51 protein-coding genes and 1 pseudogene (2 of these 52 only partly in view) are annotated in these 57671 nt (G+C 45.5%); 28 read left to right on the top strand and 24 right to left on the bottom strand.

Going from position 1 to position 57671, the window contains the following annotated elements:
- A protein-coding gene (locus tag QMG91_RS21210; RefSeq protein WP_281831998.1) for an amino acid adenylation domain-containing protein crosses the window boundary here: on the bottom strand, nt 1–3818 show its 5' portion. It extends 670 nt beyond the left edge of the window; the window shows 3818 of its 4488 coding nt (coding positions 1–3818); the start codon lies at nt 3816–3818; the stop codon falls past the left edge of the window.
- A 362-nt stretch (nt 3819–4180) separates the two neighbouring features.
- Between QMG91_RS21210 and QMG91_RS21205 the strand changes: the two genes are divergently transcribed.
- Complete coding sequence (locus QMG91_RS21205) at nt 4181–5251, top strand: 3-deoxy-7-phosphoheptulonate synthase (RefSeq protein WP_281831996.1); 1071 nt, start codon at nt 4181–4183, stop codon at nt 5249–5251.
- Nucleotides 5252–5355: 104 nt separating this feature from the next.
- On the opposite strand, the gene QMG91_RS21200 is transcribed toward QMG91_RS21205, so the two are convergent.
- Nucleotides 5356–6141: a 2,3-dihydro-2,3-dihydroxybenzoate dehydrogenase gene (locus QMG91_RS21200; RefSeq protein WP_223099891.1), complete on the bottom strand. Its 786-nt coding sequence runs from the start codon at nt 6139–6141 to the stop codon at nt 5356–5358.
- A 265-nt stretch (nt 6142–6406) separates the two neighbouring features.
- Between QMG91_RS21200 and QMG91_RS21195 the strand changes: the two genes are divergently transcribed.
- Nucleotides 6407–7588, top strand: coding sequence for an isochorismate synthase (locus QMG91_RS21195; protein WP_281831992.1), 1182 nt, complete (start codon nt 6407–6409; stop codon nt 7586–7588).
- An 8-nt stretch (nt 7589–7596) separates the two neighbouring features.
- Nucleotides 7597–9225, top strand: coding sequence for a (2,3-dihydroxybenzoyl)adenylate synthase (locus tag QMG91_RS21190; protein WP_022598762.1), 1629 nt, complete (start codon nt 7597–7599; stop codon nt 9223–9225).
- Between the two features lie 75 nt (nt 9226–9300).
- Here the strand turns inward: QMG91_RS21190 and QMG91_RS21185 are convergent, their stop codons facing one another.
- The 4 genes from QMG91_RS21185 to QMG91_RS21170 all read right to left on the bottom strand — a co-directional run bounded on the left by QMG91_RS21185 (nt 9301) and on the right by QMG91_RS21170 (nt 13397).
- Entirely contained in the window at nt 9301–10116 is an 816-nt protein-coding gene (locus QMG91_RS21185; protein WP_022598764.1) for a siderophore-interacting protein, read from the bottom strand.
- Between the two features lie 53 nt (nt 10117–10169).
- Complete coding sequence (locus tag QMG91_RS21180; protein ID WP_022598765.1) at nt 10170–11063, bottom strand: isochorismatase; 894 nt, start codon at nt 11061–11063, stop codon at nt 10170–10172.
- Between the two features lie 148 nt (nt 11064–11211).
- The gene (locus tag QMG91_RS21175; RefSeq protein ID WP_281831989.1) at nt 11212–11553 is read right to left on the bottom strand and encodes an isochorismate lyase; all 342 of its coding nucleotides are present in this window, start codon (nt 11551–11553) and stop codon (nt 11212–11214) included.
- 188 nt (nt 11554–11741) lie between these two features.
- On the bottom strand, nt 11742–13397 hold the full coding sequence (locus tag QMG91_RS21170) for a (2,3-dihydroxybenzoyl)adenylate synthase (RefSeq protein ID WP_281831987.1): 1656 nt from the start codon (nt 13395–13397) through the stop codon (nt 11742–11744).
- Between the two features lie 212 nt (nt 13398–13609).
- Between QMG91_RS21170 and QMG91_RS21165 the strand changes: the two genes are divergently transcribed.
- Complete coding sequence (locus QMG91_RS21165) at nt 13610–13852, top strand: phosphopantetheine-binding protein (RefSeq protein WP_038124130.1); 243 nt, start codon at nt 13610–13612, stop codon at nt 13850–13852.
- 96 nt (nt 13853–13948) lie between these two features.
- Here the strand turns inward: QMG91_RS21165 and QMG91_RS21160 are convergent, their stop codons facing one another.
- The 3 genes from QMG91_RS21160 to QMG91_RS21150 form a co-directional block, all read right to left on the bottom strand.
- Nucleotides 13949–16051 carry a TonB-dependent receptor plug domain-containing protein gene (locus QMG91_RS21160; RefSeq protein ID WP_281831984.1) on the bottom strand — a complete coding sequence of 701 codons (2103 nt, stop codon included), beginning with the start codon at nt 16049–16051 and terminating at the stop codon, nt 13949–13951.
- Between the two features lie 476 nt (nt 16052–16527).
- Complete coding sequence (locus QMG91_RS21155; RefSeq protein WP_281831982.1) at nt 16528–17793, bottom strand: condensation domain-containing protein; 1266 nt, start codon at nt 17791–17793, stop codon at nt 16528–16530.
- A gap of 107 nt (nt 17794–17900) precedes the next feature.
- The gene (locus QMG91_RS21150; protein ID WP_281831980.1) at nt 17901–18800 is read right to left on the bottom strand and encodes an AraC family transcriptional regulator; all 900 of its coding nucleotides are present in this window, start codon (nt 18798–18800) and stop codon (nt 17901–17903) included.
- A gap of 74 nt (nt 18801–18874) precedes the next feature.
- On the opposite strand from QMG91_RS21150, the gene QMG91_RS21145 reads away from it, so the two are divergent.
- Complete coding sequence (locus QMG91_RS21145; protein ID WP_281831978.1) at nt 18875–20248, top strand: MATE family efflux transporter; 1374 nt, start codon at nt 18875–18877, stop codon at nt 20246–20248.
- Nucleotides 20249–20274: 26 nt separating this feature from the next.
- Here the strand turns inward: QMG91_RS21145 and QMG91_RS21140 are convergent, their stop codons facing one another.
- Nucleotides 20275–20724 (bottom strand): DUF3429 domain-containing protein, encoded by a 450-nt coding sequence (locus QMG91_RS21140; protein WP_281832688.1) that lies wholly within the window; start codon nt 20722–20724, stop codon nt 20275–20277.
- A 204-nt stretch (nt 20725–20928) separates the two neighbouring features.
- Here QMG91_RS21140 and QMG91_RS21135 point away from each other — a divergent pair, with 204 nt between their 5' ends.
- The 14 genes and pseudogenes from QMG91_RS21135 to QMG91_RS21070 all read left to right on the top strand — a co-directional run bounded on the left by QMG91_RS21135 (nt 20929) and on the right by QMG91_RS21070 (nt 35604).
- A complete protein-coding gene (locus QMG91_RS21135; protein WP_281831976.1) occupies nt 20929–21804 on the top strand; it encodes a substrate-binding periplasmic protein in 876 nt (291 codons plus the stop codon).
- Between the two features lie 215 nt (nt 21805–22019).
- Nucleotides 22020–23303 (top strand): urea ABC transporter substrate-binding protein, encoded by a 1284-nt coding sequence (gene urtA, locus QMG91_RS21130; RefSeq protein WP_409351279.1) that lies wholly within the window; start codon nt 22020–22022, stop codon nt 23301–23303.
- 675 nt (nt 23304–23978) lie between these two features.
- Nucleotides 23979–24971 (top strand): annotated as a pseudogene (gene urtB / locus QMG91_RS29005) (urea ABC transporter permease subunit UrtB); the annotation flags it as partial.
- Between the two features lie 3 nt (nt 24972–24974).
- Complete coding sequence (urtC, locus tag QMG91_RS21120; RefSeq protein WP_345739844.1) at nt 24975–26123, top strand: urea ABC transporter permease subunit UrtC; 1149 nt, start codon at nt 24975–24977, stop codon at nt 26121–26123.
- Nucleotides 26123–26944, top strand: coding sequence for an urea ABC transporter ATP-binding protein UrtD (gene urtD / locus QMG91_RS21115; RefSeq protein WP_281831972.1), 822 nt, complete (start codon nt 26123–26125; stop codon nt 26942–26944). The genes urtC and urtD overlap by 1 nt, the downstream gene beginning before the upstream one ends.
- Entirely contained in the window at nt 26944–27639 is a 696-nt protein-coding gene (gene urtE / locus QMG91_RS21110) for an urea ABC transporter ATP-binding subunit UrtE (protein WP_281831970.1), read from the top strand. Before urtD ends, urtE begins: the two co-directional genes overlap by 1 nt.
- Nucleotides 27636–28544, top strand: a complete 909-nt coding sequence (locus QMG91_RS21105; RefSeq protein WP_281831968.1) for an urease accessory protein UreD — start codon at nt 27636–27638, stop codon at nt 28542–28544. Before urtE ends, QMG91_RS21105 begins: the two co-directional genes overlap by 4 nt.
- A 47-nt stretch (nt 28545–28591) precedes the next feature.
- Nucleotides 28592–29221, top strand: a complete 630-nt coding sequence (gene ureA, locus QMG91_RS21100) for an urease subunit gamma (protein ID WP_281831967.1) — start codon at nt 28592–28594, stop codon at nt 29219–29221.
- Nucleotides 29222–29247: 26 nt separating this feature from the next.
- Entirely contained in the window at nt 29248–30951 is a 1704-nt protein-coding gene (gene ureC, locus QMG91_RS21095; protein ID WP_281831965.1) for an urease subunit alpha, read from the top strand.
- 14 nt (nt 30952–30965) lie between these two features.
- On the top strand, nt 30966–31418 hold the full coding sequence (ureE, locus tag QMG91_RS21090; protein WP_022598789.1) for an urease accessory protein UreE: 453 nt from the start codon (nt 30966–30968) through the stop codon (nt 31416–31418).
- Nucleotides 31419–31440: 22 nt separating this feature from the next.
- Nucleotides 31441–32010 carry a HupE/UreJ family protein gene (locus QMG91_RS21085; RefSeq protein WP_281831963.1) on the top strand — a complete coding sequence of 190 codons (570 nt, stop codon included), beginning with the start codon at nt 31441–31443 and terminating at the stop codon, nt 32008–32010.
- A 9-nt stretch (nt 32011–32019) separates the two neighbouring features.
- Complete coding sequence (locus QMG91_RS21080; protein WP_281831961.1) at nt 32020–32697, top strand: urease accessory protein UreF; 678 nt, start codon at nt 32020–32022, stop codon at nt 32695–32697.
- A gap of 60 nt (nt 32698–32757) precedes the next feature.
- Nucleotides 32758–33378, top strand: a complete 621-nt coding sequence (gene ureG / locus QMG91_RS21075) for an urease accessory protein UreG (RefSeq protein ID WP_281831959.1) — start codon at nt 32758–32760, stop codon at nt 33376–33378.
- A 177-nt stretch (nt 33379–33555) separates the two neighbouring features.
- Nucleotides 33556–35604, top strand: coding sequence for a PAS domain-containing protein (locus QMG91_RS21070; protein ID WP_281870342.1), 2049 nt, complete (start codon nt 33556–33558; stop codon nt 35602–35604).
- 71 nt (nt 35605–35675) lie between these two features.
- On the opposite strand, the gene bluB is transcribed toward QMG91_RS21070, so the two are convergent.
- Complete coding sequence (gene bluB / locus QMG91_RS21065) at nt 35676–36326, bottom strand: 5,6-dimethylbenzimidazole synthase (protein ID WP_004405030.1); 651 nt, start codon at nt 36324–36326, stop codon at nt 35676–35678.
- Between the two features lie 354 nt (nt 36327–36680).
- On the opposite strand from bluB, the gene QMG91_RS21060 reads away from it, so the two are divergent.
- Together QMG91_RS21060 and QMG91_RS21055 are read left to right on the top strand one after the other, a co-directional pair.
- Nucleotides 36681–37589, top strand: coding sequence for a DMT family transporter (locus QMG91_RS21060; RefSeq protein WP_281831955.1), 909 nt, complete (start codon nt 36681–36683; stop codon nt 37587–37589).
- Between the two features lie 130 nt (nt 37590–37719).
- Nucleotides 37720–38562 (top strand): pirin family protein, encoded by an 843-nt coding sequence (locus QMG91_RS21055; protein ID WP_022561018.1) that lies wholly within the window; start codon nt 37720–37722, stop codon nt 38560–38562.
- 49 nt (nt 38563–38611) lie between these two features.
- Here the strand turns inward: QMG91_RS21055 and QMG91_RS21050 are convergent, their stop codons facing one another.
- From QMG91_RS21050 to QMG91_RS21040, 3 genes are all read right to left on the bottom strand, one after another.
- On the bottom strand, nt 38612–40828 hold the full coding sequence (locus QMG91_RS21050; protein ID WP_281831954.1) for a hypothetical protein: 2217 nt from the start codon (nt 40826–40828) through the stop codon (nt 38612–38614).
- A gap of 381 nt (nt 40829–41209) precedes the next feature.
- Nucleotides 41210–41758: a sugar O-acetyltransferase gene (locus QMG91_RS21045; protein WP_281831953.1), complete on the bottom strand. Its 549-nt coding sequence runs from the start codon at nt 41756–41758 to the stop codon at nt 41210–41212.
- Nucleotides 41759–41884: 126 nt separating this feature from the next.
- Complete coding sequence (locus QMG91_RS21040) at nt 41885–42124, bottom strand: hypothetical protein (protein WP_281831952.1); 240 nt, start codon at nt 42122–42124, stop codon at nt 41885–41887.
- A 101-nt stretch (nt 42125–42225) separates the two neighbouring features.
- On the opposite strand from QMG91_RS21040, the gene QMG91_RS21035 reads away from it, so the two are divergent.
- Nucleotides 42226–43041, top strand: a complete 816-nt coding sequence (locus tag QMG91_RS21035; protein ID WP_281831951.1) for a LysR family transcriptional regulator — start codon at nt 42226–42228, stop codon at nt 43039–43041.
- A gap of 41 nt (nt 43042–43082) precedes the next feature.
- Here the strand turns inward: QMG91_RS21035 and QMG91_RS21030 are convergent, their stop codons facing one another.
- Nucleotides 43083–43499, bottom strand: a complete 417-nt coding sequence (locus QMG91_RS21030; protein ID WP_281831949.1) for a VOC family protein — start codon at nt 43497–43499, stop codon at nt 43083–43085.
- A 336-nt stretch (nt 43500–43835) separates the two neighbouring features.
- Here QMG91_RS21030 and QMG91_RS21025 point away from each other — a divergent pair, with 336 nt between their 5' ends.
- The 4 genes from QMG91_RS21025 to QMG91_RS21010 all read left to right on the top strand — a co-directional run bounded on the left by QMG91_RS21025 (nt 43836) and on the right by QMG91_RS21010 (nt 46783).
- Nucleotides 43836–44144, top strand: a complete 309-nt coding sequence (locus QMG91_RS21025) for a ribbon-helix-helix domain-containing protein (RefSeq protein WP_281831947.1) — start codon at nt 43836–43838, stop codon at nt 44142–44144.
- Nucleotides 44145–44266: 122 nt separating this feature from the next.
- The gene (locus QMG91_RS21020; RefSeq protein ID WP_281831946.1) at nt 44267–44662 is read left to right on the top strand and encodes a VOC family protein; all 396 of its coding nucleotides are present in this window, start codon (nt 44267–44269) and stop codon (nt 44660–44662) included.
- 26 nt (nt 44663–44688) lie between these two features.
- Complete coding sequence (locus tag QMG91_RS21015; RefSeq protein WP_281831945.1) at nt 44689–45219, top strand: twin-arginine translocation signal domain-containing protein; 531 nt, start codon at nt 44689–44691, stop codon at nt 45217–45219.
- Nucleotides 45212–46783: a GMC family oxidoreductase gene (locus tag QMG91_RS21010; RefSeq protein ID WP_281831943.1), complete on the top strand. Its 1572-nt coding sequence runs from the start codon at nt 45212–45214 to the stop codon at nt 46781–46783. The genes QMG91_RS21015 and QMG91_RS21010 overlap by 8 nt, the downstream gene beginning before the upstream one ends.
- A 35-nt stretch (nt 46784–46818) precedes the next feature.
- On the opposite strand, the gene QMG91_RS21005 is transcribed toward QMG91_RS21010, so the two are convergent.
- From QMG91_RS21005 to QMG91_RS20980, 6 genes are read right to left on the bottom strand one after another with little or no spacing between them, the layout of a single operon-like run.
- On the bottom strand, nt 46819–47622 hold the full coding sequence (locus QMG91_RS21005) for a phosphodiesterase (protein ID WP_281831941.1): 804 nt from the start codon (nt 47620–47622) through the stop codon (nt 46819–46821).
- Complete coding sequence (locus QMG91_RS21000) at nt 47600–48694, bottom strand: ABC transporter ATP-binding protein (RefSeq protein ID WP_022598804.1); 1095 nt, start codon at nt 48692–48694, stop codon at nt 47600–47602. The genes QMG91_RS21005 and QMG91_RS21000 overlap by 23 nt, the downstream gene beginning before the upstream one ends.
- A gap of 12 nt (nt 48695–48706) precedes the next feature.
- On the bottom strand, nt 48707–49510 hold the full coding sequence (locus tag QMG91_RS20995; RefSeq protein WP_281831939.1) for an ABC transporter permease: 804 nt from the start codon (nt 49508–49510) through the stop codon (nt 48707–48709).
- 2 nt (nt 49511–49512) lie between these two features.
- Entirely contained in the window at nt 49513–50304 is a 792-nt protein-coding gene (locus tag QMG91_RS20990) for an ABC transporter permease (RefSeq protein ID WP_022610676.1), read from the bottom strand.
- 45 nt (nt 50305–50349) lie between these two features.
- A complete protein-coding gene (locus tag QMG91_RS20985; protein ID WP_281831937.1) occupies nt 50350–51360 on the bottom strand; it encodes an ABC transporter substrate-binding protein in 1011 nt (336 codons plus the stop codon).
- Nucleotides 51361–51403: 43 nt separating this feature from the next.
- A complete protein-coding gene (locus QMG91_RS20980) occupies nt 51404–52402 on the bottom strand; it encodes a LacI family DNA-binding transcriptional regulator (RefSeq protein ID WP_281831935.1) in 999 nt (332 codons plus the stop codon).
- A 374-nt stretch (nt 52403–52776) separates the two neighbouring features.
- Between QMG91_RS20980 and QMG91_RS20975 the strand changes: the two genes are divergently transcribed.
- Together QMG91_RS20975 and QMG91_RS20970 are read left to right on the top strand one after the other, a co-directional pair.
- On the top strand, nt 52777–54285 hold the full coding sequence (locus tag QMG91_RS20975; protein ID WP_281831933.1) for a catalase: 1509 nt from the start codon (nt 52777–52779) through the stop codon (nt 54283–54285).
- A 128-nt stretch (nt 54286–54413) separates the two neighbouring features.
- Entirely contained in the window at nt 54414–54896 is a 483-nt protein-coding gene (locus tag QMG91_RS20970) for an ankyrin repeat domain-containing protein (protein WP_004409390.1), read from the top strand.
- A gap of 35 nt (nt 54897–54931) precedes the next feature.
- Here the strand turns inward: QMG91_RS20970 and QMG91_RS20965 are convergent, their stop codons facing one another.
- The 3 genes from QMG91_RS20965 to QMG91_RS20955 all read right to left on the bottom strand — a co-directional run.
- Entirely contained in the window at nt 54932–56029 is a 1098-nt protein-coding gene (locus QMG91_RS20965) for a GGDEF domain-containing protein (protein ID WP_281831931.1), read from the bottom strand.
- A gap of 193 nt (nt 56030–56222) precedes the next feature.
- Nucleotides 56223–57020, bottom strand: coding sequence for a FadR/GntR family transcriptional regulator (locus QMG91_RS20960; RefSeq protein WP_281831929.1), 798 nt, complete (start codon nt 57018–57020; stop codon nt 56223–56225).
- Nucleotides 56989–57671 carry the 3' portion of an ABC transporter ATP-binding protein gene (locus QMG91_RS20955; protein WP_281831928.1) on the bottom strand. The gene runs 268 nt beyond the window's last position, so 683 of the gene's 951 nt are visible here — the last part of the coding sequence; its start codon lies beyond the right edge, outside the window — the gene reads right to left on this strand; the stop codon is at nt 56989–56991. The genes QMG91_RS20960 and QMG91_RS20955 overlap by 32 nt, the downstream gene beginning before the upstream one ends.

Below are 57671 nucleotides of genomic sequence, written 5' to 3'. Positions count from 1 at the left end.
CTAAAGGCTCTGACTTCGTCACCTTTATCATCAACAATAGTCACAAAGTCAGTTTGTTTTAACTCACCGTCTTCTAGGTATCCTGAAGCAAGGTTTACCCCAACCGTCATGATTCGACCAACAACGCCCTGAGGTACGTGTTTTCCTAAACCGTCCATAATAAAGTACTGGTTTGCAGGGAATGGTCTACCATACGGAATGACTGTGATATCTTCGTCTGTCACAAAGTGCCATACACTCCAGATCGTTGTTTCTGTTGGACCACCAATCGAAACCATACGGATATCTTGCTCAAGTGCTCGAAGTTCTTGAATGGTTTTAGGCTTAACGTAGTCGCCGCCCTGGCAAACTAGTCGCAAGGATTTTAGTTTTTCGCCCTGCATACAGGACAGCAACATTTCCATAAGAGCAGGAACAGATTGCCAGATGGTGATGCCATGCTGTTCAACCAATTGATTCCATCTAATGGCATCTTTCTCTTCCCCCATAGCAGGTAACACAATGGTTGCGCCTGTCGCAAATGACGCATAGATGTCGAATACAGAAAGATCGTGATGGAAAGGTGTCACACACATCAAAACATCATCAGATGTAATTTCCCATGCCTTACAGGTTTCCCCCACAACATTGGAAGTTGCTCTACTGTTTACCACCACGCATTTAGGTTTCCCTGTTGTCCCTGAGGTATACAAGTAGTAAGAGCCTTGTTCACTTTTGCTCAACGCTTCTAACTCATCGTTGGAAAGTAAGGCGTAGGTTTCATCGACAGTTTGTAAAAGTGACTCATACGTCACTGAGTTCGCTCTGTCGGATGGTTGCCTAGTCACAACCAAGTTCGCATTGCAGTTACTCAGCAGGTAGTCCAAGCGTTCTTCTGGTGAAGAAGCATCAATGGGTACCCAAATGATTCCAGATAATGAACAAGCAATAGTCATCACCAGATGCTCTGGGCTTTTAGGCATACATATTGCCAACACATCACCTTGTTTCAAACCAAGATGGGAAATGTGCTGCATCACCTTGTGGACATCTTCTCCAAAGGCTTTGTAGCTTATCTGTCTGTCACCACATATAACCGCAATATCGCTAGAAGCGTTCTCACCTACATTTTTTGCAATCTTGGCTAAAAACTTAGAGCACTCAAATTCTGACTCATCGCAATTGAGCTTATAGTGGTCAAGGTTAACGACTTTGTGTGAGGCAATATCGAAATTCTTAGTCTCACACAGGGCTTGCACATGACGCTCAATTGACGCGAGTATCGAAACAACAACTTGCTTATCTAGAGCATCCACAGCGTAGTCGAAACTCAGAACCAAGTTCTTGCTTTCATCAAAGTTAAGCCGAATGTCGAGGGCAACTTGAGGTGTTTGTGTCACACCCGAAAAGAACACTAAATCGTCTTCCTCTGAAAGGGTATCCCAAGCCAGACCATTAGTGACCACTACAGGTAGAGCCAGTGCTGTCGAACGGGTACTCATGAGTTGCCGATTAATATCAACACCTGAGAAGTCCAGATGGTCGAGGGCCTCAAGCATGTCACTCTGCATGCTTCGAGCACGGTCTAATAAAGTGCCTTCATTTTTTCGGTATTCCAGAATAACAAACGTAGAGTCATTACCCAGTGGACGATCATTTTGCGGGATAGCAACTGGAAACCCTACCCTCATCTCTTGCTCTGTAGTCCAATAAGACATCCCTTCAAGAATTAGAGCTGAAAGGGCTGAATTTAAGAACAAACTGTTAGCAGCACTCGCCATCGTTAACTGAGTCACCATCGATTTCTCGATGACGATACTTTCTCGTTGATAACGTGAAGCTTTAATGTTTTCTAATCGTTGCTTCCAAGGAAGTGAAGGTGGCGCGCACTCTGGATTCAGTTTGTTCTCCCAGTATGTTTCGTCTGCAAGTTTTTTAGCGTTATCTTTTTCGGTTTCTTGGTTTGAAACAGGCGTTTGATTCGTGCTGATCTCTTGCAGTTGATCGCTATTCTTTTTCAGTAACTCAGAAAGAATAAGAGAGTGTGTTCTTCCATCAACGATTAACGCATCAAAGCTGGTAAATACAACTGTTTGATAATCCAACTCCGATTCAGGTAGTTGGATTACTGATACAGACCAAGGAGACCTTGAGAGATCGTGCATCGCATGATTACTTGCCACGCGAATTGTTTCTATTTCTTCCAGTGATTGTTCAATGGAAAGGTGTCGAAGATCGTGAGAATGAAAGTTAAGAACTGCTTTAGCAGAGACATGCTGAAGAAGCTTATGCTCATCTATATGCGTGCGAAGTGCGTCGAATTTTTTAACTAACAATTTTAAGCGGGATTCAACCAAACTTGAGTCGATCTTGCCTCGGTATTCCCTGAATTCATGCATTGCAGTGCCACCCATCGGAATCTGAGTGGAGCGACCTAAGAGATAAGATTTTTGAAGTTCAGTTAATGGCTTAGGTGATGCGCTATTTAAAGGTAGTGAAGGGCAATCAAATCCCAGATTTGCCAACGTCTGTTCCAATGAGAGATGGATGCTTTCTGGGTTGGCTGCCAACGATCTTACAATAGCTATAAACTTATCGAAGAGTGTTTGAACAAAACCTTCGGGGAAGACGTCCATCCGCACATCCCAATTCACGAATATTCCATCGTATGCGGGGGCTATCTGAGCATCTAAAGTTACCTGAGCACCTTGAGAGATCACCCAATTCATCTTACCGAATGCCTTGGTGACGGCATCAGTGAACAGGTTATCTCCATCAAAATCCAGACCCGAAGTAAATACAACTGGTGAAGCCTGCACCGTACCATGATGACGAGAGAGATCACGCATCAACGCAACACCTGAATAGTGTTCATGGCTAAGTAATTGATTAAGCTGATTGGCTGTGCGACGACAATGGTTAAGAGTAGATTCTTGCGCTTTTAAACTGGCGCTGTAAATCAGCAAGTTGGAAAAATCACCAATGATGGCGTCGACATCACCTTCATAAAACCCTCTATGGAAGGTGGGCACATTCAATCGGAAATCAGGAGCGTTACAAGAACTCCCAATAGCTTGTGAGAACAAGGTCAAAAAGAGCTGAGTCTGAGTTAAACGATGCGTTTTAGCCAGGCTTTCAATAGACGCTCTCTCGTCAGGTGTGAACAAATGAGTAAATCGCTGACTGTGACCATGTTGACGGTCAATATTCTCGCTAACGTAAGGAAATGCAGGTGCATCTGCAACACTTTCCAATCGTTCTTGCCACCATTTTTTGTCTTCTTTTCTTTTTGAGACTAAGTACTTGTCTGCGGCTTGTCTTTCTAAATATTCAAAGAAAGGAACCCCTTGTGGAGCGTCATTTCCAGATTGTTCATTTGTGTAAAATTTGGCTAACTCTTCTACTAAAATTCGAAAACTCTGCGCATCAACAGCAATCATATCCACGTCAATATGAAGGCGGCATTGACCTTTTGAATGAAAAGTGGCGCTAATTTCTATACATTGACCGTTTTCTAAATCGAGTTTTTGATCCGTTTTAGTGGCACGTTTGTCTAGTAAAAATGACTCGGTGTCTTCTGAGTTTAAGTGTTCGATGTTATCAACAACAAGCTTATGAATTGAGGACAAAGGAGAAATGGTCTGCTGCCCTTCAGGGGTGATTTTCATTCTTAGCATAGAATGACCAGCATAAAGTCTGGTTACCGCAAGTGCTAACCGCTCCTCATTAATATTTTCCCCATCAAATTCCGCATAAATATGAGCGGCAACCCCTCCCATCGATTGACCAGATTGTCTGCCGACCAAATAAGCTGCTTGTATGGTTGTCAGTTCTTTCATTTGTATTTAATCCATTAAAAATGTGCCCAATGGCAAAACTGATTATTTAAATACACCACATTTAGGCTCAACTCAAACATTAATAATAATTATTATCATTTTCATAAATGAGATCCGTTGTATATCACCGAAGTTTAATGAGTATTTGAATGACTTAACGCCATATCATTGATTTTATTATCTAGAATACTAAGTTCAGCTCAGATAATAGGCTTGACATTAGGGCGTTCATATCTTAATAATCCCAACGCCAAAATGATAATGATTATCATTTGTTTAAAATTTAACCCAACTAATTGCATATTTGGGTTCAACTTTGTTTAAAGGTAAAGCATCAAGGAACACTTCTTGTAGGAGGAAGGATGCAAGATCTACAAAAGCTGATTCACTCAACGCCTATTGGCACACTCCCAAGAGTGCCTGATGTGGTTAATGAAATAGCGTTGGATTCAGAGAGTGAATCATTCATCAATCAAAAAAGAACAGAAATCACCCAGATACTGAATGGTGAAGACAGTCGATTATTGGTGATAATTGGTCCCTGTTCGATACACGACCCTGAAGCGGGTCTGGAGTATGCTAGAAAGCTGGCTAGCATTCAGAGCCAGTATCAGGATGAACTTCTGATTGTAATGAGAACCTACTTTGAAAAACCCCGTACACGAGTAGGCTGGAAAGGGTTGATTGTCGATCCTGATTTGGACGATAGCCACAACATGAGAAAAGGGCTGTTTGTTGCTCGTCGATTCTTGAAAGACGTTGTTGATTTGAAACTGGCTACAGCAACCGAGTTTTTAGATACCACCGTTTACCCATATATTTCTGATCTTATTTGCTGGGGTGCGATTGGAGCCAGGACAACAGAGTCTCAAACCCATAGACAAATGGCGTCGGGCATTCCTTGTCCCATCGGATTTAAAAATGGAACTGACGGCAACGTAAATATCGCGATTGACGCCATTCACGCTGCTAATTCCTCCCATCTAATCTGTGTGCCAGGTTTTGGAGACGCACCTATCGCTGCGATGACCAAAGGAAATCCAGCCGGACATATCATCCTGAGAGGCGGTAAGCAGCCAAACTATTCCAATGAGAACATTTGTGAAGTAACCAAACAACTTGAGGCAAGTGATCTCAACCCTCGCCTTGTAGTTGACTGCAGTCATGGTAACAGCCTTAAAGTGGCCAAAAACCAATTGGATGTGGCTAGAAATATTGCCAACCAAATTATAGAGGGTGAGCAATATATTGCTGGCGTTATGTCAGAGAGCTTCTTGGTTGGTGGCGCGCAAAAAATCGGTGACTTCCCTTTAACCAAGGGACAGTCGATCACTGATGAGTGTTTGAGCTGGGAAGATACCATTGATATTTTGAATATCTTTTCTGAAGCGGTATCTGTAGCAGAGCGCAAGCAGTTTTCCACCGTTGCCTAACACAAATAAGCAATCGATTACCCTACGTAGCGGTTTCTAACAAAACTGAATGTAAAAAGCGGTGCATCGCACCGCTTTCTTTTTATTTCGTGTAAACAACCAGTTTAGTTATCTAATGTGGCCCCACCATCCACTCGCAAGTCATGCATGGTGATATGATTAGCTCCTTCTGACATCAAGAACAAAATGGTTTTCGCTATATCCTCAGGTTCTGCGATTTTCTTGAGTGGTATGCCCAATCTAAACTGCTCGGCATTACCTGCTATCACTTGCTCTTCACCATAATTTTCATTCCAAAGCTGCAGCTGCATTTCTGTACGCGTAGAGCCCGGACTCACAATATTACAGCGAATCCCCAAAGGGGCTAACTCAATACCAATCGACTTTACAAACATATGCAGTGCGGATTTTGAAGCGGCATAAGCCCCCATATTTGCTCTCGGCGTGTTTGCCGCATTGGAACCAACAACAACGATATTGCCTTTGCCACGTCGTTTCATGCTTACAGATACTGCTTGCATCGCAGCCAATACCCCAAAAGAATTCACCATGAATGTATGCTCAACTTGCTCGAATGGCATATCACACAAGGCTCCGAGATGAAGAATACCGGCGCAGCTCACCATATGGTCGAAATATCCGTGCTCTTCAATCCAACCATGAATACATTCCTTAACATACTCAGGTTGCGATAGATCCAATTTCGCAATTCGAAGTTGTCCTGGGAATTGTGTAGATAGGAAATCGGACTTCTTGGCGAGTAACTGCTCATCAATGTCCGTTGCTAATACTTTCGCTCCTGCATCTAATAAGCTTTCCAGCGCACTAAACCCGATACCTTTTGCAGCCCCTGTCAGAAAAACGTGCTGTCCATCAAGAAATTTTGGCATATTTGCAAATAACCGAATGAAAAATAATCAAAAAAGCAATCTCGTTAACATATCCTTAATAGAAATCGCCGTGAAATGTGACCAATATTCAATAATGAGAATTAATAGCAAATGGTAATTATTATCATTAGCATTTGATCGTTGGTAACTGTAATCTTAGTCCCAAAAATAAGCAACCGGATGATGAACAAACCTATGACTGGGTCGTTCTTACGATTCTGCACAAAGGCTTTCATCACGATCTAATTTTCAAGAGGGATCTGTTATGAAAAGAGAAGTGATTGGCTACTCAAAAATGGAAAGTGAGCTGTTGGATAGCGAGCTGTTGTCGTCTCCATTTTTCTTCGCTTCCCCAAATAACACAATGATGGGCTCTGGAGTCGAAAACGAATTCCACGAACCTATTGAATTTTCAAAGTTGGCTGAAAAAGCGAACGAAATGCTCCAAGCAGCTAAGAAAAGTGAATCGGATAATCCTGTCCTATTTGGTGTCGTACCGTTTAACGAAGAAAACCCGACCAAATTTATTGTTCCTGAAAAACTGTACATTTCAAGTAGTACAAGGGCACTCAGACCAAGTTCGCAATCTTCTTCCGACGCAAGAGTTATCTCTTCGCCAAGTGGTCATCATTACAAGCAAGGCGTTTCTGATCTTCTGGACATGTTTGCCAATACCGAGCTGTCTAAAGTGGTACTTTCTCGTGCAATTGAAGTCGCCACTGATACCGATATTCAACAGCAGGCTCTACTCCGTAATCTTTTATCGATCAATTCTAAGGGGTATACCTTTGCTGCAAACATCAGTGACGAGCAAAAGCTAATGGGAGCGAGCCCAGAGCTTCTGGTGGCAAAAAAAGGAAGTCACTTGATCTCCAACCCGCTGGCAGGTTCTCGCCCACGTTCTGATTCAGATGAACAGAACCAAAATTCCGTTAACTCTTTGTTAAACACCAACAAAGATCTCTACGAGCATGGTCTGGTTGTAGAAGAAGTTGAGCGTGTAATGAGCCAATACTGCTACAACCTCTACACACCAATGATTCCTTCAGTTATCGAAACCAAAACGATGTTGCACCTTTCAACTGTTCTGGAAGGACAGGTTAATGACCCAGCAATCAACGTGTTGAAGGTGGCTGCAGAATTACACCCTACCCCAGCCGTGTGTGGTTACCCACGTGAAAAAGCATACGACGCAATCAGAAAACTGGAACAGTTCGATCGCGGTTACTTTACGGGCATGGTGGGTTGGTGTGACTCAAGAGGCAACGGTGAATGGGTAGTGACCATCCGTTGTGCTGAAGTGCAGAAGCGACAAATGAAAGTGTTTGCCGGCGCGGGCATTGTTGATGAATCTCAGCCTCAAAGTGAGCTGGATGAAACAGGCGCGAAGATGAACACCATTTTGACTGCCGCTGGTATCCAGCTAAAAGACATGCTGACAGCATAGGTGAATTTGTGGGATTGAATAATCATTTAGATTTTACCTTGTGGCCAGACTTTCTGGTCACTCAATACAAGGATCTTGGATACTGGGAAGACAAAACGCTTTTTGACCATTTCCAACATTCCGTCGCTCAGTTTGGCGACCACATTGCTCTTGTGTGCGGTGAACGTCAATTTACCTACGAGAATTTAGCTGAGCGAATCTCCACGCTGGCGTCTGGCTTTCAATCTTTGGGTTTGAAGAAGGGTGATAATGTTGTATTGCAAATGACGAACGTCGCAGAGTTCTATCTCTGTTACTTCGCATTATTGCAGAAAGGCATTCGACCCGTATTGGCTCTGCCCGCCCACCGATTTTCTGAAGTGTCTTATTTTTGCGCTCATGCTGAAGCAAAAGCCTACATTATCGATGGCGACCACACTGGGTTTGACTATCAGGAACTGGCAAAGCAAGTTCTTAGCGAAGATAACGCACTTAAACATGTCTTGGTAAGAGGCGACTCTTCGAACATTAAAGACGAAAGATTCACCGCACTGGATGAGGTTAAAGGGCAACCTGATCATATCCAAACTGCAGACGCATCAGATTTGGCTTTCTTCCAACTGTCAGGTGGCACGACGGGAACACCAAAGCTGATTCCTCGTACACACAACGATTACGCTTACAGTGTGGTTGGCAGCAACGTCATCTGTGAATTTGATGAGAACACACGTTACCTTTGTGCCCTGCCCGTTGCTCATAACTTTCCATTGAGTTCTCCGGGTGCGTTAGGCGTCTTTTTTGCGGGCGGAACTGTTGTGTTGACACAGGACCCAACTCCAAAGTCTGCATTCAAGCTGATTGAAGATCATAACGTAACAGTGTCTGGTCTAGTCCCGCCGTTAGCATTGCTGTGGATGGATCAAGCTCAAACTACTCACCATGACATTTCAAGCCTTGAATTGGTTCAGGTGGGAGGAGCAAAGTTTAGCGAAACTGCCGCTAGAGAACTGCCGACAAAGTTGGGCTGTCAGCTTCAGCAGGTATTTGGTATGGCTGAAGGTTTGGTTAATTACACTAGACTGGATGATCCGATTGAAGTCATTGCTTCTACCCAAGGTCGACCTATTTCTAAGCATGATCAGGTAAAGGTGGTAGACGAAAATGGAAACCTTGTCCCAACAGGGGAAGAAGGCTTTCTTCTGACTCAGGGACCTTACACGATTCGCGGCTACTACCGCGCAGAAGAGCATAATCGCCGTTCGTTTAGTCAAGACGGGTTTTATAGCACTGGGGACATTGTCAAACTCACTGAAGAGGGCAATATCATCGTAACGGGTCGAGATAAAGACCAGATTAACCGAGGTGGCGAGAAGATTGCTGCCGAAGAAGTTGAAAACCAGTTGCTTCGCCATGATGGTGTTCATGATGCCGCGTTGGTTGCTATTCCTGATGATTACCTGGGAGAGCGTAGCTGCGCGGTGATCGTGAAGGCAGAGGGCTTCGAAGTTAATCCGATCAAGCTGAAATACTTCTTGCGTGATTGCGGCTTGGCGGACTACAAAATTCCTGATCTCATTAAATTTGTCGATTCATTACCAAAAACTTCAGTAGGTAAAATCAACAAGAAAAAGCTTCGAGAGGAATACGCTCAAGCTTAATCTTTAACGGCCTCAGAACCAATAAAAAACCGAACTCAATGAGTTCGGTTTTTTTGTTAGATGCACTAGAAGGAGTTAGTATTCTTCATCCATGACTTCGTGACGCTCGGCATGATAAGCCTCTTCGTCCTTTCCTCGTTTCCAGTAAGGAATGGCATACATGTTTTTCTTGGTCAGTTTATATTCTTCTCTAAGTACTTTTCGGCAAGCGAGAACACTTTCATTTTCACCAGCAATGAAAGCAGAGAGCGTCTCAGCACCACTCGGAGGGGTTAGATTACTGATAGCCTCGCTTAACTGAGCGTGACCGTCTTTCGGTCCTCTTAGAATCCACTCAACGGCGACACCTTCTGGATGCTTGATATCGTGCTTATCTTCAATATCATCAATCTCAATAAATGCAAAACCAATGGTGTCAGAGGGAAACTCTTCCAAAATAGCGCAAATAGCTGGAGCAGCTGTAAGATCGCCAGCAAGTACATGCCAATCCGCCGGTGCAATAAGTGGGTCTGGACCAGCGGGACCAACAAGACCAATCTGAGAGCCTTCATTAGCCTTGATTGCCCATCCTCCACCAGGAGAATTTTCACCGTGAGTGACAAAATCAATGTCAAGCTCATTCACATCAGCCCGGTATTCCCTGACTGAATAGGCTCTAGGAACAGGTTTATGCTCAGGCCAAAAGATTGTCTCCCCTTCTCTATATGGTAGCTGCAAAATTCCATTCTCCCTATTTGGGAAAAAAACCTTTATATGTGAACCATTTTGATTTTCAGGAAATCCTTCTAGATCTTCACCAGTTACTGTAACTCTTAGCAAGTTTTTAGAAACGTTTTTTTTACGCACGAAGTTCAACAACATCGGATATAAACGCTCCGAATTATCGCTCATAAATTTACCCCTTATAGATATTGAAGAAATTGGAACTATCTTGCATAGGATGTTTATGCTGAAACTTCTTCTTTTTTGTTGTTGGCAGTTGCTTGTATTGTTTGCCACCACTCTTGCAATGAAACCGCCTCTATAAGCTGAGAAAAAGAGACATTTGCACCCTGTTTGTTCCACTTTTCTACAAGAGTCATAGCTCTCATAGAGTCCAATCCCATAAACATAAGATTTTCATTCACATCAATATCTTCCGCAGAGACACCTAGTGTTTCAGCTACATCAGACTGCAAAATATCCAAGCTTAGAGCGGGACATTCAGAGGATTTGATTTCCTCGACAATCTCATCGAGTGTTTTAATACTACCCGCTCTACCCGCAACATAGTTCAGTGTATGGATATGGTCTTCACGAGAGAAATCAGCAATTGCATCCCCTACAATAAATGGCTGAATATCCAACATAAAGGCATCAAGCGCTGTGGATAGAATGCCAATGTGACCGTAGATCCCAGAAATGATTAACTGAGTTTTGCCATTAGCTTGCAGATAATCAAGTAATGGCGTTTTTTTGAATGCACTGTAACGCCATTTGACATACTCAATATCATCTTCTTCTGGCGAGAGTACCGAAACAACTGGGGTGTGGTCGCCATTTAACCCGGGACCCCAGAAATCTGTTAACAGTGCTCTTTCTTTAGGGTCTTGATTTGCAGGTTGAGCTGTATATACAACTGCTATCCCCGCTTCTTTGGCTTTCTTTTTTAGCTCTTGTATATTTTTTAAAATATCAGCCATAGGAGAGGCATTCACCTCATAATAATTCACAAAATATTCTTGCATGTCGTGAATTAACAGCACAGCGTCACTTGGGTTAATTTTCCAGTTAGTTCTGTTTTCTGGAAATTCTTTGTGTTCAGGCAAGTCGTAACTCGCAATTTTAGGTATAGCCATTTGTGATTGTCCTTAATACTCTAATTAGCACCTGACGTTCTTAGTTTAATAGCCTGATAAATCAGATCTTTTGCGCTCAACAACTAAAGTAATAATATTATGAAATACTCTAATTTCTCACTTAACTAGAAAGCTTAAAAAGTTATTATCAAGTTGCCGTATCTTCGGACTCTTCAATTGAAAGCCCTCTCTCAGTACGCCAGTGCTTTATTTGTTGGTTAATGTACCAATCGATGATGTTAGAGAATAATGTTTCAACATATTCTGTTGATATCCCGACTTCTTCTGCCCACTTTTTCCTGTCTTCTAACATCACAGCGACGCGTTCAGGAGCCGGGATACTTTCTTCATTGGGCTTAAACTGAGCTGCTGCTTTTACATACCCCATTCGCCTTGAAAGAATATGCACAATCTCTTTGTCGAGGGTATCAATTCCTATCCGGATATCGTTAAGACTTTCGCAAGCTTCTGGCTTCTTTAAAGATGACACGTTAATTTCCTTTAAATTTCATTCCCTGCCTTCTATTTTTACTCTTTACTCATTGAAGAATATGAAAAAATAGAAATTTTTCGCCTTTAAAACGAAATGAGAATGTATCTTATTATCGAATAATGTTCAATCGGTATACCTTTGGTTTTAAAATAAAATTAAACCGTAAATTAACAGCCTAATCTCGCTTATATAGGTGTAGAGATCCAAGGAGTACCATCTGGACCAGGAACGCGTTTTTTATCAATCTTGCCAACCGCTGTCTTGGGTAAGCTCATCAAGATATTTAACTCATCAGGCAGTTTGAACGATGCAATACCTCGCTGTTGAAGAAAGGTTCTTAAATCTTGAAGCGTTGGGACTGCTCCTTTCTTTACTATCGCGACTCCAATCCTTTCACCTAGATGCTTATCTGGTACCGCCACTACAGCTACCTGCGCAACATTGGGGTGCGCAAGTAACTGTTCTTCTAATTCATCAGTTGCTATGCATTCACCTGCGCGGTTAACAACATCTTTAATTCTTCCAGTTACTACTATATAACCGTTCTCATCCACGACTACACGGTCACCACTTCGGTAAAATCCATCCTGAGTAAAAGAGCGCTCATTATGCTCTTTGGCACGGTAGTAACCTCTTAAGGTGTATGGTCCACGTGTAAGCAACTCTCCCTCTTCACCAACTGAAACTGGTTCACCTTCTGTATTAACCACGCGAACCTCATCCCAATGACTTACAGGGCGACCTTGCTTAATTGCAATTAACTCATCTTTGTCCCCAAGACGGGTACAGGCAATCAGTCCTTCCGCCATTCCAAAAACTTGTTGAAGCGCTCCAGGGAAGGATTTCTGAACATTGAGCGCGTCGGAGTACGCAAGTTTAGAACCACCAACCTGTAGTAGTCTCAAACTCGATGTATCGGCTTTCTCCCACTCCTTGGCAGCGGTCCACAACTGAGCTAACGCAGGAACCAAAGCCGTGGCAGTAACTTCATTCTTTTCAATAAGATCAAAGCAATAGTCGGGGCTAGGATTTGAACTAAAAATAACCTGCCCACCGGAATGAAGGGCACCTAGCAACCCTGGGCAACCCAAGGTGAAATTGTGGGCGGCTGGTAGTACAGCAAGATAAACCTCTTCACTCGTTAACTCACTAGCAGTTGAGCAACTTTGAATATTGAAACGATAGTCGTTATGTGTTCTGGGAATCAGTTTGGGAAGACCAGTAGTACCACCGGAAACTAAAAATAATGCAGGATGATTCGGATTAGAATCATCAGGAACAAATTGATTTACCTCACCTTCAGGTATAGAGCAGTATTTTCCAGAATCACCAGCTATGTAGATATGCTCAAGCTCAGAAAATTCTTCAGATAATGCATCTGAAATTTTTATTGCTTTTCCGTCATTTTCCAGATTGGAGCCAAAATATGCCTTTGCTCCAGACACTTTCATAAAATGACTTATTTCAACAATTCCATGTGCAGGTAATGCTAGCACAGGCACTAAACCCAACCTCTGAATCCCAAAAAATACCTTCGCGAACTCAAGGCTATTTGAAACTTGAAAGACCACCCGATCTCCAGAACGTAGACCATTCTCTTTTAAACCTGCAGCGATCCTGTCTGCTTCTCGCAATAATTCTTCATAGGAAAGCCCACCTCTAGAATCAGCGACAGCCTTCTTAGCTGGGTGTTTGTTGACGCCTTCAGTTAAAATTCCCCACAAGGGTGTATTTAGCCATAGGTTGGCATTTTTAAATTTTTCGGATTGATGTGCGGGATGATCAATAAAGCCATGCAATAAGCTGTGTTGATCCGCATTCTCCTTGAGGACAGTATCCATGTTATTCCCGGTTACATTTTTGTGATGTCAAAACAAGTGTTCAGAAGGAAAAAAATTACCTGAGCAAATTCAATCCAACTGACGACTACTATTTATCTAAATGGTAATAATAATCATTTGAACACCACAATCAAGTAATGATATTGTGTACAACGAATTTGAATCAAACATTGGAAGAAAGACGTAAGCTTCCGAAAAAAAAGGATATTATTTTGTCAAAGCAAGAAGCGAATATTGATTTGTTGTCCACGATTAGCCAATTGTTGGGAGTCCCAACTGAATCAATAAAACCTGACGTAAACCTAATAGAGCTCGGCTTGGATTCAATCAGTATGATGCGTCTTACGGGTCAGTTAAGAAATGCAGGGTTGGATATCAACTTTGCGCAGTTAATGGAAAATCCAACATTAGAATCATGGGAAAAGTTAGTTTTTTCTGATGAAACGTCAATCTGAAAAAATAAAGTAAGATAAGTTAAACAGTTTATTTGCGAATCCTGATACCTAAAAACGCCTTGCTCAAAGCAAGGCGTTTTATTTAGTTTTGAACAATTAGAAGTGCAATTCTATAGAAGCACCAATCTGGCGAGGTGCTAGACGCAGTGGATCATCTTTGCTCCCTGAAGCCACACTTGAAGTCTTAGCATCAGAGTCGAACAGGTTTTGAGCAAATAGCGCTGCTCTACCACCATCAAATACGTATGCCAACTGTGCATTTGCTATCCAGTAAGAATCAACCTTTGTCCCTTTGGTGTTTGCCAGGTCAGAGAAATAGTCTCCTGTGTAGCTAGCATTTCCACTTAGCTCGAAACCTTCTGCAAAAGTGTAAAGTCCTCCAAGGCTCGCTGTAGCTAACGGTGCACGAGGAAGCTCTTTAGTTTTACCACCTTGGGCTTCGGTCTCTGTGTAGCTAGTTTTCAACAGGCCTAAGTTTGCAAAGAATTCCAAATCAGATGTAGCTAGCCAGCGGGAACCGACTTCAGCACCATAAGTTTTGGCACCATCTATGTTCTCAACAATTGCATAGAAATCAGAGCGCAGTTGTTGTACCTGCATATCTTGGTAATCATTGTAGAAGATATTAGATGTTAACTCTAAAGTGCCATCATTTAGACGATGTCGAGTGTACAGTTCATAGTTCCACACAAACTCACTATCGTAGGCGTAAGGAATCATAGGTTTTGGAGGCTGACCTTCAGGAATTCTCTTAGTATAGAAGCTCAAGCCGGCTGCACCGGAGTTATAACCTTTAGCAACTTTAAATCCGAACGTTTGATTCGCTTCTGGCTTATAGGCAATATCAAATTTCGGTAAGAATACGGTTGCACTCTCATCATGATCGAGCTTCAACAGTTCTACTTTTCGAGTTTTCCTTTCGGTTTCAAGACGACCAGCAACGGTTACGTCAACCTGTGGAGCCACCGCGTACGTAATTTCAGCAAATGCTGAGGTAACGGTGGTCGCATCAGTCATTGGAGCGTCACCACGGGCTGTCGCGTAAGTATCATCTTGATTTGTTCGGAAATAACGTAACCCATATAGGCTGTTTAACTTACGATCGTCCGATGAAATTCGAACCAACTGCTCTAATTGGATTTCTTTGCCATCGGTATAAAAATCTTGTTGTGCCCCACCAGTTGGATCAGTCACACGATCGTAACCAAACTTCGTGTAACCTACGTTATTCTCAAACGTAATGTTGTCGTTAATGACGTAAGATACATCCCACATACCACTAGTTGAATATGTTTCATAAATTGCACGATTCGCCCCATAGATTTCACCAACCTCATGTTCCGACTGTGGAGATCGGGTATCCATACGAGTCACAGTAAAGGTGGTCTTAAACCCAGGTACCGATGACGGCTCATATAAGAATTTACCGCGAGCAGTTGTCATTTCAATTCTTCTGGCATCACCTACAGGATCATATGTTGCTAGGTCAACATGAGTTTTGCGCTTTTGTTGATCAACACTTAAACGAAATGCCAGTTCATCTTCAACGATTGGCGCTGAAATCATCGCAGCAGTCTGAGTATAGTTTTGCTCAGCAATTGCCCCCTTTACCGCACTTTCAAAGTGATACGTGGGATCTTTTGATTTAATAACAATTGCACCCGCTGATGCACTTCTACCTTGCGCATAACTTTGTGGTCCAAGATAAACCTCAGCCTGTTGCATATCCCACAAAGAACGAGGACCGAATGTTAGCTCTGAGTAAGTTAAAGAGCGCCCATCAATTGACAGATTTATTCGAGGAGCAGTACCAGCAAAACTAGCCAAACCACCAATAGAAGGACCTGAACCATCAACACCACGAATCGCAGGCAAGTTGTTACCTTGACCGGAATCTACGATGTTTGGCGTTAGCTGAAGCAAGTCGTCAACTTCTGTGGCCCCTGGCGTGGTATTGATGCGGTCTTCGTCAAAGACCTCAACACTTGAGCCAGTGTTGTAAATGGAACGTTCTGTCTTCTCACCAATGACTGTTACTACAGAAATGGTTCCGTCCTGAGCGGCTGCATCATTATTATTGTTTGTTTCTGCAAAAGCCTGACCACCGACGCAGAGCCCCATGATAACCGCGGATAATGTGCGCATTTTGAATGTTTTGTTTCCTGGCACATTCATTCGCGCTGGGCGTAATGCTGTCATTTAAAATTCTCCTTAACTGAGCATTAACAATGGGTGCACACAAATACCCGAGCTTAATGAGGAGGAGTAAAAGGAAGCTAATTCAAGTGTTTTGAAAAGGCGATGGACTCATGAAATGAGTATTTATCTTGACTTCCTATGTCTCTCATTAACCACTGCATTGGGTATTTGAGCGCAAAAATTCCGACTAGAATCCGACAATTTGATAGAGGAAAAAGGGCACCAAAGAAGAAACTTTGGATAAATGCTAAGTTTTTTCTATCTGTGTCTTGACGAATTCTGGATTGTACTCTAGCGATCACAAATATAAATGTAAAGCGTTCTCATTTATATTTAGTAATAATTATTATTATCAGCAATGAATTTGTTCAGGAGATCATGTTTTTGGATTGAGGCGCGCGTAGGAAATGACGGACAAATAGAGTGTAACTCCCCACTATTGACAAATAAAACAATAGCAGAGAGTAAGGTTAGAGCTAAACTTCTAATACTTTACTTATATATTTCAATAAATTATCAGAATGGCGTGTTATTTCTTCCTGGGAATAGAGTCGATTTTCTCCTTCCACTTTTAAACTCATATTCGTTGCATCTCTGGCGCTACGAACGGTGATATTGAAGCCATCAGCCAGCCCACTCGCAACTATTCTATGCTTCGTTTGGCAACCAATGAATTCAGGTGAATCAAATGGCAATATGTTAATAAAAGGTGAAAGAAAATAACTTTGCTCTTTACATTGCACTTTATTCTCTAATCGAAATCGACCATGTATATACAGCTGTCTAATTTCTTTAGCAGCTCGCTTTAAATATTCTTCTACTCCTTCATTAGCTTTTTTCGACACTAAGAAAGGAATAATATTGACCATTAATGAAGGTGTATTTGCGCAAGAGTTTCCCATTCGGTTCATAAATGGAAGCCAAACCGGAAGAGGGTCATCATTTTGAGACTGTCCCTTTTTATCCTCATATAGGTAAGCAGAAATGAGTAAGACAAGAATATCAGTCCAACCAATCATAAGTTTTTTAGAAAGAGACAGTAATGTTGCGGTAATGGCTTGAGGGATTTGTTTATCATCACTGTGGGTTTCTAACGAAATCTCTTCTGAATTATTGCGAGTCAATTTCGCTTCAGATAGATAGCTTTCCCAGAACTGCCTGTCGACTTCAAATCTTTCACCAAATCGGTAGTCGCTGTCTTCTTTAAGGTAAGTATCCAAACTTTTAAACCCCGAGTGAGGTTTTTGCCCATTAACCAGACTACTGTAGAGCAGTGCGCACCTTTGCTCGATCAAGTTCATGCCATAACCATCGACAGCAATATGATGTGTCCGAATGTACCACCACACCCTATCATCGGCTAAAACAAACAATTGCAGCTTTGAAATGGCATCTTTTTCTAAATTCAAAGGACAAAGCGCATCGGTTTCCATTGCCTTGGTTGCCCGCTTTTCGGCATCATCAAAGGAACGTAAATCGGTAAGTTCTACGTATTTTGAATCGTTACTTTCGAGAGACTGAAGAGGATACGCGCTACCCTCTTCGTTTTTGAACTTCAATTTAAGGACTTCAGCTTCACTGAATGTCATCTGCACAGCTTGATGCAACTTTTCAATGTCTATTTTTCCGCTGATTTCCAAACAATGGGCGACATTTGAAAAAGGCTTATCGGGGTGTTGTAAGTATTCGTCCCAATACGATTGCTGCGCATTGGTTAACGGGTGCCATTCTTGGCGTATCATGGTTTCCTACCTGATTAAATTATTCATTTCTAGCCGCCACTACCTGGCACTGACTTGGCTACGAATAATATCAACGTGCCATCAAAAAACAATGATAATCATTATCACTAAAGGCGTATTCCTTTGTTTTTCCGAAATTCTCTCGGTGAGCAACCGTGGTATCGGGTAAATCGATGAGTAAAATTAAAAGGGTCTGGGTACCCCAAACGCTGAGCAATCATGGTTACCGACCAGGATTCATACAAAAGAAGATCCGCTGCGCGTTCCATTCTCAATGAAATCAGCCTTTGCTGGGTACTGCATCCAAAAAGCTGTTTTGTAATTCGATTCAACTGCTCGACACTTAAAAAACAGCGCTCTGCAATGGATTTTACGGTCCAAGAATAGTGAAGCTGGGATTCCACTTCGTTAAATACGCTTTGAACTCGAACGTGGCTGTCAGAAGGGGACTCTTCACTGTGCTCGCCAAGTAACATTCTCGAAAGTTCACTGACGTAAAGCTTTCGATAGGTTGCCCTTCCTTCGTTCTCGTTATACAGCAAACTTAAAATTGACCATACCTGCTCACAGTAGCCAGAAGGCTCTACCCTTCTGCCTCCCTTAGACAAGACATTCCACTTTGAAGTGTTCTGAAGCAATAACCAGGACATACGCCAGCCTATTTTCTTGTCAGCAATTTCAAAACGAAAAGGCTGATTGGGAGGAAGAAACGTAACGGTATTCGGATCGATGGTGACGACCTGCTTCTCTGTGATTAAAACTCCGCCGCCTTCATTGGTGAAAAGCAACGTATGGAAATCAGGTCCAACCCGTTCCACATGATAATCACCACTTATCTCAGACTGACCCGCCATATACAGGTGACTTTTAACAAACTCAGGAAAATCAGACTGGGAAAGAAAACGCTCCTTGCATGCATCGCCCAGGAATATTTCATCACGCCATTTACCTTGAACAGAAAATGAGTCAATGACGGATTTACACAGCTTTTCTGATTTTCCGAACATTTTGTTTCCCCTATACCTTAGATATATTAGCCACCCTGCAATAGCTAAACGATTTTCTGGTTTAAGGATACATTATGAAAGCGCATTCTTTAACACCCACTATCAGACCTAATGCCCTTTTACCACAGGTAGCAAAGCTTGCGTTCCCAGTCGCCATTCAAAGTGCCCTTGTCGCGATTCTTGCACTGGCAGACGTTCTAATGGTCAGCGATTTTGGTCAGGAAGCGACAGCAGCGGTAGGTATCGCAACCAAGTGGCATTTTGTTGCAACCATGATTATCGCAGGTTTAGCGGCAGCCAATGGTGTGCTGGTGGCACAGTATTGGGGAAAAGACGACAAGGTCCACGCTAAAACTGTCTCGGTGCAGGCTCTGAAATTTGGAGCGGTATTGATTGTTCCAGTCACCGTTGTTTTGACTCTCTTTGCTTCTCAAATAATGCGCCTGCAAACAGCAGATAATAGTGTCATTGAATTAGGTGCCGATTACCTTATTTATGGCTTACCAATTTTATTACTTACACATGTTGTACTGACTGCTGAATCAAGTTTAAGAGCCAGCGGAAATGCTATGTTGCCACTGATCATTGGCGCTATTACCGTAGGTCTGAACATTGGTCTGAATTTTGTATTTATTAAAGGAGCCGGCCCATTTCCTGCTATGGGTGTTGCAGGTGCAGCGCTGGCAACCACTCTTGCAAGATTGATTCAGGTTATTTTGATTGTCGCGGTACTTAGCTGGCAGAAAAACTGGCTTATCACCACAACCGGAATCAAAAACCATCATACCTTGTGGATGTCGTTCAAAAGACTGGCAATTCCAAGTGCATTTGGTGCGGTATTGTGGGCATTCGGCACACTGACTTACCAGATGATTTTTGGCCATATGGGCACGCAAGAGCTTGCGGTATTTAGCATGGTTGGTCCTTTTGAATCCTTATGCTATTCCGTGTTCTTTGGTATCTCGGTTGCCTGCTCTGTCCTCATTGGTCAGTCTCTTGGGCGGGACGAGTTCGAACATGCTCAAGTGATCTCCACTACAATCCTGCGCTGGGTATTCTTACTCGGATTAGGATTGGGAAGTGCCTTGTACCTATTGAGAGAACAAGTCATTGATATGCTGAATCTAAATACTGAAGCACTCTACCCTCTTGCTCTGCCTGCGATAGGAGTAATGGCATTTGGTATCTGGATACGCATGCTCAATATGATCATTATTAACGGCATTCTTCGAGCGGGTGGAGAGCACATGTTTTTTATTCGCATGGACTTTTTAGCCATGTATGTCGTTGGAATTCCCTTAACCGCTTATGGGGCTTTCATCGGAGAGTGGAGTTTTGGCTGGGTTTATCTGGCGATAATTACGGAAGAAATCGTACGTTTTTCACTGTGTTTCCAGCGCTACCGCCAAAAGCGCTGGGTCGCCAATCTAACACTCAGGCAAGCCTGAGTGAACGGTATTAAAATCTGACAGCTTCAGATAATCAAAGCCACACCATGAAATGCAACAACACCAATGGTTAGACGTGTTCTGAGCGCGTTATACCCTTTGGCGCTGTTTTCATGTTCGGAATTTCTCAATGTTGCCTCGGTAAACCACACCGCGATATACCCAAATGCCAGCATGATTAAGGATATCCAATGATTTTCTGGCGACTGCAATAGCACTGCCCAGGCAATAAATGTAAAAGAGTTACTCAGAAGCATGCCGTTTCGACTCAATGAATGAGAGAAATGATCGATCGCATTCCCCCAAAGCGCACCAGAAAGAAAACTTAAAATAACGGCACTGTACGTAACAAACAGCCCCAGAGGGGTATGCCCAAAAAGAGAAATGTCCGCAATTATCAGTATCAGGCATCCCAAAAAAGGCAGTAACCCGAGATAACCCAGTTCCATCATTACATGTCTTGGTGTCTGTTCCATCATCCACTCCAGAGATCCACATTGCTTATTGGTATTAAATCGCACCTGTACAAATAATAGACAACTTAATCTACCACGAAGATGAATGTGCTCTCATTATTGCAGTTTCGATTTCAGAACGTTGATTCACCCTAAGACCCCATGGTGCAAGTTTTATAGCCTTATCTATACTCAAATTAATAAGCAGAAAACTGAGGTTCAAGGATGCGGATACGTTCTCTTATTTGGTTGCTCACCGTGTTGGCGATGGCGAACATCAGCCATTCCATTGCCAGCGAGGATAACCAAGAAAAGGTCAGCGTATGCAGCGAATCCTGGGCGCCTTTCTATTACCAGGATCCTGAAGGAAAAAGCCAAGCTCCTCCAAGAATCATGGGCATCAACGTAGATATTTTAAAAGCCATATCGCAAGCGTCAGGGTTAGATTTTGAATTTGAGCTGATGCCACACAAACGGTGCCTTCACAACACTCAAAAACATGGTAATCAAAAGAAGCATGAAATCACGTCCGATGTCACTTACAGCGCTGATAAAGAGAAAGATTTCTACTTTGTCGGTCCTGCTTACTCCTTATCTCGCGCCATTTTTTACTCAAAGAACCAGTTCCCTAAAGGGGTATTTAACCCTAAATCTGCGTACAAAATTACTAAAGTGAAAGAGATGCGATACTTCACTGTGTGCGAGAGCGATGGCAGAATTTTTAACGATTACTACGCGAAACACGGCGTACCCAAGGAAAACATCGTTTCCAGTAGTAACGCCAGTTTAAGTAGCTTGTTAATGATGCTCGACAAAGGCAGATGTGAAATCATGGAAGTGCCAGCGGCAATCCTCGCAGGAAGTGTCGCCATTGAAAATTTAATGCTCCAAGAGAATGTGCATTGTCAGCAATTAAATGAAGAACCTGTTGGCTTTTATTTTCTGGTATCAAAAGCCTCTCCCAGAGCCGAGTATCTGGTGTCTACGCTCAACCAAGGTTTAATTAAGCTTAAGCACTCCGGACAGCACCAAAAAATCATCGAACACTACTTCACCTTACTCAGTAATCGTAACGGTAAAGCCATCACTGATTGTTTATAAAGCGCCTTAGCGATTCCATTTCACAATTTTAGTGAAAACTTGATTACGTTTGCACCAAAAACATTCAAGCCATATACCTAGATATGCAATTACACAGATACCACTTAAAAACAGAATAATCATTACATTCAAATATTTATAACAAAAATCAATCTCAAAAAATGACTGGCACACTTCTTGTTGATGAAGTTTTATTCACAATAAGGAGATACACAATGAAGAACATGACGTTCAAATTAAAACTTGCTGCTTTAGGGACACTCATTTCACTTTCTGCACCGGCTCTGGCGGAAGACACCATCAAAGTCGGCGTTTTACATTCGCTATCAGGCACCATGGCGATCAGTGAAACCACGCTAAAAGATACGGTTTTGATGCTGGTTGATGAGCAAAACAAAAAAGGCGGTTTACTTGGAAAAAAACTTGAAGCCGTAGTGGTAGATCCTGCGTCAAACTGGCCTCTTTTTGCAGAAAAAGCGCGCGAACTGATTGAAAAGGAAAAAGTGGATGTCGTATTCGGTGGCTGGACATCGGTTTCACGCAAATCCATGCTCCCGGTATTTGAAGAACTGAACTCCATTCTGTTCTATCCCGTGCAATACGAAGGGGAAGAGTCTTCGAAAAACGTTTTCTACACTGGCGCAGCGCCAAACCAGCAAGCCATTCCTGCTGTCGATTATTTGATGGATGAACTGGATGTTGAACGCTGGGTACTGGCTGGTACGGATTACGTTTACCCTCGCACCACCAACAAAATCTTGGAAGCGTACCTGAAAGATAAAGGCGTCGCGGCGAAAGACATCATGATCAACTACACACCGTTTGGTCATAGTGACTGGCAGTCCATTGTATCAGACATCAAGAAATTCGGTTCCGAAGGTAAGAAAACCGCCGTGGTCTCCACCATCAATGGCGATGCTAACGTGCCATTCTACAAAGAACTGGGCGCCCAAGGACTCTCTGCTGAAGACATTCCCGTTATTGCATTCTCGGTGGGTGAAGAAGAACTTTCGGGTATGGACACCTCCCCACTTGTTGGCCACCTTGCTGCGTGGAACTACTTCATGAGCGTCGATACAGAGGCAAACGAAGAATTTGTTGAGCAATGGCAAGACTTCATCAAAAATGAAAAACGCGTCACCAACGACCCAATGGAAGCACACTACATTGGCTTCAACATGTGGGCGAAAGCCGTTACCAATGCGGGAACCACGGATCCTGAATCGGTACAAAGTGCGCTGATTGGCGTTTCTGTACCTAACCTGTCTGGTGGCTACTCTACAATGCTGCCAAACCACCATATCACCAAGCCTGTACTGATCGGTGAAATTCAAGACGATGGACAGTTCGACGTGGTTTGGGAAACCACAGGATTAGTCGCAGGCGATGCTTGGTCAGACTTCTTACCGGGCTCTAAAAACCTTTACTCAAGCTGGTTGCAGCCGTTTTCTTGCGGCAGTTTTAACGTAGAAACCAAAAAGTGCTCTGGCACAAACTGATTGATACCCCTTTTGCCCTTCGCACTTTGTGAAGGGCTTTTTTTGCTTAGCACGGACATCAAAATGCAATTTATTCGATACTTCCTCATCTGGGTCGCCTGTTTCAGCGCGTTCCAGAGTTCGGCAAGTACGCAGGCTGAAGGTCTTAATGATCTTGCGCCTCAAGTACTCAGTCGGAAATTTGAAGAACGTAAAGCGGCGGCAGACTGGCTTGTCACTCATCAGCCAGAACTCGCAAAAGTCATGCTCACTCACTGGCTGAACGGCGCACTTTACGTTCACAAAACCAATCCGGGTTTTTACTCCATTGAAAAGCTGAAAAAAGGTCAGTTGGCCTATCAAATCGCTTCGGACAGACAAGTGGTTGTCGAGTCCAAACGCGCCTTCAAAAAAGCCAAGCTGAACAACAAACTGCGTTCGTATCTGAAAGTGCTGATCGCCAAGATAGATCTGATTTCTTCGGATCCTACATCTCGGTTGGAAGCCAGCCAAAAGCTGCTTGGAACTAAAGATACCAATCTGATTGCGCTGATTCAGACGCAATTAAAATCCGAAACAGACGAGGAAATAAAAGGCAACCTGGCTCTTGCCTTAAATCTTTTCAGAGCCGCCTCAGAAAAGGGCGACGTTCAGCTTGAAGCGATAAAAAACATCTCTGGCTCTAAAGCGCCACAGGTATTCCAAACGCTGAACCAGATATTAGAAACCAGTGATGATTCAGCCGTTATCGCTGCCGCCAATAAAGCACTGGCAAAATATCAGCAAAGCCAGCGCCTGTATTCGGGTATTGAAACCGTATTCTTCGGTTTGAGTCTGGGTTCGGTGTTAGTGCTGGCAGGGATCGGCTTAGCCATTACGTTTGGTGTGATGGGCGTGATCAATATGGCGCACGGTGAACTCATCATGATTGGAGCATACACCACCTATGTGATTCAGCAGGTTTTGCCCTCCTACCCCGGTGTGGCGTTGATTCTCTCCATTCCTGCGGCTTTTATCATATCTGGGTTAGTTGGCATCGGGATCGAGCGCAGTGTGATTCGTCATTTGTACGGACGACCGCTGGAAACACTTCTTGCAACCTTTGGTATCAGCTTGATCTTACAACAGGCGGTTCGATCTATTTTCTCGCCTCTTAACCGCTCGGTAACCACGCCAGAATTTCTTTCAGGCTCGTTAGAAATTAATCCGATGTTGGCACTGACATACAACCGCCTTTACATAATTTTGTTTTGTATTGCCGCTTTCGCTGCACTCATGCTGATCCTTAAAAAGACCCCTCTTGGGTTACAGGTCCGCGCGGTTTCCCAAAACCGTTCTATGGCGCGTGCCATGGGTATTCGATCAGAACGAGTCGATATCATGACCTTTGGCTTAGGGTCCGGTGTGGCAGGAATAGCAGGTGTCGCACTTTCACAGCTCACCAACGTAGGACCCAACATGGGGCAAGCCTACATCATCGACTCATTTATGGTGGTGGTATTCGGCGGCGTCGGGAACCTTTGGGGAACGCTCGTGGCAGGTTTAAGCCTGGGGCTGTTCAACAAGATACTGGAGCCGTGGGCAGGTGCCGTATTAGCCAAAATTGTGGTGCTGGTCTTTATTATCCTCTTCATTCAAAAACGACCAAGGGGATTATTCCCTCAACGTGGTCGCGCGGCGGAGGGTTAAGTTATGTCGGCTACTTCAACACTCGCGCCACGCTCCATCATCTTACGTGCGTTACAGAACGACAAAGGTGGAAAAGCCACCTTGGGCATTATCGCGGCACTGCTGATACTGGTGCCAATAGGCAATCTTCTGATGCCTGCTGGTCATCCGCTGCACATTGAAACTTTTACCGTTTCGCTTATGGGGAAATACCTGAGTTATGCCCTGCTCGCTCTGTCTGTCGATTTGGTCTGGGGTTATCTCGGAATCCTCAGTCTGGGGCATGGGGCATTTTTCGCGCTGGGTGGCTACGCCATGGGCATGTATCTGATGCGTCAAATTGGCGACCGAGGCGTGTACGGCGACCCGATTCTTGCCGACTTTATGGTGTTCCTCAACTGGCAGGAACTGCCCTGGTTCTGGCTCGGTTTTGATCAGTTCTGGTTTGCAGCTCTGATGGTCTTTTTCGTGCCGGGTGTACTGGCATTTGTTTTCGGCTATCTTGCCTTTCGCTCCCGCGTGTCTGGTGTCTATCTGTCCATTATGACTCAGGCGCTGACCTACGCGCTGATGCTGGCATTCTTTCGAAATGAAATGGGCTTTGGAGGCAACAACGGGCTCACCGACTTTAAAGACATCCTTGGCTTCAGCCTGCAAAGCGATGCGACAAAACTGGCACTGTTCCTTTGCACTGGTGTGGCGTTAATCGTCTGCTACCTGCTTTGCCGAACCATTATGGAAAGCCGATTGGGGCGCGTTTCATTAGCTATTCGTGATTCTGAATCGCGAACCCGATTTATGGGGTACGACGTCGATAACATCAAACTCGGGATCTTTGTTCTCTCCGCCATGATCGCAGGTCTGGCTGGCGCTTTGTATGTCCCGCAGGTGGGCATCATCAACCCCGGTGAGTTTGCTCCGCTCAACTCCATTGAAATCGTCATCTGGGTCGCCCTTGGGGGTCGCGCCACTTTGTATGGGGCGGTCGTGGGTGCGATTTTGGTCAACTACGCCAAAAGCTGGTTCACCGTCGAGTTTCCAGAGATCTGGTTGTTTGCACTCGGTGGTTTGTTTGTGCTCTCCACATTGTACTTACCCAAAGGTGTTGTGGGCTTGTTCTCGAACTTCCCTAAATGGAAACGAAACCTTCCAGACAGTAAGGAGCACTCATAATGCTGACCTCAGAACTAGTCAAACGTGATCAGGTATTCAGCTTTATGAGGCCGAATATTCACCCACTGATCGATACCACTCACAACATCTTGTTGTATCTCGAAGGCGTAAACAAAAGCTTTGACGGATTCAAAGCCATCAACGACCTAAACCTGTACATCAAGGAGGGTGAACTGCGCTGCATCATCGGTCCAAACGGTGCAGGGAAGACCACCATGATGGACATCATCACAGGCAAAACCCAACCCGATACCGGGCAAGTCTGGCTGGGTTCTAACCTGAACCTGCTCAAGATGACCGAAGCGCAAATCGCCAACGCGGGGATTGGTCGCAAGTTCCAGAAGCCAACCGTAATTGAATGCTTAACCGTTTGGCAAAACCTTGAGCTCGCCATGTCTGGCGTTCGAAATCTTTGGAATACCTTTATCGCCAAGCTCTCTGGTGAGCAACAAAGCAAGCTGGAATCTGTGCTTGAGCTGATTCACCTGCATGATCAGGCACATCTCGCGTCAGGGAATTTATCTCATGGTCAGAAACAGTGGCTAGAGATTGGAATGCTGCTGATGCAAAGCCCCAAGCTCTTACTGGTCGACGAACCGGTTGCAGGGATGACCCATCAGGAAATGGATCGCACTGCTGAATTACTCAATGGCTTGGCGGGCAAACATTCCGTGGTGGTAGTTGAACACGATATGGATTTCGTCCGCTCCATCGCTTCACACGTCACCGTGCTTCACCAAGGTCACGTGCTGGCAGAAGGCTCGATGGATAAGGTGCAGTCCGATCCCGTGGTGAAACAAGTCTATCTGGGGGAATCCTAATGTTAGAAGTCAAAAACATCGACCAGTACTACGGGGAAAGCCACACCTTGTGGGACTTGTCGCTCTCTATTCCCAAGGGGCAATGCACGGTGTTGATGGGTCGAAATGGCGTAGGAAAAAGTACCTTACTCGAATGCATTATGGGTTTAACGCCCATTCGCAACGGGAACATTGTGCTTAATAGCCAAAATATTGAATCCCGTCCTGCCGAAGACAGACCAAGACTGGGCGTGGGTTATGTTCCTCAGGGGCGACAAATTTTCCCTATGCTCACGGTGGAAGAAAACCTGTCCGTCGGATTGCCAATTCGCGACAAAGCCGACAGAAAGATTCCGGATTTCATCTACGAAATTTTCCCTGTTCTGGAAGAAATGAAGCATCGCCGTGGCGGTGATTTATCCGGTGGGCAGCAACAACAACTCGCTATAGGGCGCGCTTTAGTGGTGAACCCGGATCTTCTGATTCTGGATGAGCCAACGGAAGGCATCCAACCGAATATTGTTCAGGAAATTGGTGACATCATCAAAATGCTGAACCAGAAGCTTGGGCTGACGGTGTTGCTGGTTGAGCAAAAGCTGCCCTTTGCCAGAAAGGTGGGAGACCGATTTACCTTGCTGGATCGCGGGCGAATTGTCGCGTCCGGGCAGATGGATGAACTCAACGACCATTTGATTGCGGAGTATCTGACAGTATGACCGCTGCACGAGATCTGGCTTCTTCTATTGAAACCAACCAAATCGAAACCAATAAGCAGTCTGGCTGGAAAGCCAGACTCAATCTGGAATTCAGCAATCCGAACGGTTCAGCACAAGGTGGCAGAACGGTATTGAGCAAACGTGAGCAACGTGGTCCGCTCGCCGTTCAACGCCCGCTCTACCCCGAAGGCGGAATCTGTCATACCTACCTTCTGCATCCACCGGGTGGTGTGGTCGGTGGCGACAGTCTGTATATCTCCACTCAATCTCAAACAGGCGCTCACGCACTGGTGACTACCCCCGGCGCTACTAAGTTTTATCTGTCTGATGATCGTCTTGCAAAGCAAACTCTCAACCTACAGGTCGAGAGTGGCGCTACGCTGGAATGGTTTCCACTGGAGAACATCTATTTCTCTGGTGCCATCGCTCACCTTGAAACGCAAATCAACCTCGCGAACGATGCCCGATTTATGGGCTGGGAAATGCACTCTTTTGGTCGCCCTGCACTGAATGAGGGATTCCTTAAGGGAAAAATCAGTGGTCGGACTCAAATACGGGTAGACGATTCCCCCCTCCTGATTGAAGGGCTGAACCTCAGTGGTATGGATAAGCGCTTTTTTAACAGTGGGTTACAGCAATGCCCCACAATGGGATCGTTATACGTTTTCGGTGCATCACCAAACGCACTGGAGTTGGTACAGGGTTTGCTCCATCAGTTTGAAAAAGACCACAGCTCAGAATCCGACCCCATCACCATTGCTGTCACAGTCGTGGATGGTTTGATGGTGATTCGTGCCATCAGCAAGTGGACAGAATCCATGATGGACGCGTTCACTCAGGTGCGCACCGTGATTCGCGAGCAATGGGGGTTAAAAAATAACGCACCAAGGATTTGGGCGACATAGACATTTTCGCGCTTGCTAATTTGTGGGAAAAGGAAGAAGGGAAAAGAATGGAACTCACACCCAGAGAAAAAGACAAGCTCCTGATTTTTTGCGCTGGCATGCTCGCCAAACAGCGTAAAGAGAAGGGGCTAAAACTGAATTACCCCGAGTCGGTTGCGTACATCAGTAGCGCCATTTTAGAAGGGGCAAGAGAAGGGAGAACCGTTTCTGAACTGATGGATTTTGGGCGAACTTTGCTCACCTCCGACGAGGTGATGGAAGGCGTGCCTTCGATGATCCCAGACGTTCAAGTGGAAGCCACCTTCCCCGACGGCACCAAGCTGGTCACCGTGCATGAACCCATCACTCAAGGGACAGCGTCCAGTCAGGACATCACACCTGGAGAACTTCAAGCCCCAGAGGGGGATTTAGCCATCAACGCCGACCGAAACACCCTGTCGGTAAAGGTGCAAAATCATGGCGACAGACCGATTCAGGTCGGTTCGCATTATCACTTTTATGAAGTGAATGACGCGCTCCTGTTTGATCGCGAATCCACCAAAGGCTTTCGTCTCAATATCCCCGCGGGTACTGCAACACGATTCGAGCCGGGTCAGTCTCGCACGGTTGAGCTGGTTGAGTATTCCGGCGACAAAACCATCTATGGCTTTCAAGGGAAAGTCATGGGTCCCGTTTAAGTGATTCAACTAACAAGGATGTTCTGATGGCAAGTATTTCAAGACAAGCCAACGCAGAAATGTTTGGCCCTACGGTTGGCGACAGGCTCAGACTCGCCGACACGGATTTGTGGCTTTCAGTAGAAAAAGACTTCACCCAATATGGGGATGAAGTGAAGTTCGGCGGCGGTAAAGTTATTCGCGATGGCATGGGGCAAAGCCAGAGACCTTCATCTGAAACCCCTGATCTGGTGATCACCAACGCGGTCGTCCTCGATTACTGGGGAATAGTGAAAGCCGATGTTGGGGTCAAAGACGGTCGCATCTGCGCCATAGGCAAAGCGGGCAACCCCGATGTTCAGCCTAATGTGGACATCATTATTGGTCCCGGAACGGAGGTGATCGCAGGAGAAGGCTCCATACTAACCGCAGGTGGCATCGATTCCCACATCCACTTTATCTGCCCACAGCAAATCGAAGAAGCCTTGGCGTCTGGAGTGACTACCATGATTGGTGGTGGCACTGGACCCGCAACAGGCACTAACGCGACAACCTGCACGCCCGGCCCATGGAACATGCATCGCATGCTGCAAGCGTTAGACCCTTTTCCGATGAACTTTGGACTGCTCGGTAAAGGCAACGCCAGTCAACCAGAAGGGCTGCGCGAGCAAGTGGCAGCAGGTGCAGTGGGATTAAAACTCCACGAAGACTGGGGTACTACGCCTGCTTCTATTGATACCTGCCTGACGGTAGCAGAAGAGATGGATGTGCAGGTCGCGATTCATACCGACACACTCAACGAATCCGGCTTTGTGGAAGCCACACTCAACGCAATTGGTGACAGAGTGATCCACACCTACCACACCGAAGGTGCTGGAGGTGGTCACGCCCCTGATATTATCCGGGCGTGTGGGGAAGCCAACATTCTGCCCTCTTCCACCAACCCGACTCGACCTTACACCGTCAACACGGTGGATGAACATTTAGACATGTTGATGGTTTGCCATCATCTTTCTCCCTCTATCGCAGAAGATGTGGCGTTCGCTGAATCGCGAATCCGCCGAGAAACCATTGCTGCAGAAGACATCCTGCATGATCTTGGCGCGTTCTCGATGATCGCGTCCGATTCTCAGGCCATGGGTCGCGTTGGCGAAGTGATTACCCGCACCTGGCAAACCGCGCATAAAATGAAAGTGCAGCGCGGCACGTTGGACGAAGATACTGAGCACAGCGACAATTTTCGGCTCAAGCGCTACATCGCCAAATACACCATTAACCCGGCCATCACCCACGGGATGAGTCATGAGATTGGCTCGGTGGAAGTCGGGAAACTCGCGGATCTGGTGCTCTGGAAACCACAATTCTTTGGCATCAAACCCAGTTTGATCATCAAAGGCGGCATGATCGCCATGGCACCGATGGGCGATCCGAATGCTTCCATCCCTACTCCGCAACCGGTGCATTATCGCTCCATGTTTGGCAGCTATGGGAAAGCAGCGAGCAGCACATCCATGCTGTTTGTTTCGCAGCAAGCAGCGGACGATGGTGTCTCTGAAAACATAGGTTTAACCAGCCAAATTGGCATTGCAAAAGCCTGCCGTTCCATTCGCAAAGCCGACATGAAGCTCAACGACTGGCAGCCAACGATAGAAGTGGATTCCCAAACCTATCAGGTGCGTGCCAACGGACAATTGTTGACTTGTGAACCTGCCAGTGTGCTGCCAATGGCGCAGCGTTACTTTTTATTCTGACAAGGAGCTTTGTTTTGATTGAACTGACTCAATTCAATGACCGCCATTCTGACTCACCAGACGGCTATCTGAGCCTGACCATAGAGAAACGCATCAAAAGCCGCCAGAAAGTACAACTGGATGACGGCTCCGAAGCTGGCTTGTTTGTACCACGTGGATACACGCTACGCGATGGCATGCAACTAAAAAGTGAATGCGGAAAAGTGGTGGAAATCAAAGCGGCGCCTGAACCCGTTTCCACAATTTACTGTGAAGATGCCTTGCTGCTTGCTCGCATGGCGTATCACTTAGGCAACCGACATGTGCCACTTCAGGTCACTGCAGACTGGCTGCGCTACCAGCACGATCATGTACTGGATGACATGGTTGAAGGTTTGGGGGGAACCGTAACCTCTGAATTTGCGCCTTTCGAGCCTGAAGATGGGGCTTATGGCGGTACATCGGGTGGTCATCACCATCATCACTAGATCAATAAAAGGACTTATTCTTATGAAACGTATTTTTCTCGCTGCCATAACCCTGTCGGTCTCTCAGGGCGCTTTTGCACACGTACTGCATGAACCTTCGATCTCGTTAAGTTCAGCGTTCTTCAGCGGACTGACGCACCCTGTTTTCGGGCTGGATCATTTGCTTATGCTTGCCGCTATCGGGCTGCTTATTGCTAAGCAATCCTCACCCGGTACTCAGCTCAAACTGATGGTGTTTGCCGTTTTAAGTCTGGGATTGGGTTTAGCGTTAGGTACTGCGATGGGTGGGTTTGCTGGCATGGAGATCGCAATTGCCGCCTCTTTGCTTCTGTCGGGGTTCGCGCTTTGCTCTCCCATTCACCGTGACTCATTTTGGTCGAGTGCTGCTATTGCAGTTGGCTTGTGCCTGTTGTCTGTACACGGTTACGCCCACGGTGTTGAAGCCGTCGGTAATGTCTTCGCCTTTAGTCTGGGCATGATGGTCAGCGCGGCTTTGATTGTTACCGCATTCAGCAAAGTCGGCAGCACCGTATTCTCTCATTGGGCGGCGTGGGGCATTGCCGCAAGCAGCTTACTGGTTGCCCTGAATTAGAGACGTTTTATGCAGACAGGTTTCAACCAAAGCGTTGCCCCCTATCGGCTGTTTCAGCTTATCAGCCCTTCCCTTCCCATTGGCGGATTCACTTATTCGCAAGGGGTGGAATGGGCGGTAGAAGCAGGCTGGATTAGTGACAAAACAACCTTTATCAACTGGCTGGCAACGGTTCTGAATTATTCAATGAAGACACTGGAACTGCCGATCATGAGACGCTTATATAGCGCAATCGGAAATGGGCAAACTGAACAAGTCGGATACTGGAACGCCTACTTGTATGCGTGCCGAGAAACCAGCGAATTGCGCGCGGAAGAAAAGCAACGTGGGCATGCTCTATTCACACTGTTAACCAAGCTGAATGTGGCTGCGTCGATGCCAGAAACTCACCCTAATCAGCTTCATGGATTTTGCCTCGCTGCTCACCACTGGGGTATTAGCGAAGAGGCACTGTTGCAAGGATACCTCTGGAGCTGGGCTGAAAACATCGTGATGGCGGGTGTTAAGCTGATTCCGCTCGGCCAGACAGACGGTCAGGAAACGCTACTGGAAATTTCGTCGCTTTTCCCCGATGCCATAAAACGTTCAGAGGTCATTGCAGATGATGAAGTCTGCGCCTTTACGCCATCGCTCGCCATAGCCAGTGCCAAACATGAAACCCAATACACCCGGCTATTTCGCTCCTAGCTATTTCACTTCTAGCTATTTCGCATCTAATAGTTCGCAAAAGAAACAGGATGAATCATCATGGAAAGTTACAAACAGCCTTTAAGGATCGGAATCGGTGGTCCAGTCGGTTCTGGTAAAACAGCACTGCTCGAAGTGCTTTGCAAAACCATCCGAGACAAACTCAATATCGCCGTCGTCACTAACGATATTTATACTCAGGAAGACGCAAGAATTTTGACCGAAACCGAAGCGCTGGCTCCTGACCGGATCATTGGTGTCGAAACGGGCGGATGCCCACACACCGCTATCCGAGAAGACGCCTCCATGAATTTAGCGGCCGTTGATGAACTTGCCAAACGCCACCAAAACCTGGATGTGGTATTTGTGGAAAGCGGCGGCGATAACCTGAGTGCAACGTTCAGCCCTGAGCTAGCAGATCTGACCATCTATGTTATTGATGTCGCCGAAGGTGAAAAAATCCCACGCAAAGGAGGACCTGGTATTACTCGCTCCGATTTACTGGTGATCAACAAAATCGATCTCGCTCCCCATGTTGGGGCTTCACTGGAAGTGATGGACAGAGACACGGCTCGAATGCGCCCGACCAAACCTTATGTATTTACTAATCTAAAGAAGGGAGTCGGCTTAGATACCATTATCGATTTCATTATCACTGAGGGTATGCTCAATACTCATTAGCTCTTTCGGCTCTTGCTACTCTTACGAGAGCCACCCCAACCTTCTCAAAAGTGAATAGGGTCGCCACCTTTAAAATATTTGAGCCGTTTGTATAACCTCCATTCGTCTACTAAATTTTAGGGATAAGGATAAATCTCGGATTGGTTCGTTTTGAACCTTTGGGAATTGAGGGACGATATGCCGCTAAAAGCCACGGATTCCGTAGACAGCTCAATGAGCTTTTCTCTCCTGTCCAGTATTTTTCATAGTATCCCCATCATGGTTGCCGTTTTGGATAACGATTTGCGCTATATCGTTGTCAGCCAGCAATATCTCGACTTTATCCGCTCCACAAGCGACAAAGTACTCAACAAAACAGTCAAAGAAGCATTGCCCCCTCCTGTTTATGCCAACGCAGCGCCACTTCTTGAGCGGGCGTTAGCTGGGGAATCTATTAGCTTTGAAATCGAGCTTCCTACAGAAACCGAAAACAAACGCTTTATCAGTATTCAATACCAGCCAAGACTAAATGCAGAAGGTGAACAGGTCGGCGTATTGATGAGCGGCATCGAAATCACCTCCCTTAAGAAATCAGAAGAAGAAAAAAGACGCGTTCAGCATTATCTGAATACTACCTTCAACTCCATCGGGCACGGTATCGCAATTGTAAACGACGACAAAGAAATGGTTTCCAGCAATCCGCCGTTCGAGAGAATTGTTGGTGAAAGGTTCAGTGAGATCGATACTCTGTTGCAAGACCACCCGTTTGGGATGATTGACTGCCTGTGCGATTTGGGCTGGCGTCGATGCCCAGAATTCAGTCAGTTTGTGTCTGGCAGTGCCTCTTCTGAAGTGTTTGAACCCCATTCCTTGCTGGTTAAAAACAATATTTTTATTGGCTACAAAGAGCTGGAGCTCGAAGGCGGTGGTCGCTGCTATGTGTTCACAGACGTGACCGAGCAGATTAAAGACAAACAAAATCTGACGCAGCAAATGCAGTACAACGCGACCATTGTCGATAATTCACCAAACTTGCTTTGCATGATCGACAGGCTGGAATTCACTATTTTGATGGTGAATGCTCAGGCGCTGGATCGCATAGGCAAAACAGAAGACGAGGTTATCAACCAGTACTGGTTCCGAGTGTTTGCTTATGGGTTCTGGAATCTGGAAGAAGAGAACCAGATGATCGTCAATCTACCGAGCGATCAAGTGGTGGTGTCCACCAAAGACCGTAATGGCGAACCCATGACCATTCAGTGGCGCTTCGTTGAACTGGATGATCAATCGAATCGGGTACTCTGTTTCGGTGACGACGTCACACAGCTAAGCCAAGCACAACAGCAACTGGAAACGCTAAACCACAGTTTGGAAGAAAAAGTACGTGAGCGAACTCAGTCTTTGGAAACCGCAAATGAAGAACTGCAATTCACGCTGAAAAAGCTGCAGGAAGCACAGCAAAGTTTGGTGGAAGCAGAGAAAATGGCGTCATTAGGTGGATTGGTGGGTGGTGTTGCCCATGAAATCAATACGCCTCTTGGAATCAGTGTTACCGCCACCAGCTTTTTGGAGGAAAACGTTGACGCTCTGAGCAAAGGATTTGAAACAGGTAACCTCTCTAAAGCTTTGTTCTCCAAAACATTAACGTCTCTCAAGCAGTCGACTGAAATATTAGTGACCAACCTGCAAAGGGCTGAGAAACTGGTGTGCAGCTTCAAAGAAGTAGCAGTGGACCAAACCAGCCAGACCGCTTACCAATTTAATATGCGGGAAATCATCGACAAACTGCTCTTATCACTGTCACATGAAATTCGTGTTGCCAAAGTTACCATCAATCTGGAATGTGCCAGCAACATCGAACTGGAAAGCTATCCTAGCTCGTATATTCAGATTTTTACCAACCTAATCACCAACAGCATCCGACATGGATTTGATCAGTGGGATGGCGAACGCAACATCTACATAGACATTCAAACTGATATGGACAACCTGTACATTGTGTATCGGGATACGGGTAAAGGGGTCCATGAATCAGTACGCGAGAAAATCTTTGAGCCCTTTGTTACCACCAAGCGAGGTGGAGGCGGCAGCGGCTTAGGTGCCAACATCATCTACAATATGGTGGTTCAGTTGCTGAAAGGGAATGTCCAGTGTGTTGCCGAAGAAAACCAAGGCGCGTGTTTTAAGATTCAGGTTCCGCTTGTTCTGAATATTGAAGAGCAAGACGGCATGGCAAACGCAGGATAGTATCCGATTTTATCTCCTATCAAAGCGCGGACATTCCCGCGCTTTTTGTTTGGAGCCATCCTAAAATAATTTTAGCTTTTAGTTTGGAACTGCTCATGATGTATCACAGATTCCAGACTGCTTCTGGGTAACCACCCTGCGGTCTCGAGCTCTGGTTTGTCTTTGAATTTCTCCACAAAACCAATGCACAGGTAAGCGATGATCGCCTTGCTCTCGGGTATGTTAAGCGTCTCTCGCAAAGCCTGATCATTGAGTATGCTCACCCAACCCACTCCTAGGTTTTCTGCACGAGCGGCCAGCCACAAATTCTGGACTGCACACACAGTACTATAGAGATCCATCTCTGGCTTGACTGTCCGACCAATCACCACAGGGCCGTTGCGCTCCCGGTCACAAGTCACACAGATCCCCATTGGCGCTTCTTCAATACCCTCCAGTTTGAACGTCCGATACTGTTCTTGTTTCTCTTCTTTAAACAACTCGGCTGAATAGGCATTCGCTTCTTCGAAGTCTCGCTTAATTGCTGCTCGCGTCTCAGCACTTTTTACCAGAATGAAATCCCATGGCTGAGAGAAACCCACGCTCGGCGCATGATGTGCAGCAGTCAGCACTCGCATCAATGTCTCTTCTGGGATAGGGTCTGGTTTGAAATCTCTTCGAACGTCCCGGCGGCAAAAAATCGTTTTGTAAACGGCTTCCCGTTCTTCTTTATTAATATTCATCGGTAATCACCTGTTTTAAGTAAACGCATCAACATCACTCAAAGTGTTTTGTGCAAATACATACTAGCGAGAATACAAAAATGCTTCTGTGTTCATTGCACCATCTTTACTGTGCAACAAGTTAATTGGAGTTTCATCCCCCCAAAAGAAAACGCTTGCGTTTGGCTAACGCCTTGGTTAGGTTAAAAGTTCATCACGAATTGAGATTCTTATGAATACCTTCATCCTATCACTCTGGCTTCTCAAACTTATGCCATTCAGTCGGTAGGATTCTCTATTTCCGGCTGTGAGTGATGCAGCCGGAGTCTAATGCCATTTCTCACAGCCGACGTTCAAAAACAAAGGAAGTGAATAATGAGCGACACAGCGGCAGCAACATCCTCTTCAAACCAGTATCGGCAAGGCGTAATGTTCGCGTTGGCGGGTACCGTTATGTTTTCAATCAAACCAGTTTTCATCAAACTGGCTTACGAATATGGTGGCGATGCCACTTCTATCATGAGTCTTCGTGCCCTTAGCTCACTTCCTCTCTACATCGCAATTCTGTTCTTGCTATGCCGCAGCCAGGAATCGCGTACATCGCTCCGCACATATGGCTGGCAAGCCGCTCTTGTGGGTATCCTCGGTTATTACTTCGCCGCCTTACTGGATATTCTGGCTCTGGAACATATTTCAGCCCAGCTGGAACGCTTGGTGATTTTCCTGTTTCCGTCTTTTGTGGTTGCCATCAGTTGGATATTTATGAAAGAGAAACCCAAACCCAGAACGATAACAGCCATCCTTCTTGGGTACCTTGGTGTGGCTTTCATCGTGTCGCATGACATGCAGCAGCTTGGAGAAAAGGTTTGGTTGGGCAGCCTGATGGCGGCAGGCTCTGCACTTATCTTTGCCGTTTACCTGGTGTTAAGTAAAAGAATCATTGGAAAAATGGGGAGCCAGCTGTTTAACAGTGTCGGCATGGCGAGTGCAGGGTTAGCGATTATGGGGCAGCATGTCTACCAGGGTATTGAGCTCAGTACTTTGTCACCTCAGCTAATCGCTCTTGGGGTTACCTTGGGGGTGTTCTGTACCGTCGTGCCTTCGTATTTTATGGCGGCGGCTATGGCTCGGCTGACACCGTCGGTCTTAAGCATTACCAGTAATATTGGCCCCTCAATCACTGCCTTGTTTGCCATCACCATTCTGAACGAAGCGTTCACTGTGTATCACGCAATTGGCATGATACTGGTGGTTTTCTCTGTCTGGCGAATCAACAGGAAGTAATCGTACCATGAATAATTAGGGTTTCGATCATTCGAATTTTTCGAACAAGACTCTCGAAGTCTTGCTATCTTCTTGAAGGAGTTGTCGCCTTATACTGAGTCCATTAATCACAGTTCATATGAGGTGAGATATGTCCACTAGAGAAATTCGTCAGATCATTCCTTCTCAGGCAACGTCTGATGGAGATGGAGTAAAAATTCGCCGTATCGCCGGTTTCAATAACCAGGCTTTTTCACCATTCCTAATGGTTGATGAACTGAAATCGGATGATAAAAAAGATTATGTGGGTGGGTTTCCTCCTCACCCACATCGCGGCATCGAAACATTAACCTATATGATGGAAGGTCATTTCCAGCATCGAGATCATATGGGCAATGTGGGCGAATTAAGAAGCGGAGGTGCTCAATGGATGGCGGCGGGTCGCGGTGTGATTCACAGCGAAATGCCGATCATGGAAGAGGGCAATCTTCACGGTTTTCAGATTTGGATTAACCAGCCATCCAAAGACAAAATGAAGCCCGCTCAGTACTTCGACTTTCAGCCAGAAATGGTGACAGAACATCCTGTCGGAAGCAGCTTAGTTCGCCTATTGGCGGGGTCGCTAACGGTTGATGGCGAAACGTTAGAAGGTCCACTGAATAAAACTGGTGTACCTGCAACAGTGGCAGACTGGCGAGCACCAGACACAGCAAATGTAACGCTGACCACTCCATCGGAGTTCAACATGATGGTTTATGCCTACAAAGGTAACATCACCGTTGGTGACCGCGACCTCAAGCAAGGTCACATGGCATTGCTCTCTGCTGGAGAAAGCGTAGAGCTGACATCACAGGGCGATTCCGGAGTGCTGATATTCGCGGGTCAGCCCATCAATGAGCCGATTGTTCATTACGGACCGTTTGTAATGAATTCGATGGAAGAAATTGAGCAGACCATACGCGACTATCAGTCAGGTCTGTTTGATACTTACTGAGTCGATTTATCTGAGTGTTGGATAACCAACACTCAGATTTACAGCAGGACTAGGCTCTCAAATATTCACTATACAGAAAATCAATCTGGTTTCTGTCACCGTTTTTAGAGATGGTCACGACACAACTGAATTCCGCACTATTCATACTAGAAAATCGAGGTTTTCTAGGGTCTTCCACCAGCTCAGTTACAGTATATGACGCCTGATTGGCATTAGGAATTAACTGACCATTCATTCGCCACTGATAAGACTCTACTTTTTCACTATCTTTCAATTCATTGTCAGCGTTTACTGATAATGTGCTGCCTACCGCAGGCGTTCCGGTAATCGGTAATAAAGGACGACCTTGACGAAATGGTTTACTGCTTAATTTAGGCGCATTGATTATCTGATGGTTTATGGTCGACAGAACTTCTTCAACAACAGGCTGGTTATTTCCATCTTTAATGATGTCACCGTTACTGTCTCTGGCATATCTGACATAATCACCTAATACATCTGAATTGCCTCGCAGATATACATCGCTAATGGTGTTATCGAATGAAAGATTGTTGACAATTTCACCAGTCCAGGGAACGCGGACACTGGCACACCACCGAACCGCAGAAACACGATTGTGATTGACCAATATATCGAAACGCCGGCGTTCATTTTCCCGATCATTGGTATTCCCAAGATCATAGCCTGAAATCAGGATACCTGAAGCCATCCCTAAGTGACCTCCAATGGTGTTATCGTAGATACTAATAGAGCGTGATACATGTTTAGCCGCAACACCTATGCCAAACGTACTCGAAAGGGCTGGATGATCGGCTCGTATTCCGCCTGAATGTACATAGATGTTACGACAGGTACCGTTACGACCTCCAAGACCAATACCAAAAAATTTGCCGCCAAATATACAGTTCTCAACCAGATAATAATTGGCTTCAATAGACATTGAACCCTTCAGGTTCTCTGATTCGAAAGATTGCATACAGACACAATCGTGTACCCAAATGTCATAAGATCGTCCACTCAAACCATCACTTTCTTCAGAAAACTGAATGCAATCTGCGCCTCCTCCCAGAGGTATATCAAAGTAACTGAAAGCGATTTCCATTGGTCGTAAAGCCCCACCCTCTCGGTTAATTGATTTGCAATAAACTCCATCACCGTAAACGTTCATGACGCGTAAAAACTCAAATTTTGTGCCATTGGCTCTTTCTAACCTTATTCCTGACGAGTTGGCATGTTCATTATTTCCAGATACGGTTATTCTGAGAAAAGTTAATTCTTTAGTAGTAAGAATGGATAAAGGAACATGTCCCTGCAGTTTCGGACCATTTCCATCCGGTAATGGACCTGGGAAATCTGAATTTTCTGAGTTAAATTCGATATCTTTGATATGAGAAAACCCACTATCTGTGATCACCTTATTTTTAGCGAGTTCTTTCCTAACTTCAACTAACCTTTCACGTTCATGACCATTATTTTTTGCTAGTTCTGTATTAGCCGTTAGTATCATTTTAGGTTTATTTGAAAATGGGTCACCAAAAGCGCCTATCGTCTGATTAATATTGATTATTATACCTAATTCGAATGTATCACCTCGCCTGTAATATATATCTCCATGTGCCTGATGAGAAATTGGAAATGAAACTTCTGATTCCAACATTGGCTTGTGTGGTTGTTTACCGTCATTGCCTGCTGCCCCACTCTCAGCAATAAAGAGCGTGTTCATTGTATCGCTGTAAACCGAGACTTCGAGTTTGGTGGTTTGCGTTAGATTATTTCGAATTCTGGATACCTCAATAATACGTGTGTCAGTCGTCGTTATTTGGGAAGAATCCTGAACACTCAAAACACCATCAATTAATTGAAAACCTGCGGAGTTACCTGACAAAGACCACTGATCACCAAATTTATTCTTCCCAATACGACCTAGCACATAACCATTGGGCGAATCGACACCGACTCGAAGGCATTCAAAAAACAGATATTCACGATCGCGACCTTCTAAAGTATCAAATGGAGGTGGCAAGTTATCCATATCAAGTTCTGGTATTAAACCTCTCTGGCTGACAGCACTTGTATCTCGTTTCACACTATATAAGTGTTCCCACAATGGGTTTGAAATAGGCACTCCCTGAGAAATATCTGAAGTTGCTACATAATGGTGAATAAAGCCATCTTCAATAATTCGAACCTCAGAACCTTTGATATAGTCTAAATCGATGTCGTGAACTGTTATCGCATAATCCCTTTTCTTTAGTTCTATTGTCATAGTTAATATTCCCTATCCGTTTGACATTAATCCCAACCGTTGTTGAGTCTTTTATAAATTATCATTCGGATATATATCACTCAATATTAGAAAAGACGTATCTAAAATATCAATTAAACAAGTAGGTATCGAAAAGCTCCTCGTCAGCTCACAAGAAAATAAAAACAAAGTTAATTTAAAATTTATTAGAAATTAACGAGAATAAATTAATTAATTAATTTTAATCAAACCTTAAATAGCCCTCAGAAAACCATAAGGTTTTTAAACCAAATTTTCATGAATATCGGACTGAGTCAAATAAATGAGAAATATCCCAGGCTAACGATTTCCTTGAATAGGCTGCCCAAGCAGCCTATGCGTTATATGTCTGCCAACTATTGGCTACTGGTTGAGAGACTTAATCTTCTTCGCGGGCACCCCGCCGACAAGTGTGTCAGGTTCGACGTCTTTAGTCACAACCGATCCGGTCGCCACGACTGAGCGAGCACCTATGGTTACACCCTGACAGATCACTGAATTCCCACCAATCCAGACGTCGTCTTCAATCGTGATAGGTAAACACTGAATTTCCCACTTTTTACGCAATCTATGGTCTAAAGAATGCGTTGGTGTATACAATTGAGCACTGGGACCAATAAGCACGTTATTACCAATGTGAATCGGTGCATTATCCAACATGGTGACACCCATATTGATAAAGGATCCATCACCTATCGAAATGGTTTTGCCATATTCACACTGAAAAGGCGGACACACCACGCTGCCTTCACCCACATGAGCAAACAGCTCTGCGACGTAGGGTTTGGCGGCTTCAAACTGTCGCTGGTTGATTTTCTGGAGTAAATCGAAAGCCTGATTTCTTAGTACATCGAACTCAGGGCTAAACGCATCATAATCCAGACCTTGGCACATTTTTTCGAATTCTTTCATAGCTTTCCTGACATTTGTATTTAAAGGAAGCCAGTATAACTGAGGTTAAATTCTGTTCATTGACATTCATCTATGAAATTTATAAAAACTGCTTGAGTACATTGAACTCAGATTTCCAAGTCGAACTTAACACTTCGTTTTCCCCCAGAACTGGAAATTCGTTGCTTTAGCCTTCATCCCCTTCAATACGGTCACAGCGAAGCCAAAAAATGAAGAAATGACGCAAATCAGATTGTAAAAATGGCTAATGTCATCTGTTCCAAAAAACTCGTAAAACTCATCTTCCTCTTTTTGCTCAATCGTCTTCCTCTCGTAAGTTGTGTGACTTTCTAACTGTCTTTGTCTTGATAGCATTTTTAGATTCATTGCTGACCTCCGCGATGCAAAGTCGCTAAATAACCTTGACCTGATACCAGATTAAGGTTCAGTATCTTTTTATCAATGGAATGAAATGAAAGGTGCTTTTCATGAATAAAAAAGACATCGATTGGAATGACCTTCAGCTGTTTTTAGCAGTGGCTCGCGAGGGCGGCTTGTCCGCTGCGGTCAAATCGACTCAACGAAGTGCAGCAACTCTTGGAAGAAGAATGCATGCACTGGAAAGAGGTCTCGGTAAAGAGCTGTTTATCAGGCACGACAAAGGCTACGAGTTACAGGCAGAAGGAAAAACCTTGCTCAAAGAACTGACCGAGATAGAAGAAAAGATCGTTAACCTGACAACACCACCCGCATCTAATGCCATTCGACCTCTAGTCAAAGTTTCCGCTGGTACGTGGACGACGCTGTACCTAATAGAAAACCTCAATACACTCATGGACGGCATCTCTGACATTCGGCTTCGCTTTGTGTCTACAGAAAAGGTGTTGGATATTACTCATCGGGAAGTGGTTATCGGCATCCGAAATCAGAGACCAACAGAAGAAACCTTGGTATGCCGCCGACTCAAAAAAGTAGAATTTGCGCCCTATTCAACCAAAGATGCCCCTGATGTATGGATAAAAGTACTGGCGGACATTCCATCTGCCAGATGGCTGGATAAGCATGCAGGGAACAATACCGTCCCTGAAGTTAATGAACCAAGGAACAGTCTGGATCTGGCATTATCTGGAAAAGGCATTGCCCTACTGCCGACATTCATTGGCGATTCCCAGGCAACCCTAGTCCGTCGGGGGAATATCGTGGAAGGTTTGGGTCACAACCAGTGGCTCGTGACCCATCAAGATGACCGACACCTTCCCGAAGTTCGCAGCTTGATCGATAGATTAGGAAAGGTGCTGGAGTGAATCAGTCTCGAAGTCAGAACTCTATCAAAGGGAATTTCCCACTAGCGCTTTGCCATTGGATGTTCAGGGTTAAGCTGAAGCAAGTCCCAGCGGTTTCCGTAGAGATCTTCAAATACAGCTACTGTGCCGTAATCTTGTTCGCTGGGATCTCGAATAAAAGTAATGCCCTTCGCTCTCATTCTTTCGTAGTCGCGCCAGAAGTCATCGGTGCGCAGAAATAAGAACACTCGACCGCCAGCCTGGTTTCCGATAAACGGCTCCTGCTCTTCCTTTGAAGCTCGGGCCAGAAGCAAGGTGACACCTTTTGAACCGGGAGGTGACACCACCACCCAGCGTTTGTCCTGCTCGGGTTGGTAAGTATCTTCTACCAGTTCAAAATTCAGTGTATTGACGTAAAAATCGATCGCTTCATCGTAATCTTTTACAACCAATGCGATATGGACAATGCTCTGTTCCATCTTTCCTCGTAACGTTCCTTTTTAGGTTCAACAACTAGATTAACAAAAACACTCTATTTCGATATGGAAAGATAAGACTGCCACTTATTCCATTCGCTCATAAATGCCGTCTCATAAACGAGAAGCAAGCATCTTTATCCCATAAGGATTTGTGAATCCAAAACGGGAATTATTTTTAAAATCATTCGATTAAGCTTAAAACTCCCTTCTACCCAGCTTCAACACGATTTGTATTTGCACCAAAAGTGAACAACCATTAAGTGCGCAACCCATTTCCGATCTCTGGATTTTGTTTACCCGATTCGGAAGTGCATGCAGACCGTTAAGGAGAACGTCATGTGTTATGTATTTGCAGGGCAATCGCCAGAAAGTTACGATTTCATCTCCCGCTCCGTACGTTTGGGCGGTCACTCTACCAGTGTCCGGCTGGAAGCCAAGTTCTGGATCATCATTGATGATATCGCGGAAAAACAGCACATGACGACCGGGCAGTTCTTGTCACTCCTCTATGATGAAGCCACCGAGCTGCACGGCGAAGTATCCAATTTTGCGTCGCTGTTACGCTGTTCCTGCGTGATGTATCTGTCGCAACCTGCGGACGTTATCAATACCGCAAAGCATCAGCTTCGGGTACAAGCTCACTAGTGCTGTTAGCATTAACCATCTAAAAGTTACATTTTTTTAACATGTGGTAGTATGCTACCACCACCTACCCGTGGTTCACGTTTATATTGATTAAAAAATCAACAAAGCAAAGTGAGCCACATATGACAAAAACCATCCACTCTATGATTCGGGTTCTCGACCTGAATCGTTCCATTCACTTTTATACCCAAGCGCTCGACTTGGAGCTGGCGGATCAGTTTGAATTTGAGACGTTCACTCTGACCTATCTACGTGATCCCAAATCGGGTTTTGAAGTTGAATTAACCCTCAATCACGGCAGAGAAACGCCATACGTCCATGGTGACGCTTATGGGCATCTTGCTGTGTGCGTTGAAAATATTGATGAAGTACACCAAAAACTGGTCGATCTAGCCCTTTCTCCGACACCAGTTAAGTCAATGCAACATAACAATAAAACCATGGCGATGTTCTTTTTCTTGACGGATCCCGATGGCTACAAAATCGAGTTCTTACAGAAATACGGTCGCTTTCAATAACGGAAATTACACTGGAGGTCGTAAGGATGAACGATCGCAATTTTAGCCGCAGGAAGTTTTTAAAACTTTCGAGCATCAGCGCGGCAACCGCCCTCACACTGAGCTTATCAGGCTACTCGTTAGCCGATCAGAAATGGCAGCTCAGCGTCAGTAACCTGAACACGGATGAAGCCAGATTACTGCTGACACTCTGTCGGCGTATTTACCCACACCCTCACTTGGAAGATTTTTTCTACGGAGCTTGTGTGGAGAGTATTGATGCCTCCTTATCGGGTGATGCACTCAGTACGTTCCAGCAAGGTTTGAGCAAGCTAAAAGCTGCCAAGTTTGCTGATATGTCGGTGACACAGCAGCAAGCGATGCTAGAAAGCATTGCTACAGACCCTTTCTTCCAGAGCGTGCGTGGCAACATGGTCGTGTCTCTCTACAACAACCCTAAAATTTGGGAGCGCTTTGGCTATGAAGGTCCTTCTTTCCCCAAAGGAGGATATTTGCACCGCGGATTTGATGACATCGACTGGCTACCAAAAGTGAGTAAGGAGGGAACCCATGGCTAAATTTGATTTAACAGACAACAGTGTGGTCGTGGTTATTGGTTCGGGAGCAGGTGGCGGCACACTCGCCAATGAACTGTGCCAAAAAGGCGTTAAGGTCGTGTGTCTCGAAGCTGGTGCTCAATTAAATTTCGCCAGTGATTTCAAAAATGACGAATGGCATATGTTCGGCAAAGAAGCCTGGCTGGATAAAAGAACCACATCAGGCACTTGGGAAGTAGCGCGAGACTTCCCCAACCTTCCTGCCTGGATCTGTAAAACGGTTGGGGGTTCAACACTACACTGGGCGGGTGCAAGCCTGAGAATTCAGGAACACGAATTCAAAACACTTACCCATTATGGCGAGGTTAAAGATGCGACACTGCTCGACTGGCCCCTGACGCTTGCAGAGCTAGAACCTTACTACGACAAAGCAGAAGAAAAGATGGGCGTGACCCGAACTCACGGTATTCCGGGTTTACCAGGAAATAACAACTTCAAGGTGATGGAGGCTGGTGCCAAAAAGCTGGGGTATAAACAGGTTCATTCTGGAAGAATGGCAATTAACTCTCAGCCTCGTGATGGCAGACCTGCGTGCATGCAGTTGGGCTTTTGTTTTCAGGGATGCCGAATGTCGGCAAAATGGTCGACCCTTTATACGGAAATCCCTAAAGCAGAAGCGACAGGCAATTTCGAGCTCAGACCCGAATCAACCGTTTTGAAAATCACTCATAACGACCAAGGGCTGGTAGACGGTGTGCTCTACGCCGACAAGGAAGGCAATCATCATCACCAGAAAGCCAAGGTGGTCTGTTTAGCGGGCAACTCCATAGAAAGCCCACGAATCTTGCTTAACTCTGCATCCAGTATGTTCCCAGATGGGCTGGCTAACAGTTCAGGTGAAGTGGGCAAAAACTACATGCGCCATATGACCGGGTCGGTGTATGCCGAGTTCAGTAAACCTGTGAACATGTACCGCGGAACCACGATGGCAGGGATCATTCAGGACGAATCGGTTCACGACCCTAGCCGGGGATTTGTCGGTGGATTTGAAATGGAAACCCTTTCGCTCGGTCTTCCTTTCCTCGCTGCATTTCTCAAACCGGGTGCATGGGGCAATGACTTTGCTAACGCCATGGAGCAGTATGAAAACATGGCTGGCATGTGGCTGGTGGGGGAAGACATGCCTCGCTCATCAAACAGAATCACTCTGAACACGAATGAAAAAGATGCCCATGGATTGCCGATTCCAAATGTGCATTATGACGACCACCCCAACGACGTCGCCATGCGAGAGTATGCCTATGAGAAAGGGGAACAAGTGTACGAAGCCGTTGGTGCAGTAAAAACTCACCGAGTGGTGCCCTACCCTTCTACTCATAACTTAGGTACTAACCGGATGAGTGAAAAAGCCAGAGACGGCGTCGTCAATCGGTGGGGACAGGCTCACGACATCAAGAACCTGTTCGTCTCCGACGGTAGCCAGTTCACCACTGGCGCAGCAGAAAACCCAACGCTAACCATAGTCGCCTTGGCTATTCGTCAGGCGGATTACATTGCCGAGCAACTTGCTGCTAAAGCATTGTAAGTGAAAGCGCCGCGAGAGAATTTCGCGGCGCTTTTTTAGTCTAGCAGTGCACTTCCATCAAAAAACGGGAAGGGACCTTCGTGCTGTCCGATATAACTGATGTGACCAACAATGCCCTGCTCATCAAGTTTAAACAGACGAACCGCTTTGGGCTCCAACTGAAACGATGGAATGCCTTCTTTATCAAAATCTAACGCGACACTGTGGCTATGAGAAGGTCCGACCCAAACCGGAATGTGCTTCCAAATTCCGCATACTGGTCGATGCAGGTGACCCGTCACAATCGCTTTGATCTGATTGAAAGGGGCAATCACATCCCAAAGATCTTCCGAGTTATGAAGGTTTTGCACATCCATATGCTCAACCCCCACTTTTATCGGAGGATGATGCATAAACAGTAGCGTTGGTTTAGAGGTATCCAGTAACTTTTCCCGCAGCCAGTTCAGGCTATCCTTTGCGATACTGCCAAAGGGCTTACCGATAACAGAAGAGTCCAGGCCAATCAAATGATGATGCTCGGTTTCTAGGGCGAAATTGCACTCCAGCGGATGTTCATAATCAACTAAATCAGACAGCCCTTCACGCAGCTTGACCTTATGGTCGTGATTGCCGGGAATGATACGAATTGGAGCATTCAGTTTTTTTAATTCCTGACGGATAATGACGTACTCTTCTTCCTTTCCGAAATCGCCTAAATCCCCAGTTAACACCACCAGATCAACGTTTAAGGCATTAATATGCTCAATGGCATCCTTAAAACATTGCAACGTATCGACCTTCTGATATGCGATCTTTCCATCTTGTTTGATATGTAAATCAGTCAGTTGTGCGATTAACATTGCTATCCTCCATATAAATCATGTGCTGACATTCAACAGACAGGCGAACAACCTGATCTAACCTGAATTCCCGTCGGTCGAAACAGTCAGCCAGTACTGGCTGATCTAAGCCGCAGTCAATGGTTATACGCGTTCTGTCTCCTAAAAAGGCAATATGTGACACTCTGCCGCACAGGTCATCATGCTCCTGATTAGAAACCACAATGTCTTCCGGGCGAACCAACAGCGACAACGCTTTGCCATTCTGCGCAGGTTTCTGAAGTTCTTCTGGCAAGGGCAATGTTTGTAGATTCGACAACCTCAGACGCTCCCCATCTTTCACACCTTTGAAGTGATTGATCTCCCCGATGAAGTCCGCCACAAAGTCGGATTTGGGCTGACGATAGATTTCTTCCGGTGACCCAATCTGCGCGATTCGTCCATGATCGAGTACCGCAATGCGATCGCCAATTGCCATGGCTTCTTCCTGATCGTGCGTAACGTAGACAGCGGTAATCTGAAGCTTCTTAAGCAGTACTTGAATGTCATTTCTTAAACGCTTGCGCAACAAAGCATCCAATGCGGATAAGGGTTCGTCCAGTAGTAGTACCGCTGGCTCAACAATAATGGCGCGAGCCAGTGCAACCCTTTGTTTTTGCCCGCCCGAGAGCTGCGAAACGGCTCGAAGCGCAAACGGTTTTAAATCGAACATGGAGAGCATATCTTCAAGCTTCTTTTTACGTTCTTCTTCAGCTACTCCACGTATTTTTAGCCCGTATTCAATGTTCTGCGAAACATTCATATTGGGAAACAGCGCGTAAGACTGAAATACCATCCCCACATTACGCTTCTCAATTGGCAGATCGGTGACATCTTGTTGACCAAACAGAATGTTTCCACCACTGTCACAGTTTTCCAGACCAGCAATCATCCTTAATGTGGTGGTTTTTCCGCATCCAGAAGGTCCAAGCAACACCAGAATTTCACCGGGTTCTATTTCCAGATCGGTAGTTTGCAAGGCAACGGAACCGTCAGGAAAAGTCTTCTTTACTCTGTTCAGGCTAATGCCCGGGTTTTGACTAACATGACTCACTAAGACAGCTCCTTACATAGGGTCAGTAACAGTTGGCGATTTCTGACTGCGCTTTAGAAGTTGAGTGGCAATCAGGAGAGGAAGTAAAAGCAAAAGAAATATCAGGGTATAGGCAGAACCAATCTCTAGACGCATGGAAGCGTAAGCATCAGCTAAACCGACAGGCAGAGTCTTGGTCAGCGGTGTATGCAGCATCCAGGTAAGATTGAATTCACCAATAGAAAGCGTCAGCGTCATAAGGGTGCCGCTGACAATGCCTGTCATACAGTTGGGCACGATGATATCGACAAACCGCCTCCAAAAACTGGCTCCCAGACTGGCAGCACCCTCTTCCAGCACTTTAAAATCTATGCTCTTGAGCGCGGCAAGAATGGCATTGACCATAAAAGGCAACGTGAAAATCACGTGTCCTGTCAGAATGAACATCCAGCTAGATCGGAAGTCAGAAAAGTGCCCATAAGTTGTGATAAGCCCGATAGAGATCGCTAAACCCGGGACGGCAATCGGCAGAGTAATCAGCTCTTGCAGTATTTCCGATAGCCGGGACTGGTGGGCAGCAAGGTAGTAAGCCAGAGGGATTCCCGCAATCAGGTTGAACACGACAGACGCCACTGCCACCAGCAGAGTCAGCCATAATGTGTCTGCGTAAAGCGTCCATACTTCGATGACCCACCGAAGAGTCAGACCGCTTTTGAGACCAACAAAATAGTTGTTGGTGAGACCAGCCAGAACCGACATGATCACTGGAATCAACAAGAACGCACAAACCAGAATGGTAAAAGCAAGAGGCAGATAAAACGTGTAGTTTCGCTTCATTGTTATGCCCCCATACTGACAGCAGCCATGCCATAGCGCTTAGCAACAATCAGACAAAGCCAGGTCACCGCACCTAACACAATGCTGAGCGCCGCCGCCATAGGAAGATTGGCACTGAGCGTGAACTCGGTATAGATGGTCATTGGCAGCACATTCAGATCTGTTGCCAATGTAAAAGCGGTGCCAAAAGCCCCCATGGAAGTTGCAAAACAAAGTGAACCAGAGGAAATCAAACCCGGAACCAAAGCGGGCAATGTCACGTCTCTGAACGTTCTTAACGGACCTGCACCGAGTGAACGAGCAGCCTCCATTAAGCTGTAATCCAGCTTTTCAGCCGCGACCATCACCGTAAGCACTACCCGAGGAATGGAAAAGTAGAGATAACCAACAAACAGACCGGCAATAGAATAGGCAAACGTCCATCGTTCGCCTTCTATCCATAGCCCCAATTGGGCAAACAACCCTTGTCTGCCTGCCAGCATGATGACGAAAAAGCCAATAACAACACCGGGGAATGCCAGAGGAAAGCTGATCATCGCAATCAGGAAACGCTTACCGAAAAATTCATGCCGAGTCAGAAACAAGCCACAAACAATAGCGATCACCAGTGTTAAAAGGGTTACCACAACAGCAAGTACCACGGTGGACCACAAACTCAGGTAGTACTGTTCGTTGGTTATAATGGCGAGGTAATTCATGGGCTCAGACAGAGCAAACAGCTGAGCAACAGGCAAAACGAAAAACGCCAGGCTAATGACCACAGCAGGAAGAATCAAAATTAGGTACTTATTCATATCTCACTCAAACAGAGGCGACAGTGATACTGCCGCCCAGTCCGGTTACTTCACTTCTTTCAGGTAACGCTGAGCAAATCCCGTCTGCGCACCTGCCATGCTGGCAAAATCAATGGCTGTGGCACGAGCATAGTCACTCTCAGGCAAGAATTTCTTCTTGGTTTCCTCATCCATAGCCGACGCCACAACAGGTCTTAAGAAAGCCTGTGCCCACACCTTCTGACCTTTATCTGAGAGAACAAAGTCCAGAATCTTTTTCCCATTCTCCGGATTTGGGGAATTCTTCACCTGGCTCATCACATAAGGCACCACCAAAGACCCTTCTTTAGGGATGACAAACTCAATATTGGCGTGGTCTTTGTACTTGGCTCGGTAAGCATTGAAGTCAAAATCGAGGAGAATTGGGATCTCACCAGAAAGCACACGCGCGTAAGAAGTTTGCTTAGGCACAATCGGTTTGTTTTTCTTCAACTTGGCAAAGTATTCGATCGCCGGGTCAAAGTTCGACAAATCGCCTCCCATTGCGCGGTTTACGGCTACTGCACCCGCGTAACCAACAAACGCACTGGTAGGGTCAAGATACCCCACCATTCCACGATAATCAGACTTAAGCAAATCAGCCCAGGATTCAGGTACTGGCTTTCCTTCCAGAGCATCTTTATTCACGAAAAAACCCAGAGTCCCTGAATGAATGGCGAACCATTTGCCATCCGGATCTTTTAAGCCAGCCGGGATCTGGTCCCAGCTCTTTGGCTTATAACCGGTGACGACATCTTGCTCTGCGGCTTTGATGCCAAAAGAGACACCGTAATAAGCCACGTCGGCAACTGGGCTGTTTTTCTCAGCAATCAGCTGAGAGAGCGTCTGACCTGAGTTTTTGTTATCCATCGGAACCGATATATTCAGCTCCTTTTTGATTTGTTTAAGCTGACCACCCCAGTTAGCCCACTCTGGCGGGCAGTTGTAGCAGGTGGCGTCTGAGGCAAGCACTGGCTGCACAGAAGCAGCGAAGGTGATTGCAACCAGGCTAAGCCCGGCAATCGACTTAAGTAACATGGGTTTCACTCCTTGATGTAAAAGTTAAGTTTTCCTGTAGCGCTTACGCCACCGTTCCAGTCATCATCAGTTGATGACCTACTTCAATCTGTCTGCTGATCTGCCTCGTCCGGTTGTGGGCAATGCGTTCATTCAGCAGTAAGTCCACGGCAACTTCTCCCATCTTTTGGTATGGAACCGAAACCGTGGCTAATTGTGGGTGATACAGCATTCCCAGTGCCATTCCGTCAAAACCAACAACACTCACGTCTTCCGGAATTTTTGCTCCCTGCTTGCGAAGAGCCTTCAACGTGCGCAGTGCCAGCAGGTCATTGGTGCAAAACCACGCGGTCACATTACTGTTAGGGCAAAAGCTGTCTTCATGAATGTCTGGGGCATGTCTGTTTGGAGGCAGTTCCACATGGGTGATCTGGCTGATGTCGTAACCAAGGTCCTTCAAAGCATCGGTATAACCCGCGAATCTTGCTTTGCCGCGATCAGAGGCAGAAAAATCCATAGTGACAACACCAAAGTTGGTATGACCTTTTTTATGCAGGGCAAAAGCGACTTCTCGGCTCGCCTGATAGTTGTCGACGTAAACGCACGCTTCTTCCGACTCACTTTGGTTATGTAGCAAGCAATAAGGAAAGCCAAACTCTCGCAGCAGAGAGAGCGCTTCGTTGTTCTGTGTCGAAGATACCGTGAGCAACACTCCGGCAACCCGTTGGCGCAACAGAGTGATAATGGCCAGCTTTTCGAGCTCACTCTGGTATTGAGTATCAATGATGAGGGTGGAGTATCCGTAGAACCGAGCTTTAGACTGAATGGCAGACGCAATTTCCGCAAACACCGGGTTATTCAGGCTGGGGATCATCAACCCTATAGTGGGATTGGTGTTGAGTTTAACTCCGCTGAATTGCTTTCTTGGAGAGTAGCCCGTCAGCTCAATGACCTTGGCGATACGTTCTGACGCATCTGGTGCGACCAACTCTGGCTTATTCAGGTATCGAGACACTGTAGTGGTGGACACGTTCGCAAGCTGAGCGACATCTTTGATGTTCATATTCACTTCAAACCCATATAAAAACTGCGGACAAGAGTAAAAATTGAACATGACAAATTTATGATCGTTTTCTGCACGTTAATCAACGTTGCATTGAATTTCCCACCATTTAACGTGGTTTTATTGAATTTTAGCGACTGAAACTAATTCGTTTCACATCCTTTTTGATTAATGTGTCAATTGCGTGAAATTTACGCTATAGTGATTTTCGCCTGCCTGATATTGATATTCCTCCCAAGTTGCACAGAAAACGTTTTAATAGAAATCACCAATTGATTTTATAGAAAAAACCTATTTCCAATCAGAAATATAAAAACCCTATACTGCTTGTTGGCAGAAAAGAGCTTTGAATCTTGTATATAAAGGAAGCAAATATGCAGGTCGTCAAAAGCTTACTTATCTTATCAATGGGCGTTACGTTTAGTGCACACAGTACAACAATGACACGTGACAACGGCGCACCAGTTGGAGATAACCAAAATTCGATTACGGCAGGTCCTATGGGCAGCGTGCTGCTGCAGGATGTGCATTTAATTCAGAAACTTCAAAGATTTGCCCGTGAGCGAATCCCTGAGCGTGTTGTGCATGCCAGAGGAACAGGTGTTCATGGTGAATTTGTTTCTAGTGGGGATTATTCCGATCTCACCATTGCTGCGCCGTTTGCAGAAAAAGGCAAGAAAACGCAGGTATTTGTGCGTTTTTCTACCGTCGTTCATCCTAAGGGATCTCCCGAGACTCTGCGCGACCCGCGTGGGTTTGCCACAAAATTTTATACTGATCAGGGTAACTGGGATCTGGTAGGGAATAACCTGCCTGTGTTCTTTATTCGTGATGCGATTAAGTTCCCGGACATGGTTCACTCACTGAAGCCGTCCCCTATTTCTAACGTGCAAGACCCGAATCGATTCTTCGATTTTTTCAGCCATGAGCCAGGGTCAACCCATATGCTTACCTGGGTGTATTCGAACATTGGTGTACCTGCCAGCTACCGAAAAATGGACGGTTTTGGTGTACACGCCTTTAAGTGGATCAACGAATCGGGTGACGTGAAATACGTTAAATTCCAATGGAAGAGCCAGCAGGGAACACAAGGTTTACGCCCTCATGAAGTAGTAGAAACTCAGGGTAAAGACTTTAACCACCTGACCAACGATCTCTATCAGGAAATCAATAAAGGCAACTTTCCTAAATGGGATCTTTACGTAAAAGTTCTGACGCCTGAAGCTCTGATGAAGCTCGATTACAACGGCTTAGACGCCACCAAAATGTGGCTAGACGTTGCGGATCAGAAAGTCGGGACCATGACACTTAACCGTGTGCCAGATAACTTCTTTCAGGAAACCGAGCAATCCGCTTTTGCACCTTCTAACTTAATTCCGGGCATTGAGCCTTCGGAAGACCGTTTGCTGCAAGGTCGCATCTTCTCTTATGCCGATACGCAAATTTATCGCTTAGGCGCAAACCACTCTCAATTCCATGTGAACCGTCCGAAAGTGGAAGTGCGTAATCACAACCAAGAGGGCGCATCCAACTTTGGTAACACCACTTCCGATATCAACTATCAGCCTAGCCGCAAGCTAGATCTGGCGGAAGATACCAAGTTCAGAGCGGTTCGCACTCCGTTGAATGGCACAGTGCAACAGCAGGCGATCAGCAATCCGCGTAACTTCTTCCAGGCAGGTGTGTTGTATCGAAGCTTGTCACCACAGGAACAGGAAGACCTGGTGACTAATCTGGCGGGCGATTTGGGCAAAGTAGCCGATGATGAAATCAAGCACATCATGCTTAGCCACTTCTACCGTGCTGATGAAGACTTCGGTAAAGCCATTACCAGCGCAGTCAAAGGCGACATGGCGAAGGTGACTAAGTTCGCAAACATGTAGTTCGCAAGCATGTAGTTCGCAAATATGTAATTAAAAATTAAATATCCAAGCCCCGTGCGCCACTTCCCCTGCTCTTTTCTGCCAATTAGAGTGGTGGTGTACGGGCACCTCAAATACCGGAGGTCGTCATGAAATCCATTTACGTATCCATCTTTGCCTCATTCGCAAGTCTGTTGTTCACTTGCTCACTGGCTTATGCCAGCCAGCCGCAGGCTTCGTCATCCGAATCACTTGCACAGCAGCAAAGCTCGCTTATTCGCTACTTCTTTGCCGCTGCCAGAACCGGTGAATCCGACGTGATAAAAACCTTTCTCAATGCCGGATTCCCCATAAATCAAACCAACCCCCAAAGTTACACCGCACTTATGGTCGCGGCGTATCATGGTCAGTCCGATATCGTAGATACTTTGCTGGCACACGGAGCCGATTCCTGTATTCAGGATAAACGGGGAAACACTGCCATTATGGGTGCTCTCATTAAGGGGGAATTTTCGATTGCTAAGACACTTTACGGTCATGAATGCGATCCGAATCTGCGAAACAAAGCAGGCATGACTCTGAATGAGTTTGCTGAATTTTGGGGGCAACAAGACAGATTAGCTGGTGAGTGATTCACCAGCTTTTATTCCAATTCAGATGCGTATCGCTATGTGGCAAAAATGCACTGGGGCTGGTTCGACAGTTTGGCCTGATACATCGCCTGATCCGCCGCTTTTTTCACCCTTTCTAAGTCTTGCCCATTTTCTGGTGCGATGGCTGCCCCTACGCTAACACCGACGACGTAGCAATGACCATCGTGCATGATTGGTTCACGCATCAAGGTATGAATTCTGTCGGTGAGTGCCTGAACATCCTGCTTTTCACGCACTTGTTCAAGTACCACGATAAACTCATCTCCGCCGATCCGGCTGACAAACCCATCATGCTTGATGGCGGTTTTTAGTCTTTCTGCGGTGATCCTCAAGCAATGATCACCTGCATCATGCCCGTAGGTATCATTGACCTCTTTAAATTTGTTCAAATCCAGAAACAGCAACCCAACCTGATATTTGGTGTTTTTGTTGCGTTTTAACGCCTGATAGTAAAGCTCTCGCATTAATTTGTAGGTAGGCAACTGGGTCAGGTCATCATGACTCGCCTGCCACTGAATATAGTCCCGCTGGAGTTGCAGTTCGTGGATCAGGCGTCGGGTTGCATCCCGATACTTGTACAGCGAGTAGCTGGTTATGCTGAAAAACATCATCATACAGATTACATAACCAGCCCAGTGTGCCGGGCTGTGCAACAGATCGGCAACCAGAATTTTGGGCGTTAGAAAGTCGGTAATGAAGGCGACAGCAACACCAATACAAAACAGCGAGATCACGGCAATATAGCGGTTCGTCCAGCTTTGCCTGAAGCACATGGAAACTACAAATATCGATAATGGAAACAACAGAATACTGCCTGCCATCGGTCCGATTGACACAAACCCTATCGCAAAATTAATGAAAAGGATCATGACGATATAAATGGCTTTTCTGCGGGTTCGGATTTTGTGTCGACGGATGGTGATAAAGAGCAGCCAGCACATCAAAATAAAGTTAACTATCAATGAGCTGTTGAAACCGAAGTTCCAGGTGCGGACAGCGAGTGCAATCAATCCAAATATGCTGTAAATGCTGCCTAAAACCAGAATCAAGTTGATGAGCTTTCTTCTGACCGACGCTTCTAAATGAGCGACTTTGTTGTTCTTGAGGTACATCTTCTTTCCCCACCGAGTAAGGCATAGCTATAGTCTTATTCAAATTGTGGGTAATTAGGAACGGAAAATAGATTCATTATTGATATATTTTTCAATAATTCTCATTTATTAGGCAAACCGGAAAGCTTACAGGTACAAAGCGGTGCTGTAATACAATTTAAACACAAATGGATATCAACCCACTCATGCTGCATCACGCATGTCCTACGGGTGGCAAAAAGCGCTTTGATAACTCCACTTCCTGCTCTTCCATTCTCTCTTGTGCCATTACCATGTGTTCTGCCATGATTTCTCTTGCCTCTTTTGCATCCCCGGATTTTAACGCCTCGATCAACTTGAGTTGATAAGCTGTCCCTTTCTCCCATAGCTCGATATTTGGTGGGTTATACAGCTCGCGAGTCACCGTCATATCCGTCAGCATCCTGCTCATAAACCGAATCACAAAACCTAACAATGGGTTGTCTGCTAACTCTGCCAATGCGATGTGAAATTGCAGCGAATCGACATGGTGGTCACGTTCTTCTTCTAGCGTTTTTGCGGGTTCTGCGTATTTGTTGATGATGTTTTCTAGCCGATCTAAATCGATTTCACTCAGCTTGCCCGCTAGGGACGCCGCGAGTTCAGGCTCCAGAGTACGACGAAGCTGGTAAATATCAGAAAGAGAAAGGTTTTGGAAATAGAAATAATTGCTGAGAAGGTTACTCGCCAGCGGTTCGGAAACCGCATTCACAAACGCGCCACCTTTAGGACCGGTACGAGTACGGATAAGCCCCTGCACTTCCAGAATACGCATGGTCTCGCGAATGGTGCCCTTCGACATTTTGAACATCTCTATCAAGACATGCTCCTGCGGAAGAGGATCGCCCGGCTGCAACCCGTGTTCCACTATCCACTGTTTAATGGCTTCAGCAGCGCGATAAGGGCGTCTTAATTTCGCGGTATTCTCTTGATTCAGATTGTTACTGGTAAACGGGGTGGTAGCACGCGACAAACTGATTTCCTTCTAGCTCATTCAATTTCGGAACGCTTTCCATGCATTGGTGACTGGCATTGGGGCAACGGGAAGCAAAGGCACACCCTTTCGGAGGGTTAAGTGGATCGGGCAATTCAGCGTCTTTATCAGGAACCTGAATTGCACGTCCTACAACCGGAGCACTTTCCGCTAGCAACTTAGTGTAAGGGTGTTTGGGTGATTTGAAAATCTGTTCTGCGCGACCCAGCTCGACTAATGATCCAAAATACATCACCGCAACCCGATCACTGACCGCTTCAACCACCGCTAAATCATGGCTGATAAACAGATACGTCAGGTTATTTTCTTCCTTGATGTCCGCCAAAAGGTTCAGCACCTGTGCCTGAACCGACACATCAAGCGCGGAAACAGGCTCATCAAGAACCAATATCTCGGGTTTGGCGACCAGTGCTCGTGCAATTCCGATCCTCTGTGCCTGCCCACCCGAAAACTCATGGGGATAACGCTCTAAAAACTCTTCGCGCAAACTCACTTGATTAAAGGCTTCTCTGATTCGCTCTTCCCGTTCAGTTTTAGGCAATTGATGCAACGCTTTTAATGGTGCTTCCATGGAAGCTTGAATGGTTCTTCGCGGATTCAGTGAACTAATAGGATCCTGAAAAACATATT

The organism is Vibrio nigripulchritudo, from assembly GCF_027924785.1.
Lineage (GTDB): Bacteria > Pseudomonadota > Gammaproteobacteria > Enterobacterales > Vibrionaceae > Vibrio > Vibrio nigripulchritudo.
The sequence above is the reverse complement of the archived record's forward strand: the minus strand, read 5'-3'. Positions and strand labels throughout refer to the sequence as shown.

Excerpts from the sequence above, each read along its gene's own strand:
- QMG91_RS21060 (WP_281831955.1), top strand. The coding sequence starts at position 36,681 with ATGAGCGACACAGCGGCAGCAACATCCTCTTCAAACCAGTATCGGCAA.
- ureA (WP_281831967.1), top strand. The coding sequence starts at position 28,592 with ATGGAACTCACACCCAGAGAAAAAGACAAGCTCCTGATTTTTTGCGCT.
- ureC (WP_281831965.1), top strand. The coding sequence starts at position 29,248 with ATGGCAAGTATTTCAAGACAAGCCAACGCAGAAATGTTTGGCCCTACG.
- urtA (WP_409351279.1), top strand. The coding sequence starts at position 22,020 with ATGAAGAACATGACGTTCAAATTAAAACTTGCTGCTTTAGGGACACTC.
- QMG91_RS21045 (WP_281831953.1), bottom strand. The coding sequence starts at position 41,758 with ATGAAAGAATTCGAAAAAATGTGCCAAGGTCTGGATTATGATGCGTTT.
- QMG91_RS21185 (WP_022598764.1), bottom strand. The coding sequence starts at position 10,116 with ATGAGCGATAATTCGGAGCGTTTATATCCGATGTTGTTGAACTTCGTG.
- QMG91_RS20980 (WP_281831935.1), bottom strand. The coding sequence starts at position 52,402 with ATGAACATCAAAGATGTCGCTCAGCTTGCGAACGTGTCCACCACTACA.
- QMG91_RS21170 (WP_281831987.1), bottom strand. The coding sequence starts at position 13,397 with ATGGATACTGTCCTCAAGGAGAATGCGGATCAACACAGCTTATTGCAT.
- QMG91_RS21005 (WP_281831941.1), bottom strand. The coding sequence starts at position 47,622 with ATGTTAATCGCACAACTGACTGATTTACATATCAAACAAGATGGAAAG.
- urtD (WP_281831972.1), top strand. The coding sequence starts at position 26,123 with ATGCTGACCTCAGAACTAGTCAAACGTGATCAGGTATTCAGCTTTATG.
- QMG91_RS21015 (WP_281831945.1), top strand. The coding sequence starts at position 44,689 with ATGAACGATCGCAATTTTAGCCGCAGGAAGTTTTTAAAACTTTCGAGC.
- QMG91_RS21080 (WP_281831961.1), top strand. The coding sequence starts at position 32,020 with ATGCAGACAGGTTTCAACCAAAGCGTTGCCCCCTATCGGCTGTTTCAG.
- QMG91_RS21040 (WP_281831952.1), bottom strand. The coding sequence starts at position 42,124 with ATGAATCTAAAAATGCTATCAAGACAAAGACAGTTAGAAAGTCACACA.
- QMG91_RS21155 (WP_281831982.1), bottom strand. The coding sequence starts at position 17,793 with ATGATACGCCAAGAATGGCACCCGTTAACCAATGCGCAGCAATCGTAT.
- urtC (WP_345739844.1), top strand. The coding sequence starts at position 24,975 with ATGTCGGCTACTTCAACACTCGCGCCACGCTCCATCATCTTACGTGCG.
- ureG (WP_281831959.1), top strand. The coding sequence starts at position 32,758 with ATGGAAAGTTACAAACAGCCTTTAAGGATCGGAATCGGTGGTCCAGTC.
- QMG91_RS21135 (WP_281831976.1), top strand. The coding sequence starts at position 20,929 with ATGCGGATACGTTCTCTTATTTGGTTGCTCACCGTGTTGGCGATGGCG.
- QMG91_RS21195 (WP_281831992.1), top strand. The coding sequence starts at position 6,407 with ATGAAAAGAGAAGTGATTGGCTACTCAAAAATGGAAAGTGAGCTGTTG.
- QMG91_RS21205 (WP_281831996.1), top strand. The coding sequence starts at position 4,181 with ATGCAAGATCTACAAAAGCTGATTCACTCAACGCCTATTGGCACACTC.
- QMG91_RS21050 (WP_281831954.1), bottom strand. The coding sequence starts at position 40,828 with ATGACAATAGAACTAAAGAAAAGGGATTATGCGATAACAGTTCACGAC.
- QMG91_RS20975 (WP_281831933.1), top strand. The coding sequence starts at position 52,777 with ATGCAGGTCGTCAAAAGCTTACTTATCTTATCAATGGGCGTTACGTTT.
- QMG91_RS21020 (WP_281831946.1), top strand. The coding sequence starts at position 44,267 with ATGACAAAAACCATCCACTCTATGATTCGGGTTCTCGACCTGAATCGT.
- QMG91_RS21070 (WP_281870342.1), top strand. The coding sequence starts at position 33,556 with ATGCCGCTAAAAGCCACGGATTCCGTAGACAGCTCAATGAGCTTTTCT.
- QMG91_RS20985 (WP_281831937.1), bottom strand. The coding sequence starts at position 51,360 with ATGTTACTTAAGTCGATTGCCGGGCTTAGCCTGGTTGCAATCACCTTC.
- QMG91_RS20965 (WP_281831931.1), bottom strand. The coding sequence starts at position 56,029 with ATGTACCTCAAGAACAACAAAGTCGCTCATTTAGAAGCGTCGGTCAGA.
- QMG91_RS20995 (WP_281831939.1), bottom strand. The coding sequence starts at position 49,510 with ATGAAGCGAAACTACACGTTTTATCTGCCTCTTGCTTTTACCATTCTG.
- QMG91_RS21085 (WP_281831963.1), top strand. The coding sequence starts at position 31,441 with ATGAAACGTATTTTTCTCGCTGCCATAACCCTGTCGGTCTCTCAGGGC.
- QMG91_RS21140 (WP_281832688.1), bottom strand. The coding sequence starts at position 20,724 with ATGGAACAGACACCAAGACATGTAATGATGGAACTGGGTTATCTCGGG.
- QMG91_RS21025 (WP_281831947.1), top strand. The coding sequence starts at position 43,836 with ATGTGTTATGTATTTGCAGGGCAATCGCCAGAAAGTTACGATTTCATC.
- QMG91_RS21160 (WP_281831984.1), bottom strand. The coding sequence starts at position 16,051 with ATGACAGCATTACGCCCAGCGCGAATGAATGTGCCAGGAAACAAAACA.
- QMG91_RS21150 (WP_281831980.1), bottom strand. The coding sequence starts at position 18,800 with ATGTTCGGAAAATCAGAAAAGCTGTGTAAATCCGTCATTGACTCATTT.
- QMG91_RS21105 (WP_281831968.1), top strand. The coding sequence starts at position 27,636 with ATGACCGCTGCACGAGATCTGGCTTCTTCTATTGAAACCAACCAAATC.
- QMG91_RS21145 (WP_281831978.1), top strand. The coding sequence starts at position 18,875 with ATGAAAGCGCATTCTTTAACACCCACTATCAGACCTAATGCCCTTTTA.
- QMG91_RS21055 (WP_022561018.1), top strand. The coding sequence starts at position 37,720 with ATGTCCACTAGAGAAATTCGTCAGATCATTCCTTCTCAGGCAACGTCT.
- QMG91_RS21030 (WP_281831949.1), bottom strand. The coding sequence starts at position 43,499 with ATGGAACAGAGCATTGTCCATATCGCATTGGTTGTAAAAGATTACGAT.
- QMG91_RS21180 (WP_022598765.1), bottom strand. The coding sequence starts at position 11,063 with ATGGCTATACCTAAAATTGCGAGTTACGACTTGCCTGAACACAAAGAA.
- QMG91_RS21200 (WP_223099891.1), bottom strand. The coding sequence starts at position 6,141 with ATGCCAAAATTTCTTGATGGACAGCACGTTTTTCTGACAGGGGCTGCA.
- QMG91_RS20990 (WP_022610676.1), bottom strand. The coding sequence starts at position 50,304 with ATGAATAAGTACCTAATTTTGATTCTTCCTGCTGTGGTCATTAGCCTG.
- urtE (WP_281831970.1), top strand. The coding sequence starts at position 26,944 with ATGTTAGAAGTCAAAAACATCGACCAGTACTACGGGGAAAGCCACACC.
- QMG91_RS20970 (WP_004409390.1), top strand. The coding sequence starts at position 54,414 with ATGAAATCCATTTACGTATCCATCTTTGCCTCATTCGCAAGTCTGTTG.
- QMG91_RS21035 (WP_281831951.1), top strand. The coding sequence starts at position 42,226 with ATGAATAAAAAAGACATCGATTGGAATGACCTTCAGCTGTTTTTAGCA.
- bluB (WP_004405030.1), bottom strand. The coding sequence starts at position 36,326 with ATGAATATTAATAAAGAAGAACGGGAAGCCGTTTACAAAACGATTTTT.
- QMG91_RS21010 (WP_281831943.1), top strand. The coding sequence starts at position 45,212 with ATGGCTAAATTTGATTTAACAGACAACAGTGTGGTCGTGGTTATTGGT.